Genomic DNA, 57,671 nt, shown 5'->3' with positions numbered 1-57,671 from the left:
TACCAATTACGCCAACAAATTGATGCCACAGAGAAGAATCTGTATGTCTCTGATAGACGTTGGAAAAAAGCAGTTTATTTATTGCAGGCTAGCGCATTCTTTAATGGTCGAAACTCTGTTTCACCGTTGGATATTGTGCTACTCAAAGATTGCTTATGGCACGATATGCAGTCAATGAACTTACTGCCCCAATTGCTCAAGTCATTAGTACAAGAAGATGGTTGGCAACAACGTAAATTTACACGAGAAATTGAGCAAGTTTACCAACAGTGGATGTCATCCACCCAAGATCAAAATAACCAAGATGCTTTTAAAGTTTTAAAAAATAACGCGATGTTTGCACGAAAAGCCTCTTATATGTTGCCTGAGAATATTAGCGAAGGGCGTGTAACCCTATTTTTGCATCGCCCATTACAGCTACATAATATGAAAGTGACCTTTATTACCACCGAGAAAAAATCACTGGCAAATTTCCTTAATAAAGGCACCACCTTATCCGCTCATCTTAATGGGATTGGTTTCGCGCAAGAGCTAGCCGCTGAAGTGAATAATTTAAACCAGATCCAACTATTAGATGTTAGCCATCAAGCATCAACCTTATATTTACAAGATAAAAACCCTACAGCGGCACCGACAACCAATAATAAAGAGTGGTTGGATAAGCTTGATGCCATCCAAAATGAGATCCAAGGGGCTAAATATCAGTTTGAGAAGCAGCAACCTAACCTGTTTATCGAGGCGCACTGGCTCGCGGATGTTGAAGAGAGCTTTATTAAGCTTAGCGATAAATTGACCCAACTCCGCCAGCAAATTATGGGAAAGGTGACTAACTCATTATGATGAGCCTAGCGTCCCTCGAATTATTGCTTTCGGTGAATGAAAGCCAGCTGATTGAAGAGATTATTATTTCTCTTCTCGCCACCCCACAGCTGGCGGTTTTCTTTGAAAAGCATCCTCGATTGAAAAAGGCGCTATTAAAAGATCTCTCCAGTTGGAAAAAAGACCTTAAACAGAAGCTGCAAGATGCGTTAGTTCCTCAGCAACTTTCTGAAGAATTTGGGCTATATCAGAAGTCATTGGGCATTCCCACTGATAAGTTTTTCACGCAATTACCCGATGTGATAGCACGGCTCGAGCAGTTAGATTCCCCGTTTTACCGTGAAGCCCAGCAACTGCAAAAGGGAAAAATTGAAAATCGCAGTGCGCGACAATCTTTGATTGTTCAGCGTTGGCGTATTAGTTTGATTTTGCAGGTGACTACATTACATAAAGAACTCTTAGAACAGGAAAAAGAGCAACTGCTGGCGGAATTACAGCGCCGTTTAGCACTGAGCGGAAATCTTGAGGATATTCTAGGGGAAAATGAGCGCTCTTCTGGGCGATTATGGGATCTGAGCAAAGGGTTTAGTAACCCAGCGGCTTATAATGATCAATTAATCGCGCGCTACAGTGATTTTTTGCGCCAGCAACCCGAGCTCGAAAAAATTGCTCAGCTACTGGGGCGTAGCCAATCAGCCAAATCTATTCTGGATGATAATGTGATCCTTGAGCCGATGACGGTGATGGAAAAAGTCCCGGAAACCGTACCTGAACAAGTGAATGGCTTAAACCAGAGTGACGATATTCTGCGGCTATTACCAGCTGAGCTTGCGATGTTAGGGCTTGAAGATATTGAATTCGAGTTCTACCGCAAGTTATTAGAGAAACAGCTTATTACCTATCGCTTACAAGGGGAAAGCTGGCAAGAACGCAAAGTTTTACGCCCTGTGACCCATCATCAACATGAAGATCAGCCCAGAGGACCATTTGTGGTATGTATCGATACTTCAGGTTCTATGGGTGGAATCAATGAACGCTGTGCAAAGGCGTTCTGTCTGGCTTTAATGAAAATCGCGCTGGCGGATAACCGAGCTTGTCACGTGATGCTGTTTTCCACTGAAATTGTTCATTATGACCTTCTCTCTGCGGATGGCTTAGAACAATGCATGCGCTTCTTGCATCAAACATTCCGTGGTGGAACAGACTTGGCAGCATGTTTACGAGAAACAACGGTAAAATTAGAGTCAAAACAGTGGAGTGATGCCGATGCGGTTGTCATTTCGGACTTTGTGGCTCAACGCTTACCGGATGAGTTAATTCAGAAGATTAAGTCCCTTCAGAAGGTTGGTAAATACCGCTTCCATGCGGTATCTGTCTCAAATTATGGGAAGCCCGGTATCATGAAGATATTTGATCATATCTGGCGCTTTGATACAGGGCTAAAAAGCCGACTACTACGCCGTTTTAATCGCTAATTACAGCATATCTTCAACTGTTTCAGCCATTTCTGGTGACCAAACACCACACTGAACTTGACCGATATGTTGACGTTGCAGCAGTAACATCACTAAGCGAGATTGGCCAATACCACCACCGATAGATTGCGGCATTTCACCTTTGACTAACGCTTGATGCCATTCCAGTTCCATACGTTTTTCATCACCTGTTAATGCGAGTTGGCGAGTTAAACATTCAGGACTGACACGGATCCCCATTGAAGAGATTTCAAATGCGTCTTGTAATACTGGGTTCCAAACAATAATGTCACCGTTTAATCCTTTGAAGCCATCTTCGTTTTCGGTTGTCCAGTCATCGTAGTCTGGTGCACGTACATCGTGGGATTCACCGCTTGACAGTTTTCCACCAATACCGATTAAGAATACCGCACCCAATTCTTTCGCAATCGCACGCTCACGACCTTTCGCGTCTAAATCTGGATAACGTTTTAGCAGCTCTTCGCTGTGGATAAAGTGAATTTGGTCTGGCAGGAACGGTGCCAGCCCAAATTCTTTACTTACGGCAGCTTCTGTTTCTTTTATTGCCTTATAGATTTTACCCACTGTCTGCTTCAGATAAGGAAGCGTACGATCCTCATCTGCCATCACTTTTTCCCAATCCCACTGGTCAACATAGACGGAGTGGATTGGGGTTAAGCGATCCTCGTCCGGACGTAACGCTTTCATGTGTGTGTACAGACCTTGACCTTCGCTGAAACCAAAACGACCTAAGGTTTTGCGTTTCCATTTAGCCAAAGAGTGAACCACTTCAAACGTTGCACCAGGAATTGATTTCACTTTTACTTGAACGGCTTTTTCGCAGCCTGATAAGTTGTCTTGTGTACCATCACCTAAACGGCTCAGGATAGGACCTTGAACTTCGATTAAGCCAAGCTCTTTTTCAAGTAAACGTGAGAAATAGGATTTAACAAAGCTGATTTGTTGCTGATGTTCGATGAATGACTTGTCCATAATTTTACCCATAATTTGTTAGCTGTAATTAGCCGATGTGTAGATTAAGCAACAAAATGAGGTATAAATTCAATATCCATCATTAAAAAAAGCCTTTACTGTTTATTTTGATTAAAAAAATGGGTATAAAAATGAATAATCATCAAAATGAGGGCTAAATAATGCCAGAAAATTATCAAATCGATAATCTCGATCGTGACATACTTCACGAATTAATGGTCAATGCACGTACACCTTATGCTGAACTCGCCAAAAAATTCTCGGTAAGTCCCGGAACTATTCATGTGCGAGTGGAAAAAATGAAGCAAGCTGGGATCATAAAAGGAACCCGTATCGATATCAGCGCAAAACAATTGGGTTTTGATGTCTGCTGCTTTATAGGGATCATTTTAAAAAGTGCCAAGGATTATCATACTGCCCTCAAAAAGTTAGATGCTTTAGAGGAAGTCGTGGAGGTTTACTATACGACGGGTCAATACAGTATCTTTATTAAGGTAATGTGCCGCTCGATAGATTCCCTTCAAGATGTACTTATCAACAAAATTCAGACTATCGATGAAATACAATCAACCGAAACGCTGATCTCCTTACAGAACCCGATCATGCGAACGATCACCCCGTAGAAAAAAAATGATATAACCACATTATCCACAGGTAGATCCCAGCTCATTCACAGCGTACAATAGCGGCCTGTTAATGTGAAAGAGAGTGACCATGAGCGTAACAAAAGTAACCTTAATTAGTGGCAGTACCATGGGCAGTGCCGAATATGTAGCGGAGCATATGGCAGAGATTTTAGAAGAACTCGGCTATGAAACGGATATACAGCACGGTCCTGAACTAGATGACTTACCACTTGAAGGGTTATGGCTGGTGGTGAGCTCCACACATGGCGCAGGGGATCTTCCCGAAAATATCCAACCGTTAGCGGAAGCAATTCAATCTCAGTCACCAGACCTGAGTAAGATCAAGTACGGTGCAGTGGGGATTGGTAGTTCGGAATATGACACTTTTTGTGGTGCGATCCATACCCTTGATACCTTATTACAGGATCATGGTGCAAAAAGGATCGGTGATTGCTTCGAAATTGATGTTCAGCAACACGAAATTCCTGAAGATCCCGCAGGTGTTTGGGTTAAAATTTGGGCAAACGAACTCTAATATGTTCAAATTAACAGCAAACAACTGTGGATAACTCAGGTAAGATCATGGTATTAACCGGTAGTTATCCAGATTATAAGTTTTAGGTCGTCCAAGACCTGTGCATAAGTCCCTGTTTTGATCCCAGCTTATACGCAAAAGGATCACGGATCATTCACAGTATATGATCCTTTACACTTTGATGATCTTTAAAGTGAAAATTCACTTATCCACAGAAACCGTCGATCCTAATAAAAGATCTAATAAAGAGATCTTTAAATAAAAAAGATCTTTATATTATATAGGCGAGAGGCCAGGGCTTGGTCTCTCCATCAAACTTGAGTAGAATTCACTCCTCGAATGCAGAATCCGCATTTTCTAACGTTAAGGTTCACACATGTTTTATCCAGAGCAATTTGACGTCATCGTAATTGGTGGTGGTCATGCCGGTACTGAAGCAGCAATGGCAGCTGCACGTATGGGGCGTCAAACCCTATTACTGACTCACAATATTGATACATTGGGCCAGATGTCTTGCAACCCAGCCATCGGTGGGATCGGTAAGGGACATCTGGTAAGAGAAATTGATGCCCTCGGTGGCTTAATGGCTACCGCAACTGACAAAGCGGGTATTCAATTTAGAACACTTAATGCAAGTAAAGGCCCAGCGGTTCGTGCAACTCGCGCACAAGCAGACCGCGTGCTATATCGCCAAGCCGTTAGAACTGCATTAGAGAACCAACCAAACTTAATGATCTTCCAACAACCTGTTGAAGATCTGATTGTTGAAAATAACCGAGTAACTGGCGCTGTTACCCGCATGGGCTTAAAATTTAAAGCCAAAGCGGTGGTATTAACCGTAGGTACTTTCCTTGATGGAAAAATTCATATCGGTTTAGAAAATTACAGTGGTGGTCGTGCTGGTGATCCACCCGCAATTACGTTATCTCAACGTTTAAGAGAATTGCCATTACGTGTAAACCGCTTAAAAACGGGTACACCACCACGTATTGATGCAAGAACTATTGATTTCAGTCAGTTAGCTCAACAGCTAGGTGACGACCCAATGCCGGTATTCTCATTTTTAGGTTCGCAAGAGCAGCATCCACAACAAGTGCCTTGCTACATCACCTATACCAATGAGCAAACTCATGATGTGATCCGTAATAATTTAGATCGCAGCCCTATGTATGCAGGGATCATTGAAGGGATCGGTCCTCGTTACTGTCCTTCAATTGAAGATAAAGTCATGCGTTTTGCGGATAAAAATGCACATCAGATCTTCTTAGAGCCAGAAGGTTTAACTAGCAACGAAATTTATCCAAACGGGATCTCCACCAGCTTGCCATTTGATGTTCAAATGAAAATAGTTCATTCCATGAAGGGAATGGAAAATGCAAGGATCGTCCGCCCTGGTTATGCCATTGAGTACGATTTCTTTGACCCACGCGATCTAAAACAAACTCTCGAAAGCAAATTTATCGAAGGTTTGTTCTTTGCGGGTCAAATCAACGGCACAACAGGTTACGAAGAAGCCGCAGCTCAAGGTTTATTAGCAGGTCTTAACGCTGCACAACATGCATTTGACCTAGAAGGTTGGTTCCCTCGTCGTGACCAAGCCTATGTCGGCGTATTAGTTGACGACTTGTGCACATTAGGAACTAAAGAACCGTACCGTATGTTTACTTCCCGTGCGGAATACCGTTTGATGCTACGCGAAGATAATGCAGATTTACGTTTAACCGAAAAAGGACGTGAATTAGGTCTTGTGGATGATATTCGTTGGGAGCACTTCAACCGCAAAGTCGAAATGATCGAAAAAGAGCGTCAACGCTTAAAAGATATCTGGGTTCACCCTAAATCTGATAATCATGAAGAAATCGACCAAATTTTAACCGTTCCATTATCGAAAGAAGCCAATGGTGAAGATTTACTACGCCGTCCTGAAATGACTTATCAAATGCTGACTTCTTTGAATTTGTTTGCTCCAGGAGTTGAAGATCCTCAAGCTGCAGATCAAGTTGAAATTCAAGTGAAATACGAAGGTTACATTGCTCGTCAGCAAGAAGAGATCGAGCGTCAACTGCGTAATGAAAATACCTTACTCCCTGTTGATTTAGATTATAAGCAGGTGAAAGGCTTATCCAACGAAGTCATGGCAAAACTGAATGACCACAAACCAACGTCAATTGGTCAAGCTTCTCGTATTTCAGGGATCACACCAGCAGCAATTTCAATTTTGTTAGTGTGGCTCAAAAAACAAGGCATGCTACGTCGGAGTGCATAATATGGATTTACTTAGCAAACTGACAAAGCTATTGGCAAAGGCCGACATTCAACTGACTGGCAAGCAAAAACAGCAGTTAGTTGATTATGTTGGTTTATTGCACAAATGGAATAAAGCGTACAATTTAACGTCGGTACGTGAGCCGGAACAAATGTTAGTTCGCCACATCATGGACAGCATCGTGGTGAACGATCACCTTAAGGGTGACAAGTTTATCGATGTAGGAACGGGCCCAGGGCTTCCTGGCGTACCTTTAGCGATTGTACAACCTGATGCTCACTTTGTTTTATTGGATAGCTTAGGGAAGCGTATACGCTTCCTAAAACAGGTTCAGCATGAGTTAGGGCTAACTAACATTGAGCCAGTTCAATCTCGAGTGGAAGAGTACCCTGTTGAAGATGGATTTGATGGCGTAATTAGCAGAGCCTTTGCATCACTCAACGATATGCTGAGTTGGTGCCACCATCTTCCTGCAAGGGAAGGGCGCTTTTATGCGTTAAAAGGTGTGGTTCGTAACGAAGAACTCACACAGCTACCTGAAGGATTTGAAGTTGAGTCCATTACAGAGCTAAAAATTCCAGAATTAGACGAACAGCGTCACTTGGTTAAATTATTCAAAAAATAACGTAGTTTCTAGTAAAATTATTTTATCTTTTAGAGCGGTAGCCGTACATTTACAATGTTACGGCTATTTTTATATATAATTAAAATAAAGATAATTTAAATTCACTTGTTATTTACAGAATATTAACGAATATATATCAAAAATAATCACATTAATCGTAATAATATTCCTAATCTAATATTATTACTAAATCGTTTTAGCATTAATAATGAAATATCCAAATTATTTTTTCATTTTTTTGCCTAAAAAATAACAAATTTAATTATTTGATTTATGGCTTAAAAATAGGGTTCTAACCGGATAAAGAGTGTGGTTATTAATCAAGAGATTAAGATTTGTTGTGATCTTAATCACATAAAGTTATTTTTAGGCGACGAATCGTTAATAAATTATTAATCCCACCTGTCTTAATTCTGCGCTATCTCGAAAAAATTAAATATTTATTCACCTTTTCGCTACTTACTGATTGAATTCATTTCGCCTGCCCGTATAATTTGCACGTTTTTGTCTCTTGACACATTTAAGCAAAGGCAGTTTTATTACAACCCTTAGCGTTTCTTAGGCTGAGAGAGCTGGGAGTACACAAAGTTATGTCTGTTTCCCTTTATGGCAGTAATGCTTCTAAGCAACTGTCTATTCAGTTAATAACTTTTGTAATCCTCAGTGGGGCTTTCTGTGCAAATAGTATAGAATGGGGGGCCTCTGCTCTTGCTGGTGGGTTAGCATGCTGGTTACCTAATATCGTATTTATGCTGCTATCACGCTTTGAAAAAGCAAAAGAAGAGGATGAACCTGTCCGCATTGCCTGGTTCTTTGCATTAGGAGCAGGGTTAAAGGTTGTGACAACTATTACTGTCTTAGTTGTTGCTTTTGGTGTGTTTAAAGCGTCAATAACACCACTGGGTTTGACCTATTTAGCGGTGCTGATTGTTCAGATTGTTGCACCAGCCGTTGTAAAACGGTAAGTATTTTTAAACTACAAAAGGGTAAGAGGCATCATGTCTGCATCAGGAGAAGTGATGACTACAAATGAGTACATAGGTCACCATCTGAGAAACCTTCAGTTGGATCTACGTACCTTTGAGTTGGTCGATCCCCACGCTAGTCCAACGTTTTGGGCGTTAAACATTGACTCGCTTTTTTTCTCAGTAGTTCTCGGGGCTTTATTCCTGTGGCTATTTAGAAAAGTTGCTGCCAATGCGACTAGTGGCGTACCCGGTAAGTTACAGACTGCAATAGAACTGATCATTGGTTTCGTTGATAACTCAGTCCGTGATATGTATCACGGGAAGAGCAAAGTTATTGCCCCTCTGGCATTAACGGTGTTCGTCTGGGTATTTTTAATGAACCTTCTGGATCTACTTCCAATTGATTTCATCCCATACATCGGTGAGCACTACTTAGGTTTACCTGCTCTGCGTATTGTTCCAACCGCAGATGTGAGTATCACGATGTCGATGGCAATTGGTGTGTTTATCCTAATAATCTTTTACAGCATCAAGATGAAAGGAATTGGCGGATTCACGAAAGAGCTCACTATGCAGCCTTTCAACCATCCGGTATTTATCCCTGTAAACTTGATTCTTGAAGGGGTTAGCCTGCTGTCAAAACCTGTATCACTCGGTCTGCGACTGTTTGGTAACATGTATGCAGGTGAATTGATCTTTATTCTTATCGCGGCTCTGCTTCCGTGGTGGTCACAGTGGTTGTTAAGCCTGCCTTGGGCTATCTTCCACATACTGATTATTACGCTACAAGCCTTTATTTTTATGGTTCTGACTGTTGTCTATCTGTCGATGGCTTCTGAAGAGCACTAATTTTATTAATCAATAATTGTATTAACTGAAACAAACTGGAGACTGTCATGGAAAACCTGAGTATGGATCTGCTGTACATGGCTGCCGCTATTATGATGGGTTTAGCGGCGATCGGTGCTGCGATCGGTATCGGCATCCTAGGTGGTAAATTTTTAGAAGGCGCTGCTCGTCAGCCAGATTTAATTCCTCTGCTGCGTACACAGTTCTTTATCGTAATGGGTCTGGTCGATGCTATTCCGATGATTGCTGTTGGTCTGGGCTTATATGTAATGTTCGCTGTTGCCTAATTAACGTTCGGCACACATTAAGAACATTAACTAACTAATAAATAAGAGGTATTGTCTGTGAATCTAAATGCAACAATCCTCGGCCAGGCTATCGCGTTTGTCCTGTTTGTTTTGTTCTGTATGAAGTATGTATGGCCACCGATTATGGCGGCCATAGAAAAACGTCAAAAAGAAATTGCTGACGGTTTATCTTCCGCAGAACGTGCTAAAAAGAACCTGGAACTGGCGCAAACCGACGCAACCGACCGACTGAAAAAAGCGAAAGCTGAAGCTCAAATCATCATTGAACAAGCGAATAAACAACGCACTCAAATGATTGATGAAGCTAAAGCGGAAGCAGAAGCAGAACGTGCAAAAATCGTAGCACAAGCGCAAGCTGAAATTGATGCTGAGCGTAAACGTGCACGTGAAGAGTTACGTAAACAGGTTGCGATGCTTGCTATCGCAGGTGCCGAGAAGATCATCGAACGTTCCGTGGATGAAGCTGCTAACAGCGACATCGTTGATAAACTAGTCGCTGAACTGTAAGGAGGGAGGGGCATGTCTGAAATCGCTACTGTAGCTCGCCCCTACGCCAAAGCAGCTTTTGACTTTGCTGTGGAAAACCAAGCTGTTGCTAAATGGCAGGAAATGCTGGCCTTCACCTCTGAGGTGACGCGCAATGAACAGGTTGGTGAGCTGCTTTCTGGTTCTATTGCACCAGAAACATTAGCTAAAACGTTTATCTCTGTTTGTGGAGATGAAATTGACGAGCATGTTCAAAATCTGATTCGTGTTATGGCGGAAAACGGTCGTTTAACAACGATGCCAGAAGTATTAGCTCAATTTATCCAATTGCGCGATACGCTGGAATCAACTGTTGAAGTTGATGTTCTTTCTGCGAACGAACTGAGTGAACAGCAGTCAGCTAAAATTTCTGCCGCGATGGAAAAACGTCTGTCACGCAAAGTTAAGCTGAATTGCAAAATTGACAAGTCTGTTATTGCTGGAGTGATCATTCGTGCGGGAGACCTCGTCATTGACGGTAGTGTCCGCGGTCGCTTAGAGCGTTTAACTGACGTCTTGCAGTCTTAAGGGGACTGGAGCATATGCAACTGAATTCCACCGAAATCAGCGAACTGATCAAACAGCGTATTGCTCAGTTCGATGTTGTGAGTGAAGCTCACAATGAAGGTACGATTGTTTCCGTTAACGACGGTATCATTCGTATTCACGGTTTAGCCGAAGTCATGCAGGGTGAAATGATCGCACTGCCTGGCAACCGTTACGCAATTGCACTGAACTTAGAGCGTGACTCTGTTGGTGCGGTTGTTATGGGTCCTTATGCTGACTTAGCAGAAGGCATGAAAGTTAAATGTACTGGTCGTATTCTTGAAGTTCCAGTAGGCCGTGGCCTGTTAGGACGTGTAGTGAATACACTGGGTCAACCAATTGATGGTAAAGGTCCTGTTGAGCACGATGGCTTCTCTCCTGTAGAAGTTATTGCTCCGGGTGTTATCGACCGTCAATCAGTTGATCAACCTGTACAGACTGGTTATAAATCAGTCGATGCGATGATTCCAATCGGCCGTGGCCAGCGTGAGCTTGTCATCGGTGACCGTCAAACTGGTAAAACAGCTCTGGCGATCGATGCAATCATCAACCAGCGTGATTCTGGCATCAAATGTGTTTACGTTGCTATCGGACAGAAAGCATCAACTATCTCTAACGTAGTACGTAAACTGGAAGAACACGGCGCTCTGGAAAACACTATCGTTGTTGTTGCAACTGCATCTGAATCAGCTGCACTGCAATACTTAGCACCATACTCTGGTTGCGCGATGGGTGAATATTTCCGTGACCGCGGTGAAGATGCTCTGATCGTTTATGATGACCTGTCTAAACAGGCTGTCGCATATCGTCAAATTTCACTGTTGCTGCGTCGTCCACCAGGACGTGAAGCATACCCAGGTGATGTTTTCTATCTGCACTCCCGTTTACTTGAGCGTGCTGCTCGTGTTAACGCTGATTACGTAGAAGCATTCACTAAAGGTGAAGTGAAAGGTAAAACTGGTTCATTGACTGCTCTGCCAATCATTGAAACTCAAGCGGGTGACGTTTCTGCATTCGTACCAACAAACGTAATTTCGATTACTGATGGTCAGATCTTCCTGGAATCTAACCTGTTTAACTCTGGTATTCGTCCAGCGGTTAACCCAGGTATTTCAGTATCTCGTGTTGGTGGTGCTGCTCAGACTAAAATCATTAAGAAACTGTCTGGTGGTATCCGTACAGCACTGGCTCAATACCGTGAACTGGCAGCGTTTGCTCAGTTTGCTTCCGACCTCGATGACGCAACTCGTAAACAGTTGAGCCATGGTCAGAAAGTAACTGAACTGCTGAAACAGAAACAGTATGCACCAATGTCAGTAGCAGAGCAGGCACTGTCTCTGTTCGCTGCAGAACGTGGATATCTGGACGATGTTGAGTTAGCAAAAATTGGTGCATTCGAAGCTGCATTAGTTTCATTTGCACAGCGCGAGCATGCTGACCTTATGAACGAAATTGGTCTGGCGGGCAAATATAACGATGATATCGAAGCTAAGTTGAATAAACTGCTCGAATCATTCAAAGCCACCCAGTCCTGGTAATACTATTCGGCCCGTGAATTTTTATGGGCCGTCTGGTTAATAAGGAGAAGCAGAAATGGCCGGCGCAAAAGAGATACGTTCCAAGATTGGAAGTGTGCAAAACACACAGAAGATCACTAAAGCGATGGAAATGGTCGCGGCGTCCAAAATGCGTAAAACGCAGGAACGCATGGCGGCCAGCCGTCCTTATGCAGAAACCATGCGCAGTGTGATTGGTCACCTTGCATTAGGTAATCTGGAATATAAACACCCATATCTCGAAGAGCGCGAAGTTAAGCGCGTCGGGTATTTGGTTGTTTCAACAGACCGTGGTCTGTGTGGTGGTTTGAACGTTAACCTGTTCAAAAAACTGCTAGCAGACATGAAAACGTGGTCTGAGAAAAACGTTCAGGTTGATTTGGCTTTAATCGGTTCTAAAGCGGTAGCATTCTTCGGTTCTGTAGGCGGCAATGTCGTTTCACAAGTAACCGGAATGGGGGATAACCCGACCCTTTCTGACCTGATTGGCCCGGTTAACTCTATGCTACAAGCCTATGATGAAGGGCGTTTAGATAAACTGTATGTGGTGAACAACAAGTTCGTCAATACAATGTCTCAAGAACCAACTATTCTTCAGTTACTGCCATTGCCTGCAAGCGATGACGAAACACTGAAGAAGAAATCTTGGGATTATTTATATGAACCCGATCCTAAGGCGTTGCTGGATACCCTGCTGCGTCGTTATATCGAGTCGCAGGTTTATCAGGGCGTCGTTGAAAACCTAGCTAGTGAGCAGGCCGCTCGAATGGTAGCGATGAAAGCCGCTACAGATAACGGTGGAAACCTGATCAAAGAGTTGCAGTTGGTTTACAACAAAGCTCGTCAGGCCAGCATTACTCAGGAACTGACCGAGATCGTTTCTGGTGCTGCCGCGGTTTAACAGCTAGGTTTACGAATTACGTAGAGGATTCAAGATGGCTACTGGAAAGATTATCCAGGTAATCGGCGCCGTTGTGGACGTCGAGTTCCCTCAAGATAACGTACCAAAAGTGTACGATGCTCTTGAGGTTATTAACGGTAAAGAAAAACTGGTGTTGGAAGTTCAACAACAGTTAGGTGGTGGTGTTGTCCGTTGTATCGCAATGGGTACATCAGACGGTCTGAGCCGTGGTTTAGAAGTTGTAAACCTAGAGCACCCAATCGAAGTACCAGTCGGTAAAGCAACTCTGGGACGTATCATGAACGTTCTGGGTGAACCAATCGACATGAAAGGTGATATCGGCGAAGAAGAGCGCTGGTCTATTCACCGTGCTGCACCAAGCTACGAAGAGTTAGCTAACTCAACTGAATTGCTGGAAACCGGTATCAAAGTAATGGACTTAATCTGTCCATTCGCGAAAGGTGGTAAAGTAGGTCTGTTCGGTGGTGCGGGTGTTGGTAAAACAGTAAACATGATGGAACTGATCCGTAACATCGCGATTGAGCACTCAGGTTACTCAGTGTTCGCCGGTGTTGGTGAGCGTACCCGTGAAGGTAACGACTTCTATCATGAAATGACCGACTCAAACGTTCTGGATAAAGTATCACTGGTTTATGGCCAGATGAACGAGCCACCAGGAAACCGTCTGCGTGTTGCGCTGACTGGTCTGACTATGGCTGAAAAATTCCGTGACGAAGGTCGTGACGTACTGCTGTTCGTTGACAACATTTATCGTTATACACTGGCAGGTACTGAAGTATCAGCACTGTTAGGTCGTATGCCATCAGCGGTAGGTTACCAACCAACGCTGGCGGAAGAGATGGGTGTTCTGCAAGAACGTATTACCTCAACTCAAACTGGTTCTATCACTTCCGTTCAAGCGGTATACGTACCAGCGGATGACTTGACTGACCCATCACCAGCAACCACCTTTGCTCACTTAGACGCAACCGTAGTTCTGAGCCGTCAAATCGCATCTCTGGGTATCTACCCTGCGGTTGACCCTCTGGATTCTACCAGCCGTCAATTAGACCCACTGGTAGTTGGTCAAGAGCACTATGATGTTGCTCGTGGCGTTCAGTCTATTCTGCAACGTTACCAAGAACTGAAAGATATCATTGCAATCCTGGGTATGGATGAACTGTCTGAAGAAGACAAACTGGTTGTTGCTCGTGCTCGTAAGATCCAGCGCTTCCTGTCTCAACCATTCTTCGTTGCAGAAGTCTTTACCGGTTCACCAGGTAAGTTCGTTTCTCTGAAAGACACTATCCGTGGCTTCAGCGGCATCCTGAACGGTGATTACGACCACCTGCCAGAACAAGCGTTCTACATGGTTGGTACCATTGAAGAAGCTGTGGAAAAAGCGAAAAAGCTTTAATCCATCTGACGAGAGGTTGATATGGTAGCTGCAATGACATACTACCTGAAAGTAGTAAGCGCGGAAAAACAGATGTTTGAAGGCTTAGTACAAAAAATTCAGGTGACAGGTAGTGAAGGTGAGTTGGGGATTTATCCGCAGCATACCCCGCTGCTGACTGCCATAAAACCGGGCATGGTACGCATTACGAAGCAGTTTGGTGAAGAAGAGCTAATTTACCTCTCCGGCGGTATTTTAGAAGTTCAACCAACAGGTGTTATCGTACTCGCTGATACAGCGATCCGTGGTAAAGATTTAGACGAAGCTCGTGCAGTGGAAGCTAAACGCAAAGCGGAAGAACATGTCCGCAAAGCACACGGCGATGTTGATTATGCTCAGGCATCAGCAGAACTTGCAAAAGCAATAGCGAAACTTCGAGTTATCGAGTTAACTAAAAAGCTTATGTAATGATAGCAATATAGAAAAAGCCAGTTAGTTTGACTAACTGGCTTTTTTATTTGTGCGAAATATGTAGTAATTTATACAGGAAATAGGTTTACTTTCACCCCAAAGTTGGAGTTTCAGGAAAATATGACTGTGCAAAGAAAAAGTGTCGTGATTTTAGCTGCCGGTAAAGGCACACGGATGTATTCAGACTTACCTAAAGTTCTGCATTTACTCGCAGGTAAACCAATGGTTCAGCATGTGATTGATACAGCGAAATCAATCGGTGCGTCGGATATTCATCTGGTATACGGACATGGCGGTGATTTACTGAAAGAAAAACTGGGTGAACAAAACCTCAATTGGGTTCTGCAAGCAGAGCAACTGGGTACTGGCCACGCGATGCAGCAAGCCGCTCCCCACTTCCAAGATGATGAAGATATTGTCATGCTTTATGGCGATGTACCTTTGATCGCTAAAGACACATTACAACGACTGGTAGAAGCTAAGCCAGAAGGCGGCATTGGCTTACTCACTGTTATCCTAGATAACCCAGCCGGTTATGGTCGCATTATCCGCGAAAACGGCGAAGTCGTTGGTATCATCGAACAGAAAGATGCCAGTGAAGAACAGCGTAAAATCCAAGAAATCAACACCGGTATTATGGTTGCAAGCGGAAAAGACTTTAACCGCTGGCTGAGCCAACTGAACAATAACAATGCCCAAGGTGAATACTACATTACCGACATCATTGCTCTTGCTCATAAAGAAGGTAACAAAATTGCGACCGTTCACCCAAGCCATCTCAGTGAAATGGAAGGGGTTAATAACCGTCTGCAATTAGCTGCGTTAGAGCGCATCTACCAAAAAGAACAAGCTGAAAAATTACTGTTAGCGGGTGTGATGTTGATTGATCCTGCGCGTTTTGATATTCGCGGAACCTTAACTCACGGTCGCGATGTGGTGATCGACACCAACGTGATCATCGAAGGTAACGTGACACTGGGTAATAACGTTCAGATCCAAACAGGCTGTGTACTGAAAAACTGCGTGATTGGCGATAACTCAGTTATCAGCCCATACTCAGTGATTGAAAATTCTGAATTATCCACGGAATGTACTGTTGGACCTTTCGCTCGTTTACGCCCTGGTGCTAAATTAGCAGCAAAATCCCATGTGGGTAACTTTGTTGAAATGAAAAATGCCACGCTGGGCTTAGGCTCTAAAGCGGGTCACTTAAGCTATCTGGGTGATGCTCAGATTGGTAGTAATGTGAATATTGGTGCGGGCACGATCACATGTAATTATGATGGTGTGAATAAATTTAAAACGGTTATTGGTGATGATGTGTTTGTTGGCTCTGACACTCAGTTAGTTGCTCCAGTGTGTGTGGCTAATGGCGCAACCATTGGTGCTGGTACCACGGTCACTCGTGATATTAACGAAGGTGAGCTGGTGGTGAGCCGAGTGAAACAGACACACATTAAAAACTGGCAGCGCCCAGTAAAGAAAAAATAAGTAAATAAAACATAAGTAAATATAGAGGAGAGATATTCAAGTCTCTCCTATGATTAGTTATGAACGAATTAGTTATCTAAGAATTAGCAGTCTAAGCAATGTCGGTCAGTATTTTTTAATATAAAAATCGCTACAAAGTAGCAAATAGATAAAACAATAAAATTCCCCGTTTCTACAAGGCTGGGGAACAGCGAAAGCTGAACAATAATCAGGTTGCGACAATAAGAGGGGGAATAACCCCTTTATTTAGGAATAACTTAATATGTGTGGAATTGTTGGTGCTGTCGCACAACGTGATATCGCGGAAATTCTGTTAGAAGGTCTTCGCCGTTTAGAATACCGTGGTTATGACTCAGCGGGTATGGCGGTGGTTGATCACGAAGGTCATCTGCAACGCTTACGTGAAGTCGGTAAAGTGCAAATGCTGGCGGAAGAAGCAGAAAAGAACCCGGTTTCTGGTGGAACTGGTATCGCGCATACCCGCTGGGCGACTCATGGTATTCCAAGCGAGCGTAACGCTCACCCTCATACCTCGGGTTACATTGCCGTTGTTCATAACGGAATTATTGAGAACTATTTAGAACTGAAAGAAGAGCTGAAAAAACTTGGCTATATCTTTAGTTCAGACACTGACACTGAAGTGATTGCACACCTTGTTCATCATGAACAGCAGCAAGGTGGCACATTGCTGGAAGTGGTTCAGCGCGTGATCCCACAATTACGTGGCGCTTATGGCACCGTAATTATGGATAGCCGCAACCCAGAATTATTAGTCGCAGCACGTTCAGGTAGCCCGTTGGTTATCGGTCTGGGTGTTGGCGAAAACTTCTTAGCTTCTGACCAACTGGCATTATTGCCTGTGACTCGCCGTTTTATCTACTTAGAAGAAGGGGATATTGCGGAAGTTACTCGTCGCACTGTGCGTATTTTTGATAAGCAAGGCGCACCAGTTGAACGTGAGCAAATCGAATCGAATGTTCAATACGATGCAGGTGATAAAGGCGCATACCGCCATTACATGCAAAAAGAGATCTATGAACAGCCAATGGCGATTAAAAACACCCTCGAAGGGCGTTTTAACCAAGATAATGGTATCGACCTTAGCGAGTTAGGTCCAAAAGCCAGCGAAATTCTGTCCAAAGTTGACCATATCCAAATCGTTGCCTGCGGAACCTCATACAACGCTGGTATGGTTGCGCGTTACTGGTTTGAATCATTGGCGGGTATTCCTTGTGACGTGGAAATTGCGTCTGAATACCGCTACCGTAAACCGGCACATCGTAAAGGCAGCTTGATGATCACCATTTCCCAATCAGGGGAAACGGCAGATACTTTAGCCGCTCTGCGCTTGTCTAAAGAACTGGGTTACTTAACGTCCCTAGCAATTTGTAACGTTGGCGCATCTTCATTAGTCCGCGAATCTGAATTTTCGCTGATGACCAAAGCGGGTGCGGAAATTGGCGTTGCTTCCACCAAAGCATTTACAACTCAGTTAACGGTATTGTTGATGCTGGTGGCATATATGGGACGCCTGAAAGGGGCAAACCCAGAACTGGAAGAGCGTATTGCTCATGCGCTTCACGCACTGCCTGCGCGTATTGAAAGCATGCTGTCTCAAGACAAAGTGATTGAAGCGTTAGCTGAAGATTTCTCAGACAAAAACCACGCACTGTTCTTAGGTCGTGGCGATCAGTTCCCTATCGCCGTTGAAGGCGCACTGAAACTGAAAGAGATTTCGTATATCCACGCCGAAGCGTATGCAGCGGGCGAATTAAAACATGGCCCATTAGCGTTAATTGATGCAGATATGCCAGTTATCATCGTTGCTCCGAACAACGAACTGTTAGAAAAACTGAAATCTAACATTGAAGAAGTTCGCGCGCGTGGTGGTCTGCTGTATGTGTTCGCTGACCAAGATGCTGGTTTTGTGGCAAGTGAAAACATGAAAATTGTTCCCCTGCCGCATGTGGAAGAGTTAATCGCACCAATTTTCTACACTGTTCCTCTGCAACTGCTCTCTTACCATGTTGCGTTAATCAAAGGAACTGACGTGGATCAGCCGCGTAACTTAGCAAAATCAGTGACTGTTGAGTAATCTCGTTCTGATTTAAAAATCCAGCCGGTGTTCTGTAAAAGAACACCGGCTTTTTATTGCTTCTCTATTCTTACACACCATTAAAATTTCCCTACTGAACTATAATAATCCGATGCTAATTAGTTGATTGGGTATGCATCTATTCGCTATCAATTTCACGTATACTTAATTTTCTTGATGCAGTATTGAGCAATAATAAACAACAATAAAAATCAGCAGAAGGTTACGTGGATGGCAGAGATTGAATGGTTGAGTGCGGTTGTCATCGCAATCACAATAGGGTTTTGGGCGACAGGAAAACTACCAGAATATTTAGTAGCATTACTGTTTTTAGCAGCAGCGGCATGCTTACATCTAGCGCCAACCAATGTGATTTTCTCGGGGTTCACCTCGGAAGCATTTTGGCTCGTTTTAAGCGGATTCATTCTTGGGTTTGCCATCAATAAAGTGGGGCTAGCGGAACGGATTGCGCAGCATATCTCGGGGCGTTTCACAAAATCCTGGCTCTCATTGATCATTGGCGTGGTGATCCTCGCCTATGGATTGGCGTTTATTATGCCGTCGAATATGGGGCGAATTGCATTACTGATGCCGATTGTGATGGCAATAGCAGATAAAGTCGGGCTAGAAAGTGGCAGCCGAGGGCGTATCGGGTTAGCGCTGGCGGTGGGTTTTGGTACCTTCCAACTTTCTGCAACTGTGCTGCCTGCGAACGTTCCCAACCTTGTTATGGCGGGAGCGATAGAAACCACTTACCACCTTAAACTTTCCTACTTGAATTACCTGTTCCTGCATATGCCAATCTTAGGGCTGATTAAAGGCGCAATGGTGGTGCTGTGTATCTATTTTCTATTTCCTGCCAAATTGCAGCCGGTGGCTGAACAAAAAACCTTGCCGCCAATGAGCCGCGATGAGAAAAAGCTCGGTGTTGTGCTGGCAGTCACATTGCTTTTCTGGATCACGGATACCACACACGGTATTTCACCAGCATGGGTGGGATTAGTCGCGGCATGTTTCTGCTTGCTGCCTAAAGTCGGTTTTGTCACCAATGACGAGTTTGTTAAAGCGGTGAATATCCGTACTTGTATCTATGTGGCAGGGATTTTGAGCCTAGCAACATTGGTGAGTTATTCCAACGTTGGAATGGTGGTTGGTACTTACTTACAAAAGATGCTGCCACTGGATCCAAATAGCCCGTTTATGGATTTTGGTAGCTTAGTGGGACTGACTAGCGGCTTAAACTTTGTGGTGACGGCAAACGGCGTTCCAGCACTGTATACCCCGTTAGCAGAATCTCTCTCTAATGCCACGGGCTTACCACTAATTGCGGTTCTCATGGTACAAGTCATCGGTTACTCAACACCTTTATTGCCTTATCAAGCGTCTCCGATTGTTGTCGCGATGGGAATGGGCAAAGTGCCGTTAATGGATGGCGTAAGGCTGTGTCTGATTTTGTTTATTTTGACCTTTTTCCTCTTGGTGCCTCTGGATTATTTCTGGTTTAAATTGCTGGGCGTGATCCCTTAATCACGATTTTGGTGATTAACATAAAGTTAGCTATTTTATAAAGATAATAAAAATCCGGTAGGGTATATGCCTTACCGGATTTTGTTTTTTTAATCGATAACAATCTTATAAGAAGGCTTTATACGGCAATTCAGGTTCGTTTTTAAAGATGTCTTGGAAGCCTCTGAAATGCTGATAATGCATGCGTCCTTTATCGGTTGGGTAGGTATATTTTCCGCCAACTTGCCAGAAGAATGGGGTAAATTTATATTGCAGACGCTCTTTTTTCATATTCCATAACACTTCAATTTCACGAGGGTCATTTTGGAAGTTAGCCCAAATATCGTGGTGGAATGGAATAACTGTCGTGCAATCTAATGATTCTGCGGCACGTAAAATATCGGAAGAGGTCATTTTGTCGGTGACACCGCGCGGGTTTTCGCCGTAAGAAAGCAGGGCAACATCAATATTGTAGCGGTTGCCGTGCGCCGCATAGTAGTTGGAATAGTGAGAATCTCCAGAGTGATACAAAGAGCCGCCTGTGGTTTCAATTAAATAGTTCACCGCACGTTCATCCATACCGTCCAAAATGGCTTTGTCATAGGAAGAAACGCCTTTTGGTAAGGTCACTAGCGCGGTACGGTCGAATGAATCTAAAACACGGATTTTCATATCGCCAACTTCAATCACATCGCCCACTTTGGCCACAATGCAGCGATCTTCTGGTACACCCCAACCTGTCCATAGGTTGACGCAGGCTTGTGGACCAATAAATTTAACGTGGTCTCCGCAGTTTTGTAGCACTGCCGCCGCAACGTTGACATCAATATGGTCAGCATGGTCATGGGATGCCAAAATGGCATCGACATCTTTAATCGCAAATGGATCGAGCGGAAAAATCGCGGTACGTAAGTTGGGCTGCAGGGCTTCAACTCCGCCCATACGCATCATTTGGTGCTGCTGATTCATCAGTGGGTTTTTTTGGGTCTTTTTACCTGTACCACACCAAAAATCGATGGATATGTTAGTGTTACCTTCGCTTTTCAACCAAATACCTGTACAGCCCAGCCACCACATAGAAAATGTGTTGGGTTCTACGACGGTTTTTTCGATCTCTTCATTGAGCCAGGTTCCCCATTCAGGGAATGTGCTTAAAATCCAAGATTCACGGGTAATTTCATTTACTTTACTCATAGCAACACCTTTCCTATCCAGAATTTCAAATGTAAGGGATTAGCGCCTTATTAATGAAAATAAGGCGAAATACAGAATAAATTTGTTAATTCGTTGAATTAGATAGTTAATCTAATTATACAAGGATGACTTGCGTGCCTTGGGCTTCGATGGCTTTGATAATTTTCGGGTCGGCATTCTTACCGGTGATGAGATAGTCAATTTTTTCGGTAGGGCAAAATAACATGCCCGTTCGACTTCCGACTTTTGAGCTATCCACAACGACAACCAATTTATCAATACGATCGAGCATCTGTTGCTCCGCGACCGCAGTCAGCATATCTGTTTTGTACAACCCTGTTTCGGTTAAACCTTTCCCTGAAGTGAACATCCAGTTACCGGCATATCCCATCAATGTGCTTAATGCAGGATTGAGGAAAATACCTTGTGTTCGGTTATATTGCCCGCCAATCAGAACTACATCTTCATGTTCTTCTTCAATCAAATAACTGGCGAGAGGGAAATAGTTCGTTACTATCTGAACCCCTTTTCCACACAGTTGCTGTCCTAGCAAAAATGCGGTGGATCCACAGTTGATAACAGCGCTATCTCCCGGTTGGCAAAGTTCTGCCGCTTTCATGGCGATTTGTGACTTTTCTTCATAATGGTCGGTGCTATTGATATTCAGTGGTGACCATCTGAGTCTTTTTTCTTCAATGCGCTCTGCACCATTACGTATTTTTTTGAGTTTGCCTTGCTCATCCAGCTTGGCGATATCTCGGCGAGCAGTTGCCGGCGAAATATCAAAATGTTTTGTGATAAAAGATACGTTAATGATTTGATTTTCTTTCAATAAAGACAATATTTCATGATGTCTTTGTGTCTCATTCATGTGTAGCGCCTTATTTCTGTATAATCATTTTTCGTCTTTAGTGATGATTATTATAATCACGATTCCATGATAACTTTTGACTTAAAATGATTGAATTTGATTCTATATGATTATAATGAAAATTGTCAACTCACTAAATTCAAAAATTACCCATACCAATTTAATTCTTTAACTATATGTAAATGTTGATTTTTACTATATTTGTTGTGATCAGCTCAACAAATGTAGGGTTTTTTACTGGTCAAAAAGTGTCACTTCAAATAATCATAAATGAACAAATGGTGATTGCTTATGATTGCAAAATGTATTTGAGTGATTAAATTGATGAACTGTTTGATTATAGCGTGAGAATGCTTGTCTGTGATCAGGGTAATGTAATTTTAAATAAGATAATAATTCACACTAAATTTGATTTAGGGGTAAAAATATGGATTTTCTGTATGACTCATTCTATATTTTTTACAGCCAAGTGATGACCAAAGCCCCGTTATTACTGGGATTAGTGACATTGATTGGCTACTGGCTTCTAAAGAGAGATGGCACAACCATCCTGAAGGGAACCATAAAAACGATTGTCGGCTTTATGTTAGTGCAAGTGGGAGCCGATACATTAGTCTCCAGCTTCAAACCTGTCATTGCAAAAATGTCAGAATATCATCATCTTACCGGTTCAGTTATCGACCCTTATACCTCAATGATGGCCACCATGGAAACCATGGGGGATAACTATTCATGGGTTGGGTATACGGTGTTGATTGCATTGGCGATTAATATTCTTTTGGTGCTTTTCCGCCGTATCACGGGGATCCGAACCATTATGCTGACGGGGCATATCATGTTCCAGCAAGCGGGATTGATCGCGGTATTCTATTTTGTGCTGGGCACCAGTATGTGGGAAACCATTATTTACTCAGCCGTTCTCATGGCGCTGTATTGGGGCATTTCATCCAATATTATGTTCAAGCCAACGGAATCAGTCACGGGTGGGGCAGGGTTTTCAATTGGTCACCAGCAGCAAGTCGCATCATGGGTCGCCACTAAAATTGCCCATAAACTCGGTGATAAAAACGATAGCGTTGATAATCTTAAACTACCGAAATGGTTGCATATTTTCCATGATAGCATCGCGGCCACCGCGATTGTGATGACCGTTTTCTTCGGCATCATTCTTCTTTCCTTTGGGTTAACTAACTTGCAAGAAATGGCAGGGAAAACCCATTGGACCATCTATATTCTAGAAACCGGTTTGAAATTCGCGGTCGCCATCCAGATTATTGTTACCGGTGTGCGGATGTTTGTTGCCGAGCTTTCTGAAGCGTTTAAAGGGATTTCCGAGCGCGTTATTCCTAATGCGGTACTCGCCATTGACTGTGCGGCAATTTACGCCTTCTCTCCTAATGCCATGGTATTCGGCTTTATGTGGGGGGCGTTGGGGCAGTTTACTGCGGTGTTGATTATGTTGGGATTAAGTTCCCCGATCATGATTATTCCTGGATTTATCCCAATGTTCTTCTCCAACGCGACAATTGGGGTATTTGCCAACCATTTCGGTGGCTGGAAAGCAGTCATGAAAATCTGTTTCGTGATGGGGATCATTGAGGTGTTTGGGTCTGCATGGGCGATTTCATTGTTTAGCCAGCAAGGAACGGATTTTAGCGGTTGGATGGGCATGGCTGACTGGGCGTTAGTTTTCCCACCAGTGATGCAGGGGCTTTCCTTCTCTAAATATTTCTTCTTTGTCTTGATTGGACTGTCGTTTGTTTACATGTACTTTGCGTCGAAAAGATTGCGTGCGGAAGAAGATGCGCAAGCCGCTACGGCAGCGGAGCCACAAGCAGAGCTGAGTGTTGAAAATGCGCCGATTGAACCAACAGAACTGCCTATTTCAACAGGCGCTAGACCCGTCAGTATTCTTGCGGTGTGTGGTAATGGGCAAGGTTCATCAATGATGATGAAAATGAAAATTGCCAAGTACCTTGAAGGTAAAGGCATTCCTCATGTGATGGATTCCTGCGCGGTCTCTGATTACAAATCAAAACTGGCGAATACAGATATCATCGTCTCTTCCAAGCATCTCTCTTCTGAAATGGATGCGGGGGAAGGTAAATTCGTACTGGGTGTGCAGAATATGTTGAATCCGAACTCATTCGGCGATGAATTACTGGCGATTATTCATAATAACTTTAGTGAGTCGAAATAAATCCAATAACTAAATTTGTCATGGGGATTCAGTGATGTATGCCCATGACAATAGGAGAGCAATGCCATGGGTTTCAAACAATCTCTAATGGATAACAACTCCATTAAATTACATGCCTCAGCGGATAATTGGCAGGACGCGATTAAGATTGGCACCGATATGCTCATCGCATCTGGGGCGATTTTGCCGGATTACCATGACGCCATTATTAGCAGCGTCAAAGAGTTAGGCCCTTATATCTGTATTGCACCTCATTTAGCCTTACCTCATGCGCGCCCAGAAAATGGCGTTTTAAAAACCGCATTTGCCTTGGTGACATTAAAAGAACCGATTGTATTTGATGGGGAAAGTGAGCCTGTGGATGTCCTTATTACCCTCGCGGGAAGTTCTTCTGATGAACATATGGAAGGATTAATGGAAGTGACTCAAGTACTGGATGATGAAGAGAGCGAAACGGGGATTGATCTCGATAAAATTCGCCGATGCACCAGCGCAGACGAGGTCTATCAGGTGATTGATGCCGCATTGGCTTAAGCCGTTATTCACCAGATACCCGATTTAATCTAAAATACTAGGATAATCAAATGACTAAACCTTTAATTCAAATTGCATTAGACCAAACCAATCTGAAAGATGCGCTGGCGGTTGCTGATAATGTGGAGTCTTTTGTTGATGTGATTGAAATTGGTACTATTTTGGCTTTTGCGGAAGGCATGAATGCAGTTTCAACACTACGTAAAAATCATCCATCACACATTATTGTTTGCGATATGAAAACCACGGATGGCGGTGCGATTTTATCGAAAATGGCGTTCGAAGCCGGCGCGGATTGGATCACGGTTTCGGCAGCGGCGCATATTGCCACTATTACGGCATGTAAAAAAGTGGCGGATGAATTTGGGCGTGAAATCCAAATTGAGCTGTATGGTAACTGGACATTAGACGATGCTCAGCGCTGGGTAGATTTAGGAATCAAACAGGCGATTTACCATCGTTCTCGTGATGCTGAGCTCGCTGGCGTGGGCTGGGGACCTGAAGATCTCACCAAAATGCGCCAACTTTCTGATTTAGGCCTCGAATTGTCGATAACTGGGGGGATTGTGCCGGAAGATATTCATCTTTTTGAAGGTATCAAAGCCAAAGCCTTTATTGCTGGGCGCGCATTGGTCGGTGAAAAAGGAAAAGCCACCGCAGAAGCACTGCGTGAACAAATTGCTCGTTTCTGGTAATTGGTATTGATAAAAATCCCCTCGAAATTACGGAGGGGATTTTGTTTTTAGGTTTATAAGCGTTTACTTGGTAGTAGCATTACGGCAATACCGCCTATTACCGTCACCGCAGAGAACGCGGCAAAGTTCCAACTACTGGCGACTCCAAGACTGGCAATATAAGCGCCAAACATGGGACCAGACATTGCACCTACACGGGAAATACTCATTGTCCAACCTGTTGCAGAAGCCCGCACACTGGATGGATAGAAATGAGCGACATAGCCTGTCAAAATTAATGGCGCAGAAATACAGCCAATCCCCGCGAGGCCCACAAGTAAATAATTCATATAGATATTTTGCTTGAAGACCATCAATCCAATACCCATTGCACCTAGCATAAAGAAGAATGCAACTGTACCGCGAGCGCCACATTTATCGGCGACTTTCCCGAGGAATAACCCGCCTAGCGCAGAAGATAAACTGAACACCACTAAGAAAGTTAAGCTGGAGCCGAGATCATAACCTTCTTTACGCATAATGGATGGCAGCCACGTATTTAAGCCGTAAACGATGAAGCCACCACAGAACAGAGCGACCCAAAAACAGCAGGTTGCTCGCAGGTAATCTTTGGAAAAGATAATCGCGACAACTTCTTTTAAGCTACGGGAAGCCTGCTTTTCTTGTTTCACGGGTTCGTGATAGGTAACTTCAAGTTTCTCCGCCAGTTTTCTCGCTTTTTCGTGTTGCCCTCGGTTATTAAGGTATTCAATAGACTCAGGCAATAGGCGGGACATTGGCCAGATTAATAACAAAGGCAATGACCCGATCATCATGACGCCACGCCAACCAAATTGGCTAAGAATCGCAATCGCCACTAACGCAGCACATAAGATACCCAGAGAGTAGCCTGAGTACATAATGGCATAGTTAAACGACCGTTTTTCAGTTGGTGAATATTCAATAGTGAGAGCCGCGGCTACGGGGATCACGCCCCCAAGTCCAATTCCGCCGATAAAACGCATTAATCCAAAAAACCAAGGTGTTGGCGCTAAAGCGGTGGCTAACATGGTGGACGAAAATAGCGTAACGCAGATTAGTAGCATGCGTCGTCGACCATATAACTCGCTTAACGTTCCGATAATAAAAGCACCGAAGAACATTCCCACGAGGGTATAACTGCTCAAGGCGCCTAATTCAATAGGGGTTAAATTCCACTCTTTATATTCAGAGAGTGTGGGTAAAACTGCACCCATCACCCCCACGTCATAACCTTCAAATAAAATGCTTAGCCAGCAAACCAGCATGACTTTAAAGGTCGTGCGTTTTGAGGAGACAGATGTAATTTCAGATGTTTGTATTGTCATAAATCACTCTCTAATCGTTATTCGACCGATATTTTTTTAATGGCAAGTACGTATATTTTTAAATCTGAAAAGCCGACATTACACTTTACTTTTTTAAGTTAAATCACAATAGAAATGTTAATTAAATGTACAATAAATGCAGAAATAGGATATTTATTGCAGTTTTTGTTTTTGGATTAAATATTAATAAAACTTAAGTTTACTCGCAGTTTTTGTTTCTGTTTTTAAGAATGAAAATGTTTTCCTATATTAATTTTATGAGGAAATTAAAAATAGCAATAATTTTTCATCTAATTGATATTTATGTATTTTAAAATAAAGTAACGCGAGGTTATATTTATAACTAATAAGATAATCACTAGATTGTTAATATGTTTATAGCCTGATTTTTTATTTTAAATATTAGCGTGAAGTATTGAACGGATTAAGTGTGAATATCCAAAAAGTATAATTTAATATTTATTTGACATAAATTTAACATGTGAATAATATTCGATGAGTTTGATTTTTGAACAATGCCAAATGCAGGTAAATCGAAAATAAAATCGGAGAATTATTATGATAAAGCCATATGGTGTAGTGGGTTTAGTGCCAACAACGTGGGGAATAAAAACGCGTAGCGATATTATGAAAAATATCGACCATCTTGAGGAGCTATCTCACGGTGCGCTGTGGCTATCTTCATTGGATCTCCCTGTTCGTTTACTTGTTCTCCCTGAAGGTGCTTTACAAGGTTTCAACGATGAAGCATTGGATTTACCGATTGCTGAATTCTTAAAAGATGGCGCTATTGATATTCCAGGCCCTGAGACTGATAGACTGGGTGAATTAGCGAAATCTCAAAATGTGTACATCATGGCGCAAGCGAAAACTCGTGATCCTGATTGGCCAGGAATTATGTTTAACGTTGGGTTTGTTATTGATCCCAAAGGCAACATTATCCTGAAACACCATAAAATGTCCTCTTTGTTGCCGTGTGAACGTTCGGCATCGCCTCATGATCTGTACGATGAGTGGATAAAAAAATATGGGCGTTCATTACAATCTTTCTGGCCGGTGGTTGATACTGAAATTGGTCGATTAGGGGTAATGATGGCCATGGAAGGAAACTTCCCTGAAAACGGTCGTGGTCTGGCATTAAATGGGGCAGAAGTGGTGTACCGCGCTTCATTACCAACGCCATTTACTGAAAATGACCTGTTTGAAATTTCTAACCGCGCCCGTGCGTTGGAAAACAATTTCTATGTTGTGGCGCCTAATATTGGCTCAATGTATATGTTCCCAACCACACAAGCGCCAATTGATTGTGGTGGCGGTCGTTCACTGATTGTGGACTACAAGGGTAAAATCGTGGGTAAACAAGAGGATACTAATGGTTCTACCTATGTTTATGGGGTGATTGATATCGAAGCGATGCGCCATCACCGCGCCAATGCTTCGGTCAGTAATTGGCTGAAAGATATTCGGACTGAATGTGCTCAACTCATTTATGAAACGCCAATTTACCCGAAAAATACCTACTTACATGAGCCTCAAGGCAATCATAAACACTACCGAGAAACCATTTTAAATAAGCAAATCGAGAAAATGATCGAACGAAATGTGTTTGTACCGAGTGTGTATGATAAGTAATAACGGTCGCGATTAATCAAAAACCAACAGCGTGTATTACGTTGTTGGTTTTTTTAATTCTAAGCTAACGGATATCGTTATTTTCATAACGCTTATAGATTTTAATGGTACCTATAGACAGGGTGCGATTTAGCTGGTTAGGTTGCGCAGCAAAATCAGCATCAATTAAAAACAGATTTTTTTGCCTATCTTTTCTTACGTTGCCTTCGGAGCCATGATCAAAAAGAGTGCGTCCCCGGGATTCAACAAAACCAGAAGCCTCCTTGCCTGTTATCGATCTCCCATCAATAAACTTAGTGACTAAAATGGCATTGCCATTTGCGAGCGTAGTAGATCGTGCAAAGTTAATATCTTGATTTACCTCATTTAATACTCTGGCGCAGCGATCGTATTTCGCATATTTATTGTATTTAAAGTTTAAATCGCGATGAGGAATTTTAATCGCAAAGTTACCCACGCGATAGGCGGTTCCATATTCCCCTTTACCAAGATAATGACGCATGTTGAGGGTGAGCGTGCCATATTCCTCCTCACCAAGTTCATTGTGTTTGCTGAGGGAGCGCGCGCGACATGTCGAGTGATTTTTGACTAAAAAGATAGGTCGATGATCAGCGCCGAACGCATCATTTTTAAAGATGATATTGAGACGATGCAACTTTTCTGTGAACTGGTCTATTTCGCTTGGTACTATTTTTGCGATTATAGGCTCAATATGTACGATCGGTTCAATGTGTACTTTGTTTGGCGCTAAATTCGTATTTTTTTCTATTTTTTGCGGAGAAGGATTCTCTGGTATTGTCAGCTTTACGAAACTTTGATGGGAAGGGATGATTTCTGTATTTTTTGTTTTCTTGGGATGTTTTAACAATGTATTAAACAAGTTGGTATTAAATAACCTGTTTACTCTCTCTATAAACCCGTTTTTTTTATTTTTAGGTTTCGCCAAAGCGGATTGGTTTTGTTCAATATGTGGCTGAGATATTTTATTTGTACACCCATTACTTATTCTATTCATTGAACACTCTCCTTTTTAGATAAAAATATAAAACAGAGAGTGTTAGAGATATCAAAAATAGATTTTCACTTAAAATTTAAACGTGTTTTCGATATCGCTGAATATTGATTGCCATTCTGCATCATCAATATCCATCAAACCAAAATGGCGCAAAATAAAAGTGCCTTCAGTGGCTAAAAATAGCAATCTAGCGCGTTTGCCGCTTTCGGTTGATAAATCTAAATTAGCAATGCGTTCTCGATACCATTTACGGGTGCTTTCTAAATATTCAGGTGTTTGAAGCAGAGAAGCCATTAATGCGGCACCTTTGGCGATACTGGTTTTATCGTGATCCGCTGTGGCTTTTATGTGGGCAATCACTCGACCTTCAGGACTGTTATCTTGGGCTATCGCTTGACTGAAAATCTCATCGTAAGAGTGGCTCCAGCGCTCAAACATGGCATCAATTAAGGCTTCTTTGTTACCAAAGCAGTATTGGACTCCCCCTTTAGAAATCCCCATTGATTTGGCGACTGCATCAATCGTCAGTGCGGTAGCACCTTGATTAATGACAATCTCTTCTGCGGCTTCTAGCACTTTTTCGCGATCGATTGTTCGTTGACGTCCCATTTAAAAAAACCTCTTTTCAATACGTACGTATGGAATTATATTGTAGCACGATCATCCATCAAGGTGATCAATTAAACAAGTTGAGAAGATTTTATGATAGCAGATTATAAACGTTGGATTATTTTACTCTTAGTATCGAGTGTTTTATTTCTCATCGTCATTGATGTCACCGTGCTATATACCGCACTGCCTAAGCTCACCCATGATCTAGGTGCAACAGCGTCTGAAAAATTATGGATCATGAATGCTTACCCGCTAGTGGTTGCGGGGCTATTGCCTGCTGCGGGAATGTTAAGTGATAAAGTAGGTCATAAGCGGATGTTTATACTAGGGTTGCCCTTATTCGCATTGGCCTCTCTGTGCGCGGCATTTTCACCGAGTGCATTGAGCTTAATTTTATCTCGTGGTTTCTTAGCGGTGGGTGCTGCGATTAGTATGCCAGCGACATTAGCCATTGTTCGCCAAGTATTTTTAGATCCGAAAGAGCGGGCACTGGCGATTGGTATTTGGTCTGCAGTGGCATCGGGTGGTGCGGCAATTGGACCATTAGTCGGCGGTGTATTACTTAATCATTTCTGGTGGGGCTCCGTCTTTTTAATCAACGTACCTGTCGTGCTGTTGGTGATCCCATTTGCGCTTTCTTTAATACCAAAAAGTACGAGAAATTCGCAGCAACCGATTGATTATTTAGGCTCTTTGTTTGTCTTGGTGGGGTTGATTGGTTCAATTTACGCCTTGAAAGAACTTGGAAAAGCCAATATTGATTGGTTCACGTTACTTATTGCAGGGGCGATCGGCATTGCCTTCCTGGTTATTTTTAGCCGTCGACAGTTAGCATCAGAATCGCCCATGATTGATTTCAAATTGCTTGGCGACCCTCGATTTTTTGCGGGTATTATGATGGCGATTTTATCCATCGTGATTATCGTTGGTGTCGAGCTTTTGCTAAGTCAGCGCTTGCAGTTGGTATTAGGTTATACCCCATTCGAGGCGGCGTTATACATTATTCCGATCCCGATTGCGTCTGTGTTAGCGTCTCCGTTAGCGGGCATGTATCTACATAAAGTCGGCGCTAAGCTAATGATGATTTTAGGATTTATTTGCACATTAGTTGGCGTCATTGGGGTTGCGTGGGTATTCAAAACCTCAACCGGCTTGGTATTACTGTCATTCTTATTCTGTGTCGGGTTCGGATTAGGTGCCATTTTTACCACAGCATCAACCACCATCATGTTAAATGCGCCAGATGAAAAAGCGGGAATGGCAGCATCCATTGAAGAAGTGGCTTACGAGCTAGGTAGCGTGCTCGGTGTGACATTTATGGGTGGCTTGATGAGTGCGGTTTATACCGCAAAGCTGGTATTACCGGCAGGTTTAACGGTAGCAGACAAAGTCTATGATAGCCTTGATGAAGCGTTAATTGTGGCTGAAGGGTTATCGCAAGATAGTGCAAGTCTCTTAGTGAGTCAGGCGAGTATAGCATTTGATAGCGCATTTATGTCTGTCATGATTGCTACGGTAATCGTGCTGGTGGTGAGTATTGTAGTTCTACCTTTTTTCTTTCGCCAAAAGCGTACCGCCTAACAATATTGTTCAAATAACTTTGTCTAAAAATTAAGAACAAAGTGCGCCGAATAAAGGCGCACTTTTCATTTAATAGACAAAAAATGATTCACGGGCCTGAGTGTCTATCTCTACGGGAATTTAAAACCAATAAGGAATTTTCGAGAGAAATTCCTAACTCATTATTTTTATTTAAAAAATAATCAACAAAATAGAAAGATGCTCGTGATTGAGCATCCTTCTATGGTCTGATTATTTAACTTTGCGAATTAAAACTGCAGCCAAGAATGGGCTAATAGCAAACAGGGCAAATAACCAGACAGAGGCTTGTTGAGCACCAACTAACCCACCAGGATTAATCAATCCGCTATTATTGACCACCACGCCCACTAATGCCGCAGATAACGCGGTTGCATACAATTGGATCGTAATCACTGAAGAGGATGCTAAGTTTTCTTCCCCTTTAGGTGCCGCATTAAATACTCGCAGAACTAAATGAGGCCAGCAGATGCCAATTCCTAATCCAACTCCCATCATGGCGAGTAGGTAAAGAATAAATAATGGAATGGAGTTAACTAAATCCAGATTAGGGGTTAGAACAGCTAGAATTATCAGCGATACCAAGATGATAACGGGACCCGCTTTAAGGATGCGTAAAACGATGGCACCCGTTTTATTAGCGCTGAGTAAAGCACCCACCGTCCACCCCGCTGCCATCACGGCAGTTAAATAACCCGCCATCAACGGTGAAAACTGGTGAATGGTTTGCAGGAAGTAAGGCACATAAATTTCGGTGGTCATTCCCCCCACCAGTAAACCCATTGTCAGGAAAATAACCCCAAGCTGAGTTTTTAGGGAGTAAGCCCCTGTGGGGAGTAAACGCTTTCCATTTTTACCATCAATAAGCGCAATGGTGACGAGCAAGGCAATGCCAATGAATAACCCGATAAGATTGCTGAGCAAGCTTTCCGATAAACTGCCAATTGAGATAGCCAGCACGGAAATAACTAACAGTGAAATCGCAAGAATGGGAATTTTTGTTGTTTGCGCTTGCTGAGATTTTTTCCCTGGTAATTGGTTGATAACTATCATTGCCAGCACAACCGCCACGGGCAATAAAGCCCAAAAAGCCCAGCGCCAATGACCCCCTTGAGCAAAAATACCGCCAATGGCAGGACCACACAACGTAGCTATCCCCCACATACCGGATATCACTCCCATGGCGCGAGACCACAAGTTTGGCGTGAAGACAATACGGATCAGCGCGTAGCTAAGCGCGAATAACATTCCGCCGCCAAGCCCTTGTAAGGCGCGCCCGCCTAATAAGGTGAGCATGGACGGTGAGGATGCACACCAAATGGCGCCCAAGGAAAACAGTAACAGAGCGCTAAGGTAGGCAAGTTTAGGTCCTAGGCTGTCCAGTACTTTACTGGATAATGCAGAGCCAATAATGGAGGTTGCCACAAATAACGTGGTGTTCCACGCATAATATTCAAGACCGCCAATATCATTGACGACACTCGGTAAAATCGTGGTGACAATATAAATATTGATAGCATGAAGTGCGACGCCACCTGTGAGGGCTATCGTCAATAATGCATTAGTGCCGCTGAGTAAATCGGCCCATTTTCCTTGAGGTTCGGTGCCTGTTTCATTGAATTCGGTGACAGTTTTGTTGCTCATACGCAGACCTGCTGGACGAAAGAGTAAAGAAAAGGGTATTATCCAAGTATTGTCTTGGATAATAAAATTACACTATGAATAAAGCAAGTAAATACTTTGATAATCTAAATCTCACTCAAGCAGTGGATAAGGTGCTGTTTTGCATCAAAACCAAAGGACCCGTTTCCACAGCAGTGATTGCCCATGACCTGGGTTTAACGGGGGAAGCAGCACGCCAGCATATCCATAAATTAACGTCACTGGGTCTGGTGGAAGGAGTTCAATGCACCGCACAATCTGGCGCTGGGCGTCCTCGGCAAAATTGGGTATTAACGGAACTGGGACATCAACGTTTTCCCGATACCCATGCTCAACTCGCTTTGCAGCTCATTGATTCAGTGAAAACCATTTTTGGTGATGAGGGGCTAGAAAAGCTGATTGAACAGAGAGAAGCGGAAAGTCGCAGTAAATATTTAGGGCGCTGCCAAGGGCTGCCATTAGAACAATGTTTAGCTGCACTCGCCGAGGTTCGTAGCGAAGAGGGCTATATGGCGAAGGTTGAGCAGGAAGGCGATAGCTGGTTATTTATCGAAAACCATTGCCCTATCTGTGCGGCGGCAACCGCGTGCCAAAACTTTTGCCGTTCTGAATTGGCGCTATTTCGCGAAGTATTAGGGGAACAGGTGAATGTAGAACGGGAGCAATACCTGCTTGATGGTGCAGGGCGCTGTGTATATCGGGTTACTTTGAAAGGGTAGTCGGCGGCGTCGCTTTTAATTTTTTATTGGCTAACCACGCATAGGTAATTCCGGCGATGGCGCCGGCAATATGGGATTCTGTCGATATTTGTTGATGAACAGGCAATAACCCGCTCGCCATCGCGCCAAAATAGAACAGTACTAACAGGGCAATAATGATATCTAACAGTTTTCGGCGGAAAAAACCTTGGGCAATCAATAAGCCCCAAAGCCCAAAAATCCAGCCGCTAGCGCCAATGTGTAGCGCATTTCTGCCCACTAGCCAGACAATCAAGCCGCCAACCACAATAATAAACGCGCTGGCATAAGCATATTTTCGAATGGAATCATGCAGCAGCAGGGCGCTTAAAACCAGTAATGGCGGCAGATTACTCAGAAGATGTGCCCAATCACCGTGGATCAGAGGGGCGAAGATAATCCCCACCAGCCCGTGCAGTGTTCTTGGTTGGATGCCGAACCCAACAAGCGCGTAGCCACTTAAACTATTGGCGATTTGAATAGTGATCAGCAAACCCGCAAGGGTAATCAGTAATTTAATTCGCGGGCTTAGCCAAGTTTGCATTATCGATGTCCGAGAGATTGTACGCTTTCAACCAGTTGGGCGAGCTGAGTCACAACGCGGTCGCCCACATCGGCATTATCACCACCTAATGCTTTGTTACGCAAGAAATCTTTCTTGATTTGCTGCCAGCGTGCTGCATCTTTCTCATTCAGCCTTCCGCGTAATTCTGCCAGCTTCAATAAGTTCTCTTCAGCACCTGTCGTTAATAATTGCGCTTCCCCAAGATAATGGTCATCCAGCAATCTCTCTAATTCATCATCATTCATAACGGAAGAGACTTTCTCGCTGAGCTTGTTCATATTTCGGTAGCTGCCTTGCAGGCGGAATGCCGGCTCGGTTCGATATTTATCGGACTGTGCGGCACTGGCAATATATTGCTGGTTTACCTTCAGAACCACATCGCGCAGGCTGAGTAATCGGGAAATAACCGCAGTAATTTCATTTACTTCCGCATCGGAATACGGGTAGCTGAGTGCATTAGTGGAGACTGATTTGCCCATGGCTTTATCCACCAGCAAATACAAATCATTTAAATCGCGCAGCGCCAACGGTGCTAATACTGGGTTTGAGGTCAGGCTGTTTTCTATGTAGCTCAATGCAAAGGCATCATCCATCCCACCGAGCACTTCACCCAGGTTATAAATATCCGCACGGTTGGCGAGCATATCAGGGATACGGAACACTTCGCCAGATTCGGTATACGGGTTACCCGCCATGACAACACAGAATTTTTTACCGCGCATATCGTAGGTTTTGGTTTTGTTTTTCCATACCCCTTCGATGCGACGGGTTCCATCACACAGGGAGATAAATTTTTGTAAAAACTCAGGGTGAGTATGTTGAATATCATCCACATACAGCATCACGTTGTTGCCCATTTCGAGGGCGAGGTTTAGTTTTTCCAGCTCTTGTCTGGCGGTAGCATTCGGGGCTTGCTCTGGGTCGAGGGACAGCACATCATGCCCAAGCGCAGGACCATTAATCTTCATAAAGATCAAACCAAGGCGGTCAGCCGCGTACTCCATCAGGGTCGTTTTACCGTAACCTGGCGGGGAGATCATCAGTAACAAGCCCATTAAATCGGTACGCTTGTTTTCGCCTAGAGCGCCAATTTGCTTCGCCATGTTGTCACCGATAATCGGTAAATAGACGTCATTGATCAGCTTGTTACGCACAAATGAGCTCAGTGGCTTAGCTTTGAACTCATGAAGTTTTAGGCGGCTGCGCTCTTCACTCACAATGCGCTGACGCAGTGCTTGGTATTGACGGAAGGCTGGAATAAATTGCTTGCGCTGTTCGCGCATTCGACTGAAAAAGTCATCCAAACTTAACGAGAGAGTTTGGTTGTGGATTGTCGGGTGATCCCCCAGTAATCCAGTAACTTTAAAGTATAAATCGGCTTCGCTATAACGTGCCGATGCCATTTTATCTAAGATAATAATGGCGATGGCGCCTGGAATGTATGGACGTAAATGTGCAAATTCGTCAATCGAACACAGCCCTTGCAGCCAATTTTGCAACAGCGCCCAGCGCTGAGCATAGCGAGTGCCAAGGTTTTGCTGTGAATGATTGAAATCCAGCCACATATGGGCTTCTTCTAAGCGCGTTTGTAGTGCTGCCACTAAGTCCCGCGCATATTTGCTGTACACCAATTCAATCGGCGTTCTGGCTAACGCAAAACTGAGGTATTCCGCAGCTTGAGCTTGCTCATGAGCTTGGCAATTAATTGGATTATCTTGTAGGAATAAGCTGACATCTGCCTCGATCTCCGCTTGAAGATCTAAAAGGGCATCATCGTTATTGAATAGCTGGCGGATATTCATCGCGGTTCTGGCTCGTTCTGGCCATTGGGCAGGGTATTCGTTGCTTTGAATGTGATGCCAAAAAATCGCCGCAATGGCGCGAGCTGTTGGGTTGAAACGCAGTAAATCCGCGCTTTCACCAATCGGGATCAGCTTTTTCAATATCGCGATAGCGTCGTGGTCGTGGATCCCTTTTTCGTAGCCTTCTTTGTAGCGTGGAGCCGCAAAATCACGCACCAGTTTGTCGATTTTTTCAGGGGCAGACAGCGTACTTTTTAGGGTATCGAAATTCAAACCATCTTGGCGTTTTGCTGCGGCATAAATGATGGAATACGCGAGGTATTCAGCGCGATAAACGGTATCAGATTCGGATTCGAGGTTGGCTGTCCAATAAGGCTGCAACTGTGCAAGTTCGGCGTTCTCAATGGGTTCTTGGAAATCCGTTCCGGTGAGGTATACCCACAGCTGGTTATCTTTTGGCAAGATAGTCAGGTCAAGCTCTTGGGTGTTAACACTGAAACGGTGGCGACCCAGCTTAATAATGTTGCCGCCATCTTCAAAGATATCGGTTTTATCCCGCAAAATGCGAATGGCTTGGTCACGAGAGGCTTTGAGTCTGGCATCGATATCGTCAGCTTTGACGTTATCGTTGATTTCTCGTAGTTTCTCGATGATTTCACGGGTTTTTTGTGCGAGCGGGTCGGTAGCAAAAAACGCATTCAGTTCATCTTGGTTTTGCAAGCGTACAGTACGGCGTTGAAGGCTTTCTAATAAGCGGTCGGCGGCCGTTAATAAATTCTGCGAACGGCGCTGGCGGTCATCAATCAGGATTTGTTTATGGGATTCAAACGTTTCCAGTAATTCTTCGCGTTTTGCCAGAATATCATCAAGAAATTCATCGTGATGGCTAAACTGACTTTCTAGCTCTTCTAACTGAACCAGTAATCGGGATAACTGATCATCACAACGTTCTGGGTCAGTCGCGAGGGATAATGCGTTGGTGATACCTTGGCTAAATAGGCGGAACTGCGCCCCAAATTGCGCCACGCTCTCAATGCTAGTTTGAGATTTACGTTTTTGCTGCAAACGGGCGCGGGACTGGTTTAACTGGGCATAAATGTGCGAAATGGCATCGATGATATGGGTCTGTAAGGTGACATCATCAAAACTCAATGAAGCCATTAAATTAGAGAGCATGTCCAAATCCGCTGACATTTTTTCCATGTCATTCATTGGGACATCTAACTGCGCGCTGGTTTGTGCTTTTTCAATTAACTCTTCAAAGGTCGCGAGCTGAGTTTTAAACGGTTGCAGAGCTTTGTCGCTGGCAAGAAATTGCGCAGTGCCTTGGGAAACGCGTTGCTGTGCTTCGGTGATTTCATTTTCCATCTCACTGAGTTTTGTGAGATCCATATAGCGGAATTCTCGCAATGAAATCAGATGCCCTTGTTGGGCATTTAAGGCGTTTAGCCCATCTACAAATTGTTGAATATCCGTCCATCCTTCAGGCAATGTGAGGGACAGTAAGGAGCGTTGGCGAGTGACCGCCTCATTCATTGATTTGACGGATTGCTGGCGGATGCTTTCGACTTTCTCGTATTCGTCGAGTACCAACTCACTGGTTTGGGCGATCTCTTTTAAGAGTTTGCCAATACCTAAGCATTGTTCGTCATTAAACCAATAGAAAATATCCAGCAAGTTTTTAGGTTGCTGGCTGAGCTGTTCATAGCGGGAAACGGAAACTTGGTTGCCTTCAATCTCTTTGGCGACATGGAGAATTTCGGAGATCCCACGGACTAAATCGGCATTACCGATACGCCCAAGAAACCCACCCCGTGGCGGCTGCTTATCGGCAAATTCGTCAGAATAGAATGGGGTTTGCCACACCTGCATAGGGTGAACGCGAGTGGCTTCGTCACCTTCCCCTTCGAACAGCACCATTTTGCCATCTTCGAGCATGGCATAACCATGACCGATTAATGGTACGGCAAGTTTACGTTTAATTAAATTGTAATTGAAAAGGGCGATACGACCTTGGTTCGGGGAATAAAACACATACAGCACATCTTCCCCGTTGGGTGAGCGGCGCAGACGACGAAAACGCATGCCATCCATTGGTTGCTCGAAGGTTTTGTACTCCCCGTTTTGCAGGTAGTAACCCCCTGGGAAGATAATTCCGTGATCTTCCGGCAACTGCACGCACGCTTGCCCGATGGCATCAATACGGTGAACGGTTTGATTCAGAATGTTGTAAACCAGATAGCGCCAGCTCTCTTCGCGGTATGGCAAGATTTTGAGTAAAATTAGGCTGCCAGTCTGAGCATATTCAATTTGGGCGTCATCGAGGGATTGGTTTTTATCGAGTACCGCTTCGCGGTATATGCCCAACCCATCTTCGGTATTATTTTCACATTTGATGGTTAGGTCGCCGCCGATGGTTTCCACAAAGACGGTATCGAGAATATTAATGTGAGGATAGCGTCCATTAACGGTATTTTCCCGCGTAGTACGTACCCATTCGAAATCATTGGTGGGGGGTAGGGCGATATCACGTTCACCCCGGTTATCGATGTATTCGATGCGGGATTTATCGCTGGAAATTGACCAGCGGAAAACACGCACGTCGGTTAACCGATCACCAATTTGGAAGCTGGCTAACAGCTTGCCATCACGCTCGACCAATTGCAGTAATTGCGTGTTTTTGTAATAGGTATATAGCTCAGTAAAATCCTGAACAAAGCGCGTATCATTGAGGAATGTCTCTTCGTAAGGGACAGAGATTACATCAAAATCACCTTCATTTTCAGTGAGTTGATATAAGGAAAAAACATCTTCAATGTGAGTTTCTTTTTTCAGACCCAGAAAAACGTTATAGCCAAATAGCAGCCAGTCACCGACACGGACAATGTCCCTTGCTTGGCAGTTATTTTCGGTACGAATACGGATACGCCCGATAATGTCCATCTGGCTTTGACCAAATTCAGTCAACCGGCTGTCGTTGAGTTGAGCTGCTTTTTGGTGAAGTTGCTGCCCTTGTTCGGTTAAGCGCTTGCGTAATATTTCGTACGCACCACCTTCCGCGACGGCACTGTCGAGAATTTCCTGTTCGCGATTCACATCTTGGGTTTCTGACATGTTTAACGAATTTCCTTGGTCTTAAAAAAAGATACGCTCATAAACCGCCAAGTTGCCTATGTGCTGCAACTTGGCGGGATGAGGTATAAAACTTACTTGAAAAGCCTGAATATTGATAAATTAGCTTTGGTTATCATCGTAAGACACGGGTTTGTTCACGATGTTTTTCGCTGTTTGTGGTGCGCTTTTTGCAGCCATAAAACCATTGATTAAATCTTTGACTTCAGGGTGTTGCAGTAAGGACGCGATATCAATTTTCTTCTCTTCTGTGACTCGATTGACTAACTTTTCAAGGTTATCTTTGGCAAAGCTACTTTTATCCATAAACCCATCAACGGCTTTACCCAAGCTCAGCGCTTTGGAGAAGGTGTTAAAGAAGTCGCCATCACCGCCCACAATTTCGATGTTGGTTTTGCTCAGTGCCGCAGCCAGGACATCCGCTTGCTCGCGAGCAATTTCTTTATTCGCTTCAATGGATGCCATGGATTGCTCGAACTCTTTCTCAAGGCGCATACGGAACTCTTCATGTGAACGAGCCGTATCACTGAGGTGATCCATAGATTGGAATTTATCAGTCAGACCGTCAGCTTCCGCTTTCAGACGCTGGCGAATCACTTCGGCTTGCGCTGCCCCTAATTGACCTTCACCGCGAGCTTGGGCTGCCAGTTTTTCTTCCAAGACTTTTGCATCTGCCAAGCCCAGTTTTTCTTTCGCGTTGGCTTGTTGTTCTTCACCACGAGCCTGCGCTGCCAATTTTTCTTCCAGAATTTTCGCTTCGGCAAAACCTTGCTCGCGTTCGGCGTTCGCTTTAGCTTCCATCACTTGCGCTTCGGTTAAGCCTTTTTCTTTCAGACCACGAGCTTCGGCTAACAGTTTTTCCGCGGTGATATTGGCTTGAACCAGACCTTCTTTCTCTTCAGCTTCGGCAGTGGCTTGGCGAACACGGGCTTCTGCTAAGCCTAATGCTGCATGTTCTGCTTCAATCCCTTCCGCTAAGCGTTTTTTGGCTTCAGCTTGTTTGGCGGAAGCTTCCAGTTCTGCTTGTGCCATAGTGCTGATTTCTTCTGCACGGTGCTTGGCACTTGCTTCATCGGCTTCGGCTTTTTTCACCTGGCGGACTAAGGCTTCTTCAGCTTCCGCTTGGGCGTTGATCACGGTGACTTGCTTCATACGCTCAGCTTCTGAAATTTCGCGGACTTCCTTGATACGTTCCTCTTCCTGCGCGACGGTTTTTTCGACGGCAACACGTTCGCGGATCACGTTAGAGATGTTTTTACGTTCTTCTTCTAGCGCTTTTTCTTTTTCAATACGTTGCAGCTCAACTTCACGTTCACGGGCGACAATTTCTAGCTCGCGAGCACGGTTGACACGCTCTTCTTCGATAGCCACGGCGCGGGTGCGGTTCTGTTGAGCCACTTCCACTTCACGCATGCGGTTTTCTTCACGAATTTCAATTTCTTGCTGAGTTTGAATACGCGCTTGCTCTGACTTGAGGCGCTCTTCTTCTTGAACGCGTAGGGTTTCAGCTTGTTCTCGTGCACGGATATTATCAATTTCACGTTTTTGACGGGCTTCAGCGTCGGCTTGTTGGCGCTCTAATGCTAAGCTCGCTTCGCGGGTTTCCACGTTTTTCTTTTTGATAGCTAACTCTTGGTCGCGCTCTTTTTGGTTAGTTTCGATATTGTGGATAGCGGTAATTTCAGTGATTTTGCGAATACCTTCGGAGTCGAAAATATTATTCGGATCGAGGGCAGATTTCGGCGTTTGTTCTAAATAGTCGATTGCTACGTCTTCTAGCGCGTAACCATTAAGGTCTTTACCAATCACATCAACAATACGGTCACGGAAGCTTTGACGGTCTTCAAACAGTTTGGCTAATTCTAATTGCTTACCAACCGTTTTCAGGGCTTCAGAGAATTTAGCGCTGAATAGGGCGCTGACGGCTTGATGGTCAGAGGCGCGCTCAACACCGATGGCTTTTGCTACTTTTAATACGTCTTCAGTGGTTTCATTAACACGCAGATAGAAGGCAACAGTGATATCTGCACGTAAATTATCTTGGCAAATTAAGCCGTCTTTACCACGGCGATCCACTTCCAGCGTCAGCAGCGAAATGCGCATAAACTCTTTCTTGTAGATAACGGGATACACTAACGCACCCGTGAAATGCACTTTTGGTTGTGACGACATGTCGTTGACAATCAGAGCGGTACCTTGAGGGACTTTGATGTAGAAGGCTTTAAATAAACCAAAGAACCCAAGAATGATGATGATCACTCCCCCAACAACCGTTAAAAAAGGCATGTATTCAGCCAAATCCATATTTCTTCTCCATGGGTTCTGACGATGTCGTCATTCTTTATTAATTAGCAAAGTAGGTAGTTTATTTTTTGTGTTTACTGCCTGAATTCGTTCTCGGTGACAATTTGGTAACTGTGGGATTGAGGGTCATAACTGATGATAACGACGCGATCCCCGCGTTTAATATTTTCGGCGCTAGGTGCTCTAACCTGCAAAATCAGCCCCGCACCGCCATCTTCTAAGGTGGCTTCCCCATTTTGTTCTGTGACAGTCCCTGAGCGCACGGTTGCCAATTTTCCCATTAGCTGATGAACCGTTTTGGGTTTATTAATATTAACCAGTCGGCTACGGATGGGTTTTAGGCAAATGGCGGTTAAGTGCAGGGAAATAAAGGCGGTGATCACTAGCGACGTGACTCCAACGGCGTAACGCAGCAAGGTCATATCAATAAAGCGTAGGAATAAATGCGCAGCAAAGTAACTAATCAGCCAGCCGAAGAGGGTGAATAGCGTCAAGATAATGGTGACGGGAATTCCGGCTAAACCAAGTTTTGTCAGCCAGCCGGCAAAGCCAGTGAGATCGAGGCCGTCAGCATCTAATTCGGTATCGATATTAAATAAATCAATATCTAACAGACCAAAAGCGGCACAAAGCCAGTAAAACAGGACAATAATCAGTAAACCGCTAAAGATAATGGTCGGGAAAGCCAAGCAATTTTCTAAAAACAAATTCATTTATTTTTCTCTTTAGTTAAGTGGCTGAATGTGACTTTAGCGGGTATCTGTCTGTTACGTGTATGGCCTTTAACTGTGTTTTTATCGCGAATTTATCTAAAAATGAGCAAAACCACGTTAATCATAAGCTCTTTTCGCGTTAACAACATAGGACTAGTCTAAGTCTAGTTTCTAGATTATCTCGCTGATTTTTATGGTTAATTTTCTGTTGTTAATCTGAAAAAGAAAAAAGATTTAACTTGTTGATTATTAGCCAATTTAATTAAAAATAACAAAGATGATAATTATTCTCAATTATATTTTGGTGATTTTGAGGTATTGGTCATCTCTACTCTCGATAAGTCGAAAGAGTAGAGATGCGATTGCGGAATAATGTGCGGAAAGAGCAGTTTGCGGACATTAAGTACGGGTATTAATGAGTGCGGAAAATTAATCGACCAGGTTCAAAAATGCAGCACCACGGGCACCACCAGAGGCACCATAACGGGCTTTTTCGATAACGGGCATTTTCGCAATACCATAAAGATATTGAGGTACCATTTCCGGTAATAGGCGATAAATTTCATCAAATTGTGACAAGCCGCCGCCAATCACCACTAAGTCAGGGTCAAAGACAGTAATAACTTGCCCCATAAACATCGCCAGCACCATCATATAGCGTTCAACATGCTGTTTCGCAGCGATGTCACCGTTGTGATAACGTTCAATAATCTCGATAGCAGAGCGTTTCTCACCGGTAAATGCGGCATAAATACGTTCGAAACCGGGGCCTGAAAGGTAGGTTTCAAAACAGGCTGTTTGACCGCAACCACAGACAATTTCAGGTACGGTGTCCCCGAGATATTTTGCAGCACGAACACTCATGTTCATGTGTCCGATTTCCCCAGCAATGCCATTTTTCCCTGATAAGACCTTGCCGTTGATGACGAAACCGCCACCAACACCAGTGCCCAGAATCAAACCTAACACGCTAGGGTAACGCTTGAATTCAGGATCCCACGCTTCTGATAAGGCAAAGCAGTTGGCATCATTTTCAACTCTAACGGGGCGATTTAACAGCTTGGTTAGGTCATGAATGAAAGGTTTATATTGTGCGCTTGGGACATTGGTCGTAAATACCACGCCTTCTGCGTGATTGACGATCCCCGGAACACCAATGCCAATTTTACCTTGGCAGTTAAACTGCGCATCGGCTTCAGCCGTTAAATCACGAAAAGCATTGAGCAACGCGAGATAGTCATCTTTGGGGGTTGGAACACGTTTTTGCCACACTTGATTGAGCGCTTGGTCGAACACTGCTAATTCAATTTTGGTGCCGCCCATGTCAAAGCCGTAATACATTTCATCTTCCTCAAATTGGTCTATTTCATTAAATAGAAATGTATCTATTTGATAAATAATGACAGAGAGTCAGTAATGGCTTAAGTATACAAAAGTTTCCCAAAAAATGATTGCGGGATGATTTTAATTCGATTATTGTCATATCCCATGAGTGTTATATTATAACATTACATTGTATTTTATTTACATTAAATAGTTATTGGGAGTTACCGTGAAAGTCCTCAGCTCATTAAAAACCGCTAAGCAGCGCCATCCTGATTGCCAAGTTGTGCGTCGTCGTGGTCGTATCTACGTAATTTGTAAAACCAATCCTCGTTTCAAAGCCGTTCAAGGTTAGTATTCCGTTATTCTCTGTTTCTTCGCATCCTTGCTTTCGCCGTGGCAATTCATACTCCTTGCCATGGCGTTTTTTTATATTGTTACAAACTCAAGCGTACTGTTTTTGATCTGCTCTCTTAACCATAAGGTTTTTGAGTTATAGGAATTACGTTTGTGCCACAGCATCAAAAAAGGGATTTCGAGCTGCTGGTAGAGAATGTCATCAACAGGAAGAGGAAGGCAGACTAAATCAAGATTAAAATCATTAACATAGTGTTGGCAATAGCCCGGGGAGCTTGTAATAAGGTTATGGTCGGGGCGAGAAGCCATTAAGAGGGATTGTTCAAAGGTCGAAAAGGATAAATGGATTTGGCGATGTAACCCCATGGTTTCCAGTAAATCATCGAGCGCCCACGGAATACGGTTGCCAAATTCAGTGCTGATATGGGGATATTTCAAGTAATTTGCCAACGTCCATTCTTCTTGCAAAATGGGGTGGTCACTGCGGATAAACGCCAGAGGTTTATCGGTGAATAACACTTCGAAATTTAGAATATCGGGTAGTTGGCTTATCGACTCTCTAGATAAATGAAAACTTTCACGACCGACTAACCCAATATCGGCATCCCCCGCAATCAGTGCTGCCAACGAGTTATAATCCCAATCTCGTACAATGACCTCGGATTCTGGATATTGATTGAGGATATTCAGGGATAAATCATGGAGCATGATTAAGTTTAACGGTGCTTCCATCATTAAGCGGAAAGTCATGCCTCGTGGTTTCTCGGTATCACGAATTTCAGCAATATAGTGTGAGAGATTTAAAAACTCAGGCAGTGATTTTTCAATGCGTAGCATGAGTGGGGTAGGAAGCAGCCCTTGTGGGCTGCGGATAAATAGAGGGTCATCAAACCATTGGCGCAGTTTAGACAACGACTTACTGACCGATGATGGGGTGATTGCAAGGCGTTTAGCTGCGAGACTAACACTGCGCTCTTCCACCAGATATTGCAGAATAACCAGTAAATTTAAGTCTAATCGATGCAGTTGCTTATTCACATGTAGCGACCTGTTGGTTGACTTGCGTGGTGGGCACTCTTAGCAACACCATGCCAATCATTCCCGCCGCAAGCAAGATAATTAACAACATACTGATTGATGGAACGCCCATCACACCCATCACCCAAATATACGCTGAGGCGCAGCTTAATTGTGAGATGGCCAATACAGAACTGGCAATACCCGCTTTTTGGGCAAATGGTGACAGTGCTTGGCTCATAATGATGCCAAACTGCATTGAGAAACCAATACCGCAGAAGGCGAAGACGATGTACAGCAGCGCCAAATGTGGGAGAGCCAGCAGATAGATGAAGAGCAGGATGCCATTAACTAGAAACAGGCTTAGGGCTGTGTTGAGCAAGGTATGGCTATTAAATGTCGAAATCAGTTTTGGCATCAAGAATGAGGTTCCCATACTCACCATCGCCAGTAAGGTCATGGCGGTAGAGTATTGGCCGGTTGTGAAACCGAGGTTTTCCATCAAGATAATTGGGGCGACGTTCACGTAAGTCAGGATCACGCCCATGCCGAAGCAGGAAATAATCAAGCGCGTGACAAAGAAGGTGCTAAATAGCTTTTCTTCTGTGACTGGTTGGGCATTCGATTGTATAGCTGGTGATGCTGAAGAAGGCTTAGTTTCTTTAATTGAGATTAAGCAAAATAGCATACTGATAACCGCATAACCCGCCATAAAGTAGAACATCACCGACCAATGGTGAATCAGCAAAATGGCAAATCCAATGACAGGCGCTAACACGGGCGCGATGCAGGTCACACCATTCATTGCGGCGAGCACTTTGGTGCGGCGCTGCGGTGTCAGTACATCACGCAAAATAGCGAAGGTCACGACATAACAGAAACCTGCGCCAATCCCTTGAAAGAATCGCGATACTAAGAAGGTATCAATGGCGGTGGCATTTCCGGCGATCACAGAGGCGATGGCAAATACCATCGTACCGACTAAAACGACAGGTTTTCGACCAATATGATCGGCACACCATCCGGCAATTAACATGGTGGATGCCATACCCGCTAAATAGATAGAAAATGCCACATGGAGCTGGCTTTCATTGGCATTTAAATCGGCGGCAATATAAGGAATACCGGTTAAATGGAGGTCAACGCCCAAAGGATAGATAAGGACGATCCAGAAACTGAAAAGGACATATTTGGTCATGAGATACGCTACTTTGTGAGGATTAACTCGCTAATCTTAATGGGGTTGAATGATGGAATGTATGGATTAATTGGAAAATAGTATTTTCCAAAATGGAAATTATCAACCAATAAGTTTTTACTAATTATTAGCGTCATTACTAATCTTCTTGCTATTAGTGATGAAATTCACTTGCACACTGGTTCATATTTTGTCACGTTTAATACGGTTGATTGATGATTTCTGAATTTTATCTTTCCGAAAAATTTCCAGCTTCGATTGGCAAAGTGAAAGTCGAGGATAGAAATTTTTTGGGTGATGTATGTAAACAGACAGGGTGAAGAGAATGAAAAATGTAGGGTTTATTGGCTGGCGCGGAATGGTCGGCTCCGTATTGATGCAAAGAATGGTAGAAGAAGGGGATTTTAACGTTATTCACCCGGTCTTTTTTACCACCTCCCAGCATGGGGCTGAGGCGCCTGTTTTTGGTGGTCATCGCAGCACGTTGCAAGATGCATTTGATATCGATGCACTGAGCGCACTGGATATTATTATTAGCTGCCAAGGCGGCGATTATACCAATGAAGTGTATCCAAAATTACGTGAAGCGGGCTGGAAAGGTTACTGGATTGATGCCGCGTCTGCACTGCGTATGAAAGACGATGCGATTATTATTTTAGACCCAGTGAACCATCAGCATATCCAAGACGGCTTAAATAAAGGCATTAAGACCTTCGTCGGCGGTAACTGTACGGTGAGTTTAATGCTGATGTCGTTGGGCGGTCTGTTTGCGAATGACTTGGTTGAGTGGGCTTCCGTGGCTACGTATCAAGCAGCATCCGGTGCGGGTGCACGCAATATGCGTGAGCTGTTGTCACAAATGGGTTCTTTACACGCACAAGTGGCGAAAGAGCTGCAAAACCCGGCATCAGCTATCTTAGAAATCGAGAAAAAAGTCACAGACTTTACGCGCAGTGGTTCCATGCCTACGGATGCGTTCGGTGTTCCGCTAGCGGGCAGTTTGATCCCGTGGATTGATAAAGCGTTAGAAAATGGTCAAAGCCGTGAAGAGTGGAAAGGGCAGGCGGAAACCAACAAAATTCTGGCAACAGGCAGCAATATTATTCCGGTTGATGGCTTATGTGTTCGTGTGGGTGCATTACGCTGCCATAGCCAAGCGTTCACGCTGAAACTGAAAAAAGATGTGCCACTGAACGAAGTGGAGCAATTACTGGCTTCCCATAATGAGTGGGTGAAAGTGGTACCGAATGACCGTGAAATCACGATGCGTGAACTGACTCCTGCGGCAGTGACGGGTACTCTGAGCACGCCAGTAGGGCGTCTGCGTAAGTTGAATATGGGTCCTGAGTACCTCTCAGCCTTTACCGTGGGCGATCAGTTACTGTGGGGGGCTGCGGAGCCTTTGCGCCGTATGTTGAGAATTCTGCTGTAGTTCGCTTCTCTTAACAGGCAGAAATAGGTATGGCACCAGAGTGATTAAACGCTCCGGTGCCATTTTTTATTATGCTAATGTTTGCGGTATTGATGAATTAAAACGACACTAACAATTTGGCATCAAGATTATTTTCTAAATACCCCTTAGCAGTAAATTGGCTGTAATCCATGGATAGTTTGAAATTGTCTGTCAGCTGAAGGCTGGAACCCAGTTTGATAGCCATGCCATTTTTCGGCGCATTAATCCCCCGATAGTTAAGCGGTGGTGCAAGCAGGTCTCGGTGGGCGAATCGGAAAGCCATTTCACGCTCCCGCTTGTCATATTGATGCCGCCAGCCGAATTCCCCGTGTACATCGATTGAGGATGTATTACCCACTTTCCATTGGTTATCTAAACGTATTCCCAGCGTTGTGGTCGTGGCATCGAGGGATTGGCGACCTGTCACCAGCGAGGCTTTTTCCCCTTTTTCTTTAAATCCATGGCTTTCGGCATTGGTAAAGGCAAAGTTTGCAAACGGTTCGGCGTTGATGAATGCCGATTTCCACGGATAAGCCGCTTCTATAAACAGGTGGTTGGTTTTGCCTTTGTAGTCGGCGGTATTGTGATCGGAATAAATGGATGAAGTGACTGTTCTATCGGTCTTGATGGTGTGCCATGTGTGTCCAAGCCCTGCGCGTAAGGTGATTGGTGCCAATTGCAGGGAACCGTAAGCGGCTAAATAATAGTTGTTACTATGGCTATGACCAACTCCGCCAGAGACGGAATTTTTGGTAAAACCGGTGCTCATTCCAAAGATAACGTCATCATTGAAGAAATGCTTATCAGCCCCTAAGAACACGCCATAATTGCTGTTTGTAAAGCCGGAAGCATTTCCATCGCTTTGGGTTCTGTCCCAATGGTAGGGAATATTTACCCACACATTGCCACGGTTATCTCCACGCTCTTTGACGATGTTTTCCGATACGCGAGTTTGTTGCAGCAGCGTACCGTGATATTGGCGATGGTTATTCAATTGGCTAGCTAGGGTATCGATATGAATTTGTGGGGATAGAGTGTGAAGAAGGTCGTAAACCCCTGCTGTGGTTTTGCTGAGAATTAAGCGTTTATACAGGGTGTTATTCAATGGAAGATCTTCAAGGACGTGAGCGATGGCGGTTTGGTTTGGCGTTTTTGCAAATGAATCAAAAGCCAGCTCACTACGACCGACATTGAGTGTAACCAGTTTCATCGAGGGGGAGCGAGGATCAGTACCATAATTCAATGTAGTACCAATAAACAGGTAGTTAGGTTCGATGCTATCAAATTTCCCTTGGATATTGGGGGCGCGAATAATGTTGTATTCGGTTCGAAATCGCCCCTGAATTTCATCTTCATTTGGTATACGTTCATTGAATGGCGGTGATTCTTCAGCGAAGAACACTTTGACCTTACCGCCGTTAATAGTCACAGTACCGCCAGCATGTAGGGCATCAAATTCCTGTGTGTGTGTTGTTTGAAGACTCACATGGAATGCACTGCCGGGTTGGAAGGTAGCAGTATTATTCACCGTCATACGCCGTGTTGGGTCTTTAAGATTATCTCCAGGGGTTAAGATAGCACCGCTATTAACCACTAAGTCATCAACCGAGCCAGAAGCTATAAATTGGGCTCCTTGGTTTAATGTCACTGTATTTTTAATGCTGTGAGTGAGCTGTAATGTGCCATTGGTGACGTTGACTGGCGCATGTAGGATGTCTTTGACCTCAAGCTTTCCACCCTTGACATTGACGGGGCCTGTTAAGTGGTTTTCTTGTACTAAAACCACACGGCCTTGCTGTATTTCAAGCCCTGCAAAATGGTTAATTCCAGCTAAGGTTAATGAGCCTTCCCCTTGTTTGATTAACCGCCCTTTGCCATCGATGTTATTACTCCAAATATCGGTAATGCCGACGTTTGCAACGTCGTCTTGAGTTACCCGTTGATTGACGACCCAATCTTCAGCGAAATGCGTAGGCCCTTTATAGGCTTTCGGTAAGTTAATCAGCCCCCAGTGGCTTTCGGGTTGATTTTGTTTAGCTTCCCAGCCCGCTAAAGAGTTAGTGGGATAGGCGGTGCCTGCAATAATTTGCTGCCATTGAGATTTATTAAGATAGGCAAAGCGAGAGCGTAGCAAATACGCGGCGTCAGCAGGGACTTGATCAACGCGAAGTGCCTGAGATGGCTGCTCACTTTGCTTAGCGTAATAACCTAGGTTTTCATTAAAAGAGGGAAGTGAGCCTATCGGTGGTTTGCATTTTTTTTCATTGATGGTGCATTGAGTGTTCAGTTCTTGGCGTACTTCTTTGGCTTGGCTAATCAGTGCATTGGCGGTTTTATCCTCTTTCAGTAAATGGGCGAGAAGATAATAATTGGCGGCGCGCGAGGCAATGGTATCGGTGGGGAAATGTGCGCCGACAATCACACGGCTTTCCCCGTAGCCGATGGCTCTATCAAAAAATTGAGCTCCTTTTTCTGGAAAAATTGTGGCAAATACAGCCGCTTGTTTAAATCCATTCCAAGTATGTCCGCTTGGGTAAGAAGAGCCTGTAATATCGACATAGTTTAGGAGATATTCGCCTTTATCATCGAGAACTTGATTTGGGCGACCACGTAAATAATAGTCTTTGAGAATAAAATCCATTGAGCGAGCTCGGTTTTGAATTGGGTCATCTGCAAAGGTGGCTAAATGGAATAAATTATTTAAACGGTTATAGGCTTTAATTTGTTTAAAATCATTATAATTAAACCCTTTTTTATTAAATACGTATTCTAGGTAAATGTTAAAAAGATATTCTGGTGTGCTTTGTTTATCTTTTTCAGCGTTCTTTTTGCGCTTTCCTGTTAATTGCGTTGCTTGCTGGCTAACGTCTTTATCCCATTGCGCCGCTTGAGACTGCGGGGCTGGGTACGGCGGGATGATTTGGTTTTTTAGTTCGTCAAATCGCTGATTTCGCTGATCAATGATGAATTTACTGGCATCGATATAATCTGAGTTTGCAAAGGTAATCTGGGTATTAAATAGAGCAAATAAACTGAGCGATACAGCAGGAGTTATTTTGTTCATTATAGACCTATAGATTTTTAGAAAGGGTAAAATCTATTTCATCTTAATGCGGTAATTTTTATTTTCTATAAATTAAAAATCAAATGAGACAAACTTTATTTTTATTCTTCATTCTATTAATGAAATTCAATTAGTCATTTTATTTAATTAAATTTGAATTGGAATTAATAATAGATAGATACTTAAGATTAAAATTAAATAAAAAAATAACCCCATACCGAAGTATAGGGTTATTTAATAACTTCTCTGGAAAATCGATTAAATATCGATGTTCGCGGCTTTTAAGGCGTTCTCTTCGATAAAGGCACGGCGAGGTTCAACCGCATCCCCCATCAGGGTAGTGAACAGCTGGTCAGTTGCAATGGCATCTTTGACCGTTACACGCATCATGCGGCGAGTTTCAGGGTTCATGGTGGTTTCCCAAAGTTGTTCTGGGTTCATTTCACCAAGACCTTTATAACGCTGTACGGATAAACCACGACGAGATTCACGGCTTAACCAATCTAATGCTTGCTCGAAGTTGTCGATATTCTGGCGACGTTCACCACGTTGAATATAAGCGCCTTCTTCGATTAATCCACCGATGATGTCACCTAATTCGGTGATACGGCGGTATTCGCTACCATGAACGAAGTCGAAATCGAGGTTGTAGTCGCTATCAACACCATGGGTACGGATACGAATAGTTGGTTCGAATAGTTGACGCTCGCGGTTTTCATGAATGATATAGCTGTAAGAGCTACCCGCTTGCTCGTTCTCTTCTAAACGTGCCACTAAGGTTTTTGCCCACTCTTCAACTTGCGCGCTATCTTTCAGTGCTTCTTCAGTCAGTGTGGATTGATACACTAAGCTGTTCAGCAGCGCTTGTGGATATAAGCGCTCAAGACGGCGGATAATACGGTGTGCAGCATTGTATTCAACAACCAGTTTTTCCAGTTGTTCGCCTTTCATTGCTGGGGCTTCTGCGCTTAAGTGCAGCTCAGCGCCATCCAGCGCGATAGAGATCAGATAGTCGTCCATCGCTTCGTCGTCTTTAATGTATTGCTCTTGTTTACCGCGTTTTACTTTATACAGTGGCGGCTGAGCAATAAAGATGTGACCACGTTCAACGATTTCTGGCATTTGACGGTAGAAGAAGGTCAACAGTAACGTACGAATGTGCGAACCATCGACATCGGCATCCGTCATGATAATGATGCTGTGATAACGCAGTTTATCTGGGTTATATTCATCACGACCAATACCACAGCCTAATGCGGTGATCAGTGTTGCAACTTCTTGGGAAGAGAGCATTTTATCGAAACGCGCTTTTTCCACGTTTAGGATTTTACCTTTCAGTGGCAAAATTGCTTGGTTCTTACGGTTACGACCTTGTTTTGCAGAGCCGCCCGCAGAGTCCCCTTCCACCAAGTACAGTTCAGATAATGCTGGGTCACGTTCTTGGCAGTCTGCCAGTTTACCCGGCAAGCCTGCTAAATCTAATGCCCCTTTACGGCGGGTCATTTCACGCGCTTTACGTGCAGCTTCACGCGCACGAGCAGCATCAATGATTTTTCCAACAACGATTTTAGCGTCGTTTGGATTTTCTAATAAATATTCAACTAGCTTCTCATTCATCATGGTTTCTACAGCAGTTTTTACTTCTGAAGAAACGAGTTTTTCTTTGGTCTGAGAAGAGAATTTTGGATCTGGCACTTTCACAGAAATAACGGCAATTAAGCCTTCACGAGCATCGTCACCTGTTGCGTTGACTTTGCTTTTCTTCTGGTAGCCTTCTTTTTCCATGTAGTTGTTCAGGGTACGGGTCATCGCAGCACGGAAGCCCGCTAAGTGGGTACCGCCGTCGCGCTGAGGAATGTTGTTGGTAAAGCAGTAAACATTCTCTTGGAAACCATCGTTCCATTGCATGGAAACTTCCACGCCGATGCCGTCTTTCTCAGTGGAGAAATAGAATACGGATGGGTGGATTGGGGTTTTGTTACGGCTCAGGTACTCAACGAATGCTTTGATCCCACCTTCATAGTGGAAATGGTCTTCTTTGCCATCACGTTTATCAATTAAACGGATGGAAACTCCTGAGTTTAGGAATGAAAGTTCACGTAAGCGTTTTGCCAGAATGTCGTATTCGAATTCGGTGACACCTTTGAAGGTATCCATGCTTGGCCAGAAACGTACGCGAGTCCCTGTTTGGTCAGTTTCACCAACCACAGTCAGAGGACCTTGTGGCTCCCCGTGCTTGTACACTTGCTCGTGGACTTTACCATCACGGCGGATCACTAATTCAAGTTTTTCAGATAAGGCGTTAACAACCGAAACACCTACACCGTGCAGACCACCGGAAACTTTATAGGAGTTGTCGTCAAATTTACCGCCAGCATGCAGAACAGTCATGATGACTTCTGCAGCGGAGACACCTTCTTCTTCGTGGATGCCCGTAGGGATACCACGTCCATCATCTTGGACAGAGACGGAGTTATCGGCATGGATAGTGATGACGATATCGTCACAGAAACCTGCTAAGGCTTCATCGATAGCGTTATCCACAACCTCGAAGACCATGTGATGAAGACCTGTTCCATCGTCGGTATCACCGATATACATGCCCGGGCGCTTACGCACCGCATCCAGTCCTTTTAATACCTTGATACTTGAGGAGTCATATGTATTCGACATCAACGTTTCCTGCTCTTTCTATTCCTGAGGTTGAACTTCTATTTTGCCTTGCTCTACACTAAACATCTTACTGTTGGCATCAATCATATCATTGACTTGCGCCGGTGTAATAGCACTTACAAACACTTGTGCTTGCGTAGCTTTGAGTCGAGCCGCTAATAATTGCCGGCGACCAGAATCAAGTTCTGAAGCAAAATCATCCAGTAGATACAGGCATTGTTGCCCGCTCTGTTGGGTGAAATATTCACCCTGCGCTAACCTGAGTGCACACATTAATAATTTCAGTTGACCGCGAGAGAGCATATCTTCAACGGGAATGCCATTGGCTCGAATTCGCAGGTCAGCTTTATGTGGCCCCGATGCGGTGTAGGTTAACGCTCTATCGCGCTCAAACTGCCGCTCTAACTGTTCTGAATAATCAATTTCTTTGTCCCAACCACGCTGGAAAGAGACTGAGAGTGAAAATTCGGGTAAAAATTGTTTGCAGGTTTGCTCAATATTTTCTGCGATACCTGCAATATACTCGCCGCGCCATTGGCTAATTTGTTCGGAAATTGGGGCGAGTTGCTGATCCCAATGGCGAATTTGCTCATAACGAGTCACTTGTCGTAAAGCCGCATTCCGCTGCTTTAACAAACGTTTTAAGTCCGACCACGTTGAAAAAAAGAGGGCTTCATTATGAAAGCATCCCCAATCGATAAACGCACGTCGATATTTTGGACCGCCATTCAGCAAGGTAAACCCTTCAGGGGTAATGAGCTGCATTGGCAATAACTTTGCGAGTTCCGCAATTTTATGCCCGTCGGTGCCATCAATTCGGACTTTGCTGTCGCCTTCTCGGTTTTTACTCAAACCCAGCGACAATGTTTTACGTTCGGTGTCTGAGTGTCCCAGTTTACCATGTAAAATAAATTGTTCTTGGTCATGACGGATAACTCTATTCGCCTGAATGCTGCGAAAGGCTCGTCCATGACCAAGTGTATAAATTGCTTCCAGTACACTGGTTTTGCCACTCCCATTAGGTCCAATTAAAAAATTGAACCCAGTTGCAAGGGAGAGATCGGCGTCTTCTATATTACGAAAATCGCGGATCAATAAACGCGAAAGGATCATACGGACTGATTATAAACGCATTGGCATAACAACATAGACCGCAGAGCGGCTTGCTGAGTCTTCAATTTGTACGCTAGAAACGGCATCCGTTAAAAACAGGGTGACATTTTCGCTTTTCAGCGCGTTCAAGACGTCGAGGATGTAACTGACGTTAAAGCCAATTTCCATCTCACCACCTTGGTAATTCACATCAACAATCTCTTCCGCTTCTTCCTGCTCAGGGTTATTCGCCGTGATGCGTAATTGGTTTTCACTGAAGAATAAGCGTACGCCACGGAATTTTTCGTTAGATAAAATCGCTGCGCGTGAGAAAGCTTGTTTGAGCAAATCACAGCGAGCTTCTAAGGTTTTATCTGGATTTTTTGGCAGAACGCGGCGGTAGTCAGGGAAGCGACCGTCAACGAGTTTAGAGGTAAAGATAAAGTCGCCAACATGAGCACGAATATTGTTGCTACCAATTTGTAGCTGCAATAACGCATCGCCACCATCGAGTAGGCGCATCAGTTCCATGACACCTTTGCGAGGTACTATCACAGAATGGGATGGCAATTCTTGACCAATATCCATTGAGCAAACTGCAAGGCGGTGACCGTCTGTGGAGACAGTTCTCAGCATTTGCCCTTCTGTTTCAAACAGCATGCCGTTCAGGTAATAACGAACGTCTTGGTGCGCCATTGAAAACTGGGTCGCTTCAATTAAACGTTTCAGTATGGATTGAGGCAGAGAGAATTCGACTTCGCTTTGCCAGTCATCTAAGTTCGGGAAGTCAGCAGCAGGTAAAGTGGATAATGAGAAACGGCTGCGTCCAGAACGCACAAGCAGTCGGTCATCATTAAGCTCGACTTGGATTTCAGAACCTTCCGGTAAACCACGCCAAATATCAAAAAACTTGCGCGCAGGCACCGTGGTGGCACCAATTTCATGCTCACGAGTGAGCGGAACATTGGCCATCATCTCCATTTCTAGGTCGGTTCCCGTCAGTTGCAGGGCACCTTCTTTTACCTGAAGTAAAAGGTTTCCTAAAATAGGCAACGTTGGACGTCCACCTAAAGGGCCACTAACCTGTTGTAACGGTTTTAATAACTGCTCGCGTTCTATAATAAATTTCATAGCAATTAAGATGATAATGTTCTGATTAGATTTGAAAAATCTTCTTTGATGTCATGGCTTTCTTCTCGTAATTGTTCAATTTTACGACAAGCGTGTAACACTGTAGTGTGGTCACGACCGCCAAAAGCATCCCCGATTTCAGGTAAACTATGGTTTGTCAGCTCTTTCGCCAGTGCCATTGCCATCTGACGCGGACGAGCGACAGAACGAGAACGACGTTTAGAAAGTAAATCAGCGACTTTGATTTTATAGTACTCAGCAACAGTTTTCTGAATATTATCAATAGTTACCAGCTTTTCTTGCAGTGCTAATAGGTCACGTAATGCTTCTCGAACAAAATCGATAGTGATAGCGCGACCGGTAAAATTCGCGTTAGCAATAACGCGGTTTAATGCACCTTCTAACTCACGCACATTAGAACGTAAGCGTTTTGCGATGAAAAATGCCACTTCACCGGGCAGTTGGATTTCGTTTTCATCGGCTTTTTTCATCAAAATAGCCACACGGGTTTCTAACTCAGGTGGTTCAATCGCAACGGTTAAACCCCAGCCGAAACGGGACTTTAATCTATCTTCTACGCCGTTAATCTCTTTAGGATAACGGTCGGAGGTCAAAATAATTTGTTGATTGCCTTCAAGCAGGGCGTTGAATGTATGGAAAAACTCTTCTTGTGAACGCTCTTTGTTAGCAAAAAATTGAATATCATCAATCAGCAAGGCATCGACAGAACGGTAATAGCGCTTGAATTCTTCAATGGCGTTATTCTGCAATGCTTTGACCATATCTTGTACAAATCGTTCAGAATGCATATAGACCACGCGAGCGTTGGCCTTGTGCTGCATTATGCTATTACCCACGGCGTGTAATAAGTGCGTTTTACCTAAACCTGTTCCACCATAAAGGAACAGTGGGTTATAAGCGCCGCCAGGGTTTTCAGCAACTTGCCTCGCTGCCGCGCGAGCCAGTTGGTTTGATTTACCTTCAACGAAGTTATCAAACGTGTGTTTTGGGTTCACATTTGAACGGTATGACACGTCTGGTTGAACTTTAGCTGAGTTGTCCCAACTTGGCTTTACTGGTGCAGATGGTGCGGCGAACGCAGGCATTTCATTATTAGTGCGTACTTGAGGGCTCACCGGCGCGATGGTCATCGGTTTATTGCCTACTTCAAAGTGTAGAGCAGGGGCATCAGAACCGCAAAAGTCATTCAATAATTCATTGATATTATTGATGTACTTATCTCTCACCCAATCAAGGACGAAACGATTCGGGGCATACAGTGCCAGTGTATTATCGTTTAATTCAGCTTGAAGAGGGCGTATCCACATACTGAATTCTGTGGCAGGTAGTTCATCCTGCAATCGGGCAAGACATTGCTGCCAAAGCGAAAGTGACACGTTGGACTCCCCTAACAAGGTCAATGAAACAAGAATTACGGATTTCGTTAAGAATTTTTTTACTGGCAACTATTCCATTAGTCACTTTTCGTGGTCACTAAGAGAATAGGGGGCCAGAGAAGGTGTTTGACTAACTTTTACTCACCATATCTATCCACAGCATATTCCTGATCCTCCGATCAGAAATAGACCTGCGATCATACCGCAAAATTCACTCAAGATCTCTATTCTTTTACACAGTTTTTATGCTTTTTATCCACAGGCAAATGTGATAAGGCGGCTCTGATAGGGGAGAATTTTGCTGGGTGATCGCGGGCAACGACAAATTTTCCACATGTCTGGGGATAACTTTAGCCTATATATAGAAATAATCTCCCAAGATCAAAAAATATTTTCGGATCC

Annotated in this window: 45 protein-coding genes (1 of these 45 running past the window's edge); 26 read left to right on the top strand and 19 right to left on the bottom strand. The window is 43.9% G+C overall.

From position 1 onward, the window contains the following. Nucleotides 1–840: the 3' portion of an ATPase RavA gene (ravA, locus tag M5X66_RS00225; RefSeq protein WP_154599608.1), read on the top strand. It extends 684 nt beyond the left edge of the window; 840 of the gene's 1,524 nt are visible here — the last part of the coding sequence; its start codon lies off the left edge, out of view; its stop codon occupies nt 838–840. After that, complete coding sequence (gene viaA / locus M5X66_RS00220) at nt 837–2,294, top strand: ATPase RavA stimulator ViaA (protein WP_270103784.1); 1,458 nt, start codon at nt 837–839, stop codon at nt 2,292–2,294. Before ravA ends, viaA begins: the two co-directional genes overlap by 4 nt. On the opposite strand, the gene asnA is transcribed toward viaA, so the two are convergent. Further along, nucleotides 2,295–3,287 carry an aspartate--ammonia ligase gene (asnA, locus tag M5X66_RS00215; protein ID WP_036950599.1) on the bottom strand — a complete coding sequence of 331 codons (993 nt, stop codon included), beginning with the start codon at nt 3,285–3,287 and terminating at the stop codon, nt 2,295–2,297. A gap of 161 nt (nt 3,288–3,448) precedes the next feature. Between asnA and asnC the strand changes: the two genes are divergently transcribed. From asnC to M5X66_RS00135, 16 genes are all read left to right on the top strand, one after another. Then, nucleotides 3,449–3,910, top strand: coding sequence for a transcriptional regulator AsnC (gene asnC, locus M5X66_RS00210; protein ID WP_036950600.1), 462 nt, complete (start codon nt 3,449–3,451; stop codon nt 3,908–3,910). Between the two features lie 91 nt (nt 3,911–4,001). Beyond that, entirely contained in the window at nt 4,002–4,448 is a 447-nt protein-coding gene (gene mioC, locus M5X66_RS00205) for an FMN-binding protein MioC (protein ID WP_036950602.1), read from the top strand. Nucleotides 4,449–4,824: 376 nt separating this feature from the next. Beyond that, on the top strand, nt 4,825–6,714 hold the full coding sequence (mnmG, locus tag M5X66_RS00200) for a tRNA uridine-5-carboxymethylaminomethyl(34) synthesis enzyme MnmG (RefSeq protein ID WP_036950604.1): 1,890 nt from the start codon (nt 4,825–4,827) through the stop codon (nt 6,712–6,714). Nucleotide 6,715: 1 nt separating this feature from the next. Further along, nucleotides 6,716–7,339, top strand: a complete 624-nt coding sequence (gene rsmG / locus M5X66_RS00195; RefSeq protein WP_154609799.1) for a 16S rRNA (guanine(527)-N(7))-methyltransferase RsmG — start codon at nt 6,716–6,718, stop codon at nt 7,337–7,339. Nucleotides 7,340–7,929: 590 nt separating this feature from the next. Further along, on the top strand, nt 7,930–8,304 hold the full coding sequence (gene atpI / locus M5X66_RS00190; RefSeq protein WP_036950608.1) for a F0F1 ATP synthase subunit I: 375 nt from the start codon (nt 7,930–7,932) through the stop codon (nt 8,302–8,304). Between the two features lie 33 nt (nt 8,305–8,337). After that, a complete protein-coding gene (gene atpB, locus M5X66_RS00185; RefSeq protein ID WP_006660652.1) occupies nt 8,338–9,156 on the top strand; it encodes a F0F1 ATP synthase subunit A in 819 nt (272 codons plus the stop codon). A 47-nt stretch (nt 9,157–9,203) separates the two neighbouring features. Beyond that, on the top strand, nt 9,204–9,443 hold the full coding sequence (gene atpE / locus M5X66_RS00180) for a F0F1 ATP synthase subunit C (RefSeq protein WP_004246596.1): 240 nt from the start codon (nt 9,204–9,206) through the stop codon (nt 9,441–9,443). 57 nt (nt 9,444–9,500) lie between these two features. Then, nucleotides 9,501–9,971, top strand: coding sequence for a F0F1 ATP synthase subunit B (atpF, locus tag M5X66_RS00175; RefSeq protein WP_036950611.1), 471 nt, complete (start codon nt 9,501–9,503; stop codon nt 9,969–9,971). 12 nt (nt 9,972–9,983) lie between these two features. Further along, nucleotides 9,984–10,517 (top strand): F0F1 ATP synthase subunit delta, encoded by a 534-nt coding sequence (atpH, locus tag M5X66_RS00170; RefSeq protein ID WP_036950613.1) that lies wholly within the window; start codon nt 9,984–9,986, stop codon nt 10,515–10,517. A gap of 14 nt (nt 10,518–10,531) precedes the next feature. After that, nucleotides 10,532–12,073, top strand: coding sequence for a F0F1 ATP synthase subunit alpha (gene atpA, locus M5X66_RS00165; protein ID WP_006660649.1), 1,542 nt, complete (start codon nt 10,532–10,534; stop codon nt 12,071–12,073). A 55-nt stretch (nt 12,074–12,128) separates the two neighbouring features. Continuing rightward, nucleotides 12,129–12,992: a F0F1 ATP synthase subunit gamma gene (gene atpG / locus M5X66_RS00160; protein ID WP_006660648.1), complete on the top strand. Its 864-nt coding sequence runs from the start codon at nt 12,129–12,131 to the stop codon at nt 12,990–12,992. Nucleotides 12,993–13,026: 34 nt separating this feature from the next. After that, nucleotides 13,027–14,409 carry a F0F1 ATP synthase subunit beta gene (atpD, locus tag M5X66_RS00155; protein WP_006660647.1) on the top strand — a complete coding sequence of 461 codons (1,383 nt, stop codon included), beginning with the start codon at nt 13,027–13,029 and terminating at the stop codon, nt 14,407–14,409. Between the two features lie 21 nt (nt 14,410–14,430). Further along, complete coding sequence (locus M5X66_RS00150; protein ID WP_006660646.1) at nt 14,431–14,856, top strand: F0F1 ATP synthase subunit epsilon; 426 nt, start codon at nt 14,431–14,433, stop codon at nt 14,854–14,856. 123 nt (nt 14,857–14,979) lie between these two features. Further along, entirely contained in the window at nt 14,980–16,350 is a 1,371-nt protein-coding gene (gene glmU, locus M5X66_RS00145) for a bifunctional UDP-N-acetylglucosamine diphosphorylase/glucosamine-1-phosphate N-acetyltransferase GlmU (RefSeq protein WP_036950618.1), read from the top strand. Nucleotides 16,351–16,612: 262 nt separating this feature from the next. Further along, nucleotides 16,613–18,445 (top strand): glutamine--fructose-6-phosphate transaminase (isomerizing), encoded by a 1,833-nt coding sequence (glmS, locus tag M5X66_RS00140; protein ID WP_036950619.1) that lies wholly within the window; start codon nt 16,613–16,615, stop codon nt 18,443–18,445. 231 nt (nt 18,446–18,676) lie between these two features. Next, a complete protein-coding gene (locus M5X66_RS00135; RefSeq protein ID WP_154634338.1) occupies nt 18,677–19,972 on the top strand; it encodes an SLC13 family permease in 1,296 nt (431 codons plus the stop codon). A 105-nt stretch (nt 19,973–20,077) separates the two neighbouring features. Here M5X66_RS00135 and ulaG read toward each other — a convergent pair whose 3' ends face one another. Together ulaG and ulaR are read right to left on the bottom strand one after the other, a co-directional pair. Then, nucleotides 20,078–21,145 carry an L-ascorbate 6-phosphate lactonase gene (gene ulaG / locus M5X66_RS00130; protein WP_108479116.1) on the bottom strand — a complete coding sequence of 356 codons (1,068 nt, stop codon included), beginning with the start codon at nt 21,143–21,145 and terminating at the stop codon, nt 20,078–20,080. 115 nt (nt 21,146–21,260) lie between these two features. Beyond that, the gene (gene ulaR, locus M5X66_RS00125) at nt 21,261–22,016 is read right to left on the bottom strand and encodes an HTH-type transcriptional regulator UlaR (RefSeq protein ID WP_154599604.1); all 756 of its coding nucleotides are present in this window, start codon (nt 22,014–22,016) and stop codon (nt 21,261–21,263) included. Between the two features lie 427 nt (nt 22,017–22,443). On the opposite strand from ulaR, the gene M5X66_RS00120 reads away from it, so the two are divergent. The 3 genes from M5X66_RS00120 (at nt 22,444) to M5X66_RS00110 (ending at nt 25,445) form a co-directional block, all read left to right on the top strand. Further along, nucleotides 22,444–24,216, top strand: coding sequence for a PTS ascorbate-specific subunit IIBC (locus M5X66_RS00120; protein WP_154634337.1), 1,773 nt, complete (start codon nt 22,444–22,446; stop codon nt 24,214–24,216). A 66-nt stretch (nt 24,217–24,282) separates the two neighbouring features. Beyond that, complete coding sequence (locus M5X66_RS00115) at nt 24,283–24,750, top strand: PTS sugar transporter subunit IIA (RefSeq protein WP_036950629.1); 468 nt, start codon at nt 24,283–24,285, stop codon at nt 24,748–24,750. A gap of 50 nt (nt 24,751–24,800) precedes the next feature. Continuing rightward, on the top strand, nt 24,801–25,445 hold the full coding sequence (locus tag M5X66_RS00110; RefSeq protein ID WP_154599602.1) for a 3-keto-L-gulonate-6-phosphate decarboxylase UlaD: 645 nt from the start codon (nt 24,801–24,803) through the stop codon (nt 25,443–25,445). Between the two features lie 53 nt (nt 25,446–25,498). Here the strand turns inward: M5X66_RS00110 and M5X66_RS00105 are convergent, their stop codons facing one another. Continuing rightward, nucleotides 25,499–26,791, bottom strand: a complete 1,293-nt coding sequence (locus M5X66_RS00105; RefSeq protein WP_108479118.1) for an MFS transporter — start codon at nt 26,789–26,791, stop codon at nt 25,499–25,501. A gap of 558 nt (nt 26,792–27,349) precedes the next feature. Between M5X66_RS00105 and M5X66_RS00100 the strand changes: the two genes are divergently transcribed. Then, nucleotides 27,350–28,423, top strand: a complete 1,074-nt coding sequence (locus M5X66_RS00100; RefSeq protein WP_154634336.1) for a nitrilase-related carbon-nitrogen hydrolase — start codon at nt 27,350–27,352, stop codon at nt 28,421–28,423. Between the two features lie 64 nt (nt 28,424–28,487). Here M5X66_RS00100 and M5X66_RS00095 read toward each other — a convergent pair whose 3' ends face one another. Both M5X66_RS00095 and M5X66_RS00090 read right to left on the bottom strand, forming a co-directional pair. After that, nucleotides 28,488–29,438, bottom strand: a complete 951-nt coding sequence (locus M5X66_RS00095) for a hypothetical protein (protein ID WP_154634335.1) — start codon at nt 29,436–29,438, stop codon at nt 28,488–28,490. A gap of 69 nt (nt 29,439–29,507) precedes the next feature. After that, nucleotides 29,508–30,047, bottom strand: coding sequence for a TetR/AcrR family transcriptional regulator (locus tag M5X66_RS00090; RefSeq protein WP_036950636.1), 540 nt, complete (start codon nt 30,045–30,047; stop codon nt 29,508–29,510). A gap of 93 nt (nt 30,048–30,140) precedes the next feature. Between M5X66_RS00090 and M5X66_RS00085 the strand changes: the two genes are divergently transcribed. Next, nucleotides 30,141–31,631 carry an MFS transporter gene (locus M5X66_RS00085; RefSeq protein WP_154599601.1) on the top strand — a complete coding sequence of 497 codons (1,491 nt, stop codon included), beginning with the start codon at nt 30,141–30,143 and terminating at the stop codon, nt 31,629–31,631. A 231-nt stretch (nt 31,632–31,862) separates the two neighbouring features. Here M5X66_RS00085 and M5X66_RS00080 read toward each other — a convergent pair whose 3' ends face one another. After that, nucleotides 31,863–33,293 carry an MFS transporter gene (locus tag M5X66_RS00080; protein ID WP_036950641.1) on the bottom strand — a complete coding sequence of 477 codons (1,431 nt, stop codon included), beginning with the start codon at nt 33,291–33,293 and terminating at the stop codon, nt 31,863–31,865. A 74-nt stretch (nt 33,294–33,367) separates the two neighbouring features. Between M5X66_RS00080 and M5X66_RS00075 the strand changes: the two genes are divergently transcribed. Then, on the top strand, nt 33,368–34,030 hold the full coding sequence (locus M5X66_RS00075) for a helix-turn-helix transcriptional regulator (RefSeq protein WP_036950643.1): 663 nt from the start codon (nt 33,368–33,370) through the stop codon (nt 34,028–34,030). On the opposite strand, the gene M5X66_RS00070 is transcribed toward M5X66_RS00075, so the two are convergent. The 5 genes from M5X66_RS00070 to nagK form a co-directional block, all read right to left on the bottom strand. Next, nucleotides 34,014–34,592, bottom strand: coding sequence for a rhomboid family intramembrane serine protease (locus tag M5X66_RS00070; RefSeq protein ID WP_036950645.1), 579 nt, complete (start codon nt 34,590–34,592; stop codon nt 34,014–34,016). The two genes, M5X66_RS00075 and M5X66_RS00070, sit on opposite strands and share 17 nt — an antisense overlap. Beyond that, nucleotides 34,592–39,529 carry a DNA repair ATPase gene (locus tag M5X66_RS00065; protein ID WP_270103783.1) on the bottom strand — a complete coding sequence of 1,646 codons (4,938 nt, stop codon included), beginning with the start codon at nt 39,527–39,529 and terminating at the stop codon, nt 34,592–34,594. The genes M5X66_RS00070 and M5X66_RS00065 overlap by 1 nt, the downstream gene beginning before the upstream one ends. A 120-nt stretch (nt 39,530–39,649) precedes the next feature. Next, nucleotides 39,650–41,851, bottom strand: a complete 2,202-nt coding sequence (locus M5X66_RS00060) for a flotillin family protein (RefSeq protein ID WP_154609361.1) — start codon at nt 41,849–41,851, stop codon at nt 39,650–39,652. A 74-nt stretch (nt 41,852–41,925) separates the two neighbouring features. Further along, nucleotides 41,926–42,564: an OB-fold-containig protein gene (locus M5X66_RS00055; protein WP_036950652.1), complete on the bottom strand. Its 639-nt coding sequence runs from the start codon at nt 42,562–42,564 to the stop codon at nt 41,926–41,928. Nucleotides 42,565–42,993: 429 nt separating this feature from the next. Further along, nucleotides 42,994–43,905 carry an N-acetylglucosamine kinase gene (nagK, locus tag M5X66_RS00050; RefSeq protein WP_036950654.1) on the bottom strand — a complete coding sequence of 304 codons (912 nt, stop codon included), beginning with the start codon at nt 43,903–43,905 and terminating at the stop codon, nt 42,994–42,996. A 211-nt stretch (nt 43,906–44,116) separates the two neighbouring features. Between nagK and ykgO the strand changes: the two genes are divergently transcribed. Next, nucleotides 44,117–44,242 carry a type B 50S ribosomal protein L36 gene (gene ykgO / locus M5X66_RS00045; protein WP_006660624.1) on the top strand — a complete coding sequence of 42 codons (126 nt, stop codon included), beginning with the start codon at nt 44,117–44,119 and terminating at the stop codon, nt 44,240–44,242. Nucleotides 44,243–44,316: 74 nt separating this feature from the next. Here ykgO and yidZ read toward each other — a convergent pair whose 3' ends face one another. Both yidZ and M5X66_RS00035 read right to left on the bottom strand, forming a co-directional pair. Beyond that, complete coding sequence (gene yidZ, locus M5X66_RS00040) at nt 44,317–45,282, bottom strand: HTH-type transcriptional regulator YidZ (protein ID WP_036950656.1); 966 nt, start codon at nt 45,280–45,282, stop codon at nt 44,317–44,319. Further along, nucleotides 45,275–46,459, bottom strand: coding sequence for an MdtL family multidrug efflux MFS transporter (locus M5X66_RS00035; RefSeq protein ID WP_270103782.1), 1,185 nt, complete (start codon nt 46,457–46,459; stop codon nt 45,275–45,277). The genes yidZ and M5X66_RS00035 overlap by 8 nt, the downstream gene beginning before the upstream one ends. A 325-nt stretch (nt 46,460–46,784) precedes the next feature. Here M5X66_RS00035 and asd point away from each other — a divergent pair, with 325 nt between their 5' ends. Next, nucleotides 46,785–47,891, top strand: coding sequence for an aspartate-semialdehyde dehydrogenase (asd, locus tag M5X66_RS00030; protein WP_036950661.1), 1,107 nt, complete (start codon nt 46,785–46,787; stop codon nt 47,889–47,891). Nucleotides 47,892–47,988: 97 nt separating this feature from the next. Here asd and M5X66_RS00025 read toward each other — a convergent pair whose 3' ends face one another. The 5 genes from M5X66_RS00025 to dnaA all read right to left on the bottom strand — a co-directional run bounded on the left by M5X66_RS00025 (nt 47,989) and on the right by dnaA (nt 57,269). Next, the gene (locus tag M5X66_RS00025; RefSeq protein ID WP_154599597.1) at nt 47,989–50,976 is read right to left on the bottom strand and encodes an autotransporter domain-containing protein; all 2,988 of its coding nucleotides are present in this window, start codon (nt 50,974–50,976) and stop codon (nt 47,989–47,991) included. A gap of 258 nt (nt 50,977–51,234) precedes the next feature. Next, on the bottom strand, nt 51,235–53,649 hold the full coding sequence (gene gyrB, locus M5X66_RS00020) for a DNA topoisomerase (ATP-hydrolyzing) subunit B (protein ID WP_036950665.1): 2,415 nt from the start codon (nt 53,647–53,649) through the stop codon (nt 51,235–51,237). Nucleotides 53,650–53,667: 18 nt separating this feature from the next. Then, nucleotides 53,668–54,762, bottom strand: coding sequence for a DNA replication/repair protein RecF (recF, locus tag M5X66_RS00015; RefSeq protein WP_036950667.1), 1,095 nt, complete (start codon nt 54,760–54,762; stop codon nt 53,668–53,670). A gap of 9 nt (nt 54,763–54,771) precedes the next feature. After that, nucleotides 54,772–55,872, bottom strand: a complete 1,101-nt coding sequence (dnaN, locus tag M5X66_RS00010) for a DNA polymerase III subunit beta (protein WP_036950669.1) — start codon at nt 55,870–55,872, stop codon at nt 54,772–54,774. Nucleotides 55,873–55,877: 5 nt separating this feature from the next. Further along, a complete protein-coding gene (gene dnaA / locus M5X66_RS00005) occupies nt 55,878–57,269 on the bottom strand; it encodes a chromosomal replication initiator protein DnaA (protein ID WP_036950671.1) in 1,392 nt (463 codons plus the stop codon). Nucleotides 57,270–57,671 lie beyond the last annotated feature (402 nt).

Source organism: Providencia sp. PROV188 (assembly GCF_027595165.1).
In the GTDB taxonomy this organism is placed as follows: Bacteria; Pseudomonadota; Gammaproteobacteria; order Enterobacterales; family Enterobacteriaceae; genus Providencia; species Providencia lanzhouensis.
Note: the sequence above shows the minus strand (reverse complement) of the source record. Positions and strands in the feature narration are given on the sequence as shown.

Bases quoted from the DNA above. Each gene is read 5' to 3' on its own strand.
- viaA (WP_270103784.1), top strand. From the start codon at position 837: ATGATGAGCCTAGCGTCCCTCGAATTATTGCTTTCGGTGAATGAAAGC.
- asnA (WP_036950599.1), bottom strand. From the start codon at position 3,287: ATGGACAAGTCATTCATCGAACATCAGCAACAAATCAGCTTTGTTAAA.
- asnC (WP_036950600.1), top strand. From the start codon at position 3,449: ATGCCAGAAAATTATCAAATCGATAATCTCGATCGTGACATACTTCAC.
- mioC (WP_036950602.1), top strand. From the start codon at position 4,002: ATGAGCGTAACAAAAGTAACCTTAATTAGTGGCAGTACCATGGGCAGT.
- mnmG (WP_036950604.1), top strand. From the start codon at position 4,825: ATGTTTTATCCAGAGCAATTTGACGTCATCGTAATTGGTGGTGGTCAT.
- rsmG (WP_154609799.1), top strand. From the start codon at position 6,716: ATGGATTTACTTAGCAAACTGACAAAGCTATTGGCAAAGGCCGACATT.
- atpI (WP_036950608.1), top strand. From the start codon at position 7,930: ATGTCTGTTTCCCTTTATGGCAGTAATGCTTCTAAGCAACTGTCTATT.
- atpB (WP_006660652.1), top strand. From the start codon at position 8,338: ATGTCTGCATCAGGAGAAGTGATGACTACAAATGAGTACATAGGTCAC.
- atpE (WP_004246596.1), top strand. From the start codon at position 9,204: ATGGAAAACCTGAGTATGGATCTGCTGTACATGGCTGCCGCTATTATG.
- atpH (WP_036950613.1), top strand. From the start codon at position 9,984: ATGTCTGAAATCGCTACTGTAGCTCGCCCCTACGCCAAAGCAGCTTTT.
- atpA (WP_006660649.1), top strand. From the start codon at position 10,532: ATGCAACTGAATTCCACCGAAATCAGCGAACTGATCAAACAGCGTATT.
- atpG (WP_006660648.1), top strand. From the start codon at position 12,129: ATGGCCGGCGCAAAAGAGATACGTTCCAAGATTGGAAGTGTGCAAAAC.
- atpD (WP_006660647.1), top strand. From the start codon at position 13,027: ATGGCTACTGGAAAGATTATCCAGGTAATCGGCGCCGTTGTGGACGTC.
- M5X66_RS00150 (WP_006660646.1), top strand. From the start codon at position 14,431: ATGGTAGCTGCAATGACATACTACCTGAAAGTAGTAAGCGCGGAAAAA.
- glmU (WP_036950618.1), top strand. From the start codon at position 14,980: ATGACTGTGCAAAGAAAAAGTGTCGTGATTTTAGCTGCCGGTAAAGGC.
- glmS (WP_036950619.1), top strand. From the start codon at position 16,613: ATGTGTGGAATTGTTGGTGCTGTCGCACAACGTGATATCGCGGAAATT.
- M5X66_RS00135 (WP_154634338.1), top strand. From the start codon at position 18,677: ATGGCAGAGATTGAATGGTTGAGTGCGGTTGTCATCGCAATCACAATA.
- ulaG (WP_108479116.1), bottom strand. From the start codon at position 21,145: ATGAGTAAAGTAAATGAAATTACCCGTGAATCTTGGATTTTAAGCACA.
- ulaR (WP_154599604.1), bottom strand. From the start codon at position 22,016: ATGAATGAGACACAAAGACATCATGAAATATTGTCTTTATTGAAAGAA.
- M5X66_RS00120 (WP_154634337.1), top strand. From the start codon at position 22,444: ATGGATTTTCTGTATGACTCATTCTATATTTTTTACAGCCAAGTGATG.
- M5X66_RS00115 (WP_036950629.1), top strand. From the start codon at position 24,283: ATGGGTTTCAAACAATCTCTAATGGATAACAACTCCATTAAATTACAT.
- M5X66_RS00110 (WP_154599602.1), top strand. From the start codon at position 24,801: ATGACTAAACCTTTAATTCAAATTGCATTAGACCAAACCAATCTGAAA.
- M5X66_RS00105 (WP_108479118.1), bottom strand. From the start codon at position 26,791: ATGACAATACAAACATCTGAAATTACATCTGTCTCCTCAAAACGCACG.
- M5X66_RS00100 (WP_154634336.1), top strand. From the start codon at position 27,350: ATGATAAAGCCATATGGTGTAGTGGGTTTAGTGCCAACAACGTGGGGA.
- M5X66_RS00095 (WP_154634335.1), bottom strand. From the start codon at position 29,438: ATGAATAGAATAAGTAATGGGTGTACAAATAAAATATCTCAGCCACAT.
- M5X66_RS00090 (WP_036950636.1), bottom strand. From the start codon at position 30,047: ATGGGACGTCAACGAACAATCGATCGCGAAAAAGTGCTAGAAGCCGCA.
- M5X66_RS00085 (WP_154599601.1), top strand. From the start codon at position 30,141: ATGATAGCAGATTATAAACGTTGGATTATTTTACTCTTAGTATCGAGT.
- M5X66_RS00080 (WP_036950641.1), bottom strand. From the start codon at position 33,293: ATGAGCAACAAAACTGTCACCGAATTCAATGAAACAGGCACCGAACCT.
- M5X66_RS00075 (WP_036950643.1), top strand. From the start codon at position 33,368: ATGAATAAAGCAAGTAAATACTTTGATAATCTAAATCTCACTCAAGCA.
- M5X66_RS00070 (WP_036950645.1), bottom strand. From the start codon at position 34,592: ATGCAAACTTGGCTAAGCCCGCGAATTAAATTACTGATTACCCTTGCG.
- M5X66_RS00065 (WP_270103783.1), bottom strand. From the start codon at position 39,529: ATGTCAGAAACCCAAGATGTGAATCGCGAACAGGAAATTCTCGACAGT.
- M5X66_RS00060 (WP_154609361.1), bottom strand. From the start codon at position 41,851: ATGGATTTGGCTGAATACATGCCTTTTTTAACGGTTGTTGGGGGAGTG.
- M5X66_RS00055 (WP_036950652.1), bottom strand. From the start codon at position 42,564: ATGAATTTGTTTTTAGAAAATTGCTTGGCTTTCCCGACCATTATCTTT.
- nagK (WP_036950654.1), bottom strand. From the start codon at position 43,905: ATGTATTACGGCTTTGACATGGGCGGCACCAAAATTGAATTAGCAGTG.
- M5X66_RS00035 (WP_270103782.1), bottom strand. From the start codon at position 46,459: ATGACCAAATATGTCCTTTTCAGTTTCTGGATCGTCCTTATCTATCCT.
- asd (WP_036950661.1), top strand. From the start codon at position 46,785: ATGAAAAATGTAGGGTTTATTGGCTGGCGCGGAATGGTCGGCTCCGTA.
- M5X66_RS00025 (WP_154599597.1), bottom strand. From the start codon at position 50,976: ATGAACAAAATAACTCCTGCTGTATCGCTCAGTTTATTTGCTCTATTT.
- gyrB (WP_036950665.1), bottom strand. From the start codon at position 53,649: ATGTCGAATACATATGACTCCTCAAGTATCAAGGTATTAAAAGGACTG.
- recF (WP_036950667.1), bottom strand. From the start codon at position 54,762: ATGATCCTTTCGCGTTTATTGATCCGCGATTTTCGTAATATAGAAGAC.
- dnaN (WP_036950669.1), bottom strand. From the start codon at position 55,872: ATGAAATTTATTATAGAACGCGAGCAGTTATTAAAACCGTTACAACAG.